The following is a 56,779-nucleotide window of genomic DNA, read 5'->3' as shown; positions in this document are numbered from 1 at the left end:
GAAGGGGTAGCCGAGGATGCGGTTGGCGTCCTTCACGGCCGCCTTGGCTTTGATCGTGCCGAAGGTGTTCACCTGCGCCGTGTACGCGGCGCCGTACTTCTCGGTGACGTAGCGGACCATCTGGTCGCGCTGGCGGTCGTCGAAGTCGATGTCGACGTCCGGGGGGTTGATGCGCTCGGGGTTGAGGAAGCGCTCGAACAGCAGGTCGTGCTCCAGCGGGTCCAGCTGGGTGATCCCGGTCAGGTAGGCGACCATCGAGCCGGCCGCCGACCCTCGGCCGGGGCCGACCGGGATGCCGTTGTCCCGGCCGTACTGGCAGATGTCGGCGACCACGAGGAAGTAGGCGTCGAACCCCATCGGGGTGATCACGCCCATCTCCAGCTCGATCCGGTCCAGCACCTCCTGGCCGGGGTTTTCGCCGTAGCGGTGCTTGAGGCCGGCGGCGATCTTCTGGCGCAGGTACGACGCCTGGGTCTCGCCCTCGGGCACGTCGAACTGCGGCATCCGGTCGACGTAGGTGAAGACCTCCTCGTACGACTCCACGCGCTCGGCGATCGCCAGCGTGTTGTCGCAGGCCTCCGGCAGCTCGCGGAAGAGCTCGCGCATCTCCGCGGCGGTCTTCACGTAGTAGCCGGTGCCCTGGAACTTGAACCGGTTCGGGTCGTCCTTGTTCTTGCCCACGCCGACGCAGAGCAGGCTGTCGTGGGCGTCCGCCTGGTCGGCGGTCACGTAGTGCGAGTCGTTCGTGGCGAGCAGCGGGATGTTCAGCTGCTTGGCGAGGCGCAGCAGGTCCTGACGGACGTCCTGCTCGATGGCGAGGCCGTGGTCCATCAGCTCCAGGAAGTAGTTCTCCTTGCCGAAGATGTCCTGGTAGGCCCCGGCGGCCTTGACCGCCTCCTCGTACTGGCCCAGCCGCAGCCGGGTCTGCACCTCGCCGGAGGGGCAGCCGGTGGTGGCGATGATGCCGCCGGCGTTGGCGGCGATCAGCTCGCGGTCCATGCGGGGCTTCATGTAGTAGCCCTCCATCGACGCGAGCGAGGAGAGCTTGAAGAGGTTCCGCAGGCCGGTCGCGTTCTGCGCCCACATGGTCATGTGGGTGTAGCGGCCACCACCGGAGACGTCCTTGCCGCCCTCGCCGTCGGCCCCGGTCGGACGCTGGCCGCCGGGGGACCAGAACACCTGCTTCTTCAGGAAGCGCGAGCCCGGGGCGACGTACGCCTCGATGCCGATGATCGGCTTCACGCCGGTCTTGGCTGCGGCGTGGAAGAACTCGTAGGCGCCGAACATGTTGCCGTGGTCGCTCATCGCGATGGCGGGCATGCCCTGCCGCTCGGCCTCGGCGAACAGCTTGCCGTTCTTGGCGGCCCCGTCCAGCATCGAGTACTCGGTGTGGACGTGCAGGTGGGCGAAGCTGTCGGACACGGGGAGACACTCCTGGCGGCGGGGGAGGGAAGCCACCCACGGTAGCGGTTCGGCGCGCGCGACTCGCCACGGGGGCGGGGAAGTCCGGCGGTTCGAGGTGATCCGCGTGCGGCGCCGGGGGATCCCTGATAGGCGACCGCCCGCTCGGTCGAACGCCCCGCCGAGGGGTGCGCCGCGAGGACCGCCGAGGGACGGGCCGAGAGGACCGCCGAGGGGCGCGCCGAGAGGACCGCCGGGGGTCCGCCGCCCTGGCGAGCACGCCGCCGGGGGGCCCGCCGACCCTTCGGCGTCAGGGTTTCGTCAGGAGGGCTGGCCGGGCTTGCTCCGGGAGGCCGGGCCGACTTTGATGGACGGCATGAACCGCTCGACACGCCACCACGACCGCCCGCCGCATCCGCGGCCGCGGGTCGTCGCTGTCGCGGTCCTCACCGCGGTCCGGTAGCACGGGAGTTCTGCCCGCCGAGCTCGGACCCGGACGAACTGACGCCGTTCCGGCGGGAGTTCGGTCCTCCTTCCGGCCACCAGCCCCGGCGCGACGCCGCGCGGCCGTCCACGGACGCCGCAGGGCCGGTGAGCCCCTCAACGCAGCACCACGTCCGCACGGCACCGGCACCCGCCGGGCGCGCCCTCGTGCCCGGCCGGCACCCCGGCCGTGCCCTGTCACCCCTGGATGGGTCATGTCCGACGCTGTTCTGTCCGCCCGCACCGCCCTCGTCACCGGCGCCTCCGCCGGCATCGGCTGGGAGACCGCCCGCCTGCTCGCCGGGCACGGCGCCACCGTCCTCGTGCACGCCCGGACGGCCGCCGAGGCCGGGGACGCCGTCGAACGACTGGTCGCGGCCGGCGCACGGCGCGAGCGACTCGTCGAGCTCGCCGCCGACTTCACCCGCCTCGCCGAGGTCGCCCGGCTGGCCGGCACGGTCGTGGCGCACCACCCGGCGCTGGACCTGCTGGTGAACAACGCCGCCGTCCTGGCGCCCGAGCGCTGCACCCTCACCGACGACGGCAACGAGGTCTCGCTGCAGGTCAACTTCCTCGCCGCGCACCTGCTCGCGAAGCTCCTGCGCGCCCCGCTGGCGGCGGCCGGCGACGCCCGGATCGTCAACGTCTCGTCCTCCCTGCACCGCACCGCCTCGATGAACTGGTCCGACCCGCACCGGGTGAAGAAGTACTCGCGGCTCGCCGCCTACGCGCAGTCGCAGCTCGCGCTCACCATGGACACCCGCGACATGGCCCCCGACGGGTCCGGCATCACCGCCGTCAGCCTCAACCCCGGCCAGTGCGACACCGCGCTGCTCCCGCTGTACGGACGGGTCGGAGCGCCGGCGGCCGAGGGGGCGGCGGCCGTCGTCCGGCTCTGCCTGCCGGAGACGGCGCTGGTCAACGGCGAGTACTACGACGGTGGCGACCTCGCCCCGACCGCCGCGATCGCGCAGGAGGAGCGCTCGCAGCGCCGCCTCGCCAAGCTCGCCGACCAGCTCGTCGGCCGCGCGGCCTGAGCCGGAGCCGGAGCCGACCCCACCACCTGGCCCGGGCCCGACCCGACCACCTGACCCGACCAGCCGACCCGTACCGAGGAGAACGCACCCGATGTCCAAGCGAGCCCGCAAGAAGAGGTCCCGTCGCAAGAAGAGGGCGAACCACGGCCGCAAGCCCGGGCAGTAGCCGACGGGCCCGCCCGGTGGCGCGGGCGGGCACGGGGCCGCGGTGAAGGCGCCGGCGTCGCCGGGCGGGCCGGGGGCGCCGGCTCCCGCGGGGCCCTGCCGGGCGGTCGACCCGGGCGCCGGACGGATGCCCGTCGGCGCCCCTATACTCCGGGTGCGCGCTCGGTCGAGGGGGAGACATGCAGATAGTCGTCATGGTGGTGCCGCTCCTCCTCCTGCTGGTGCTGCTGGTGGTGCGGGTGGTGACGCTTCCCGTGCTGCTGTGGGTGCAACGGGCGACGCGGCAGCGGGCGGCGGCGGCCGTGGGGGCGGGCGCGGCGGTCAGCCGAGTGCCGTTCATCGCGGCGCCGGCGGTGGGGCTGGCCTTCGCGGCCGGGGTGGAGGCCCTGCTGTTCCTCGGCGACTCCCACACCCACCGGATCCTGCGGGAGCCGATCGACACCGACAACGCCCGCTACCTCCGCATGGACTCCCACCTGGCCCTGCAGACGGCGAGGCTCTGGTACCTCGTCCCCGTGATCTCGGCCCTGCTGCTCTGGCTGCTGTTCTGGTTCCTGACCCAGCGCAACCTGATGACCGTCCGGATGCCGGCGCAGGTCCGCTCGGCTCCCGCCACCTGGCGCCGGATCCACGGCATGCTCGCCCTGCGCGCGCTGCTCGGCGCGTTCGCGCTGCCGTACTGGCTGGTCTTCGCCGTCCTGCTCTTCCAGATCGGTGCGACCGTCACCAGCAGGCGGCACGAGCCGGTCGTCCCCGCGTCGGGTGCCGGCGGACCGGCCGCCCCGCCGCCCGCGGCGGCCCCGGCCACCCCGCCGCCGGCGCACGCTCCGGTGCCTCACGCTCCGGTGCCCCACGCTCCGGCCCAGCCCGCGTCGGCACCGTACGTTCCGACGCAGCACGTCCCGGCCGGCCCGCCGGTGCAGCGGCCCGCGCAGCCGCCCCACCAGCCGTTCGTGCCGCCCGTCGGGCAGCCGCTCAGCCCGCACGAGCCGCGCACCATCGGCGGCTACCAACTGCTCGGCCGGATCGGCTCGGGCGGCATGGGCACCGTCTACCTGGCCCAGCGGCAGGGCTCGGCGACGCAGGTCGCGCTGAAGACGATCAACCTCGAACTCCTCGGCGACACCGAGCTGTTGCGGCGCTTCCAGCGCGAGTCCGAGGTGCTCGCGATGGTGCCGGGCGCCTACACCGCCCGGGTGCTCGACGCGGGCGTCGACGCCGGACGGCCCTACCTCGCCATGGAGCTGCTGGACGGCCGGCCGCTCGACGCCCACCTGCGCGAGCAGGGGCCGATCCGCTCGGCGGAGGCGCTGCGCTCCCTGGCCCTGGCGCTCGCGGTGGCGTTGTCCGGCGTGCACCGGCTCGGGCTGGTGCACCGGGACCTCAAGCCGGCCAACGTCATGCTGACCACGGCCGGCCCGCGCCTGCTCGACTTCGGCATCGCGGCGATCGTGGACGGCACCCGGCTCACCATGACCGGCGGCGGTCCCGGCACCCTCACGTACATGGCGCCGGAGCAGTTCGGTGACGAGCGGGTCGGCACGGCGGCGGACGTCTGGGCCTGGGCGTGCTGCGTGGTGTGCGCGGCGCACGGCGCCAGCCCGTTCGCGGCGACCAGCACCGGCGCGGTGATCCGCCGGATCGTGGAGACCGGCCCCGAACCGGCCGCGATGGCGGCCGTGTTCGCCCTGGACCCGGCGCTCGCCGCCGTCGTCACCCGCGCGCTGGCCCTCGACCCGGCGCGGCGCCCCGCCGACGGCACCGCCCTGCTGGCCGCCCTGGCGCAAGCCCAGCCGGGCGCCCCGGACCCGGCCGCGCTCCACGACCGGATCACCCGGGGCTGGCAGACCCTGGCGCTCTGACGCGTGTCTCAGGAGGCGGCGGATCCCGCGCCGGCGGCGCTCACCGGTGCGGGGAGTCGGCGAGCGGAAGGGACCGGACGGTGTCGTCGCGGTCGTGCCGCCGGTCGGCGGGCGGGGCGTAAACCCGGATGCGGCCGGACGGCGTAGCGAACACCCCCCGGTGGTGTGAGCGGCGGGGCGAGTCCGTCCGACAGGGGGCTTCGTCGCCCCGGGTGACGGGAGACTCCTGGAGGTTTCGACCCGCAACGACCTTTTCCAGGGGGACGTGTTGTCAGCTTGCCCGGCCGCAGTGGTCATCGGGACGGGGTCCCACCTGCCGTCCCGCGTGGTGCGCAACACCGACGAGCCCTTGGCCCTGCTGGAGACCGACGACGAGTGGATCCGGTCGAGGACGGGGATCGAGGCGCGCCGCTGGGTCGGGCCGGGGGAGAGCACCGGGGACCTCGCGGTGCGGGCCGGTCAGCGGGCGCTGCGCAGCGCGGGTGTCGCGACGGTGGACCTGGTGGTGGTGTCCACGACCACCCCCGACCACCACTCCCCGGCGACGGCGCCGTGGGTCGCGGCGCAGCTGGGCCTCGGTACGGTGCCGGCCTTCGACCTCGCGGCGGCCTGCTCGGGCTTCGTGTACGCGGTCGCGGCCGGCGACGCGTGGATCAGGGCGGGCGCGGCGGAGACCGTGCTGCTGATCGGTGCGGAGACCCTGTCGACGATCACGGACACGGCGGACCGGGGGACGGCGGTCGTCTTCGCCGACGGCGCCGGGGCCGTCGTGCTGCGCCGCGGGACCGTCGACGAGGCCGGCGCGGTGCTGGCCACCCGGTTGGGGAGCGACGGGACGCAGAAGGACCTGGCGGTCATCGCCGCGGGCGGGGCCCGGTGGCCGGACGCCCGGCTGGCGGCGGGGCACGGGGCGCGGTGTCTGCGGATGCAGGGCCCGCAGATGTTCGCGCACGCGGTGCGGCGCATGACGGAGGTGTCCCGGTCCTCGCTGGCGGCGGTCGGCTGGGAGGCGGAGGACGTCGAGGCGTTCATCGGGCACCAGGCGAACCAGCGCATCCTCGACAAGGTGGCCGACCTCGTCGGGGTCCGCCCGTCCGCTCGGCTGGGGAACATCCGCGAGGTCGGGAACACCTCCTCCGCCTCGATCCCGCTGGTCATGGACGACGTGGTGCGGCAGAAGTCCGTCGGCGCGGGGGCCCGCTCGCTGCTGACCGCCTTCGGGGGCGGCGCGGTGTGGGGCGCGGTGGCGATGACCTGGCCGGACATCCCGCCGGTGGCCTGACCGGCTGGTGGCCTGACCGGCTGGCTTCCTGACCGGCTGGTCTCCTGACCCGGCGGATCCGGACCCGGACCCCGACCGGAACGCACGTGCCCCGGAGAGCACGGGCACCCAGAACGCACGCGACCGGGAAGGCGTGCACCCGGAACAACGGAAGGCAGAGACCCATGGACGTGTTCGACCGGCGACCGCTGGACTTCATCACCGGCTACCTGGCGCAGGCCTTCGACGTGCCGCCGCAGGAGCTGACCCCGGAGGTGTGCTTCTCCGACCTCGCGCTGGACTCCATCGCCCAGGTGGAGCTGTTCGTCACCCTCTCCGACCACTACGGCGTCCAGCTGGACGACGCGTACGCGACCGGCAGCCTGACGCTGCGGCAGACCGCGGAGCTGGTCGAGGCCGCGCTGGCCGACGCGGGCGCCGCCCCGCAGCGGGTGGCCGCGCGCGGCTGATCGGTTCGGGCCGGGCCGTCGTGCCCGTCATCGGTTGGAGGAGAGGCATGAGCGAAGTGACCGTCCGCAGGCTCACCCACGAGGGGGCGTCGTTCTCGTACCAGGTGGTCCGGGCCGCCGCCACCCCGTCGATCGCCCCGGTCCTCGCGATCGGGGGAGTGCTGCAGGGCATGAACGGCTGGTCCGTCCTCCAGCGGCACGTCCTTCCCTTCGGGGACCTGGTGTCCGTGGACCTGCCGGGCGCGGGCGAGTCGACGCCGCTGCGCCCGGACCAGGGGATGGAGACGATGTGCGAGGTGGTGGAGGCCCTGCTCGACGACCTCGGGGCCGACCGCGTCAACCTGCTCGGCTACTCCTTCGGCGCCGCCGTCGCCCACCGCTGCGCCCAGCGCCGCCCCGAGCGCGTCGCCCGGCTCGTGCTCGGCGGCACGCCGGTGCGGATCAGCGACCAGCTGACCGCCCTGTGGGGGCGCGGCGCGGAACGGATGGCGGCCGGCGACGCCGAGGATCTGGTGGACGTCCTCATGGAGATGTTCCTGTGCCCGCAGGGCCGGGCACCCGTCCGCAACCGGGACGTCGTCCACCGGCTGGTGCGGCGGCTGACGTTGCGGGCCGTGAGCGGCACCGCCCACGGGTTCACCACGATGGAGCGGTCGGTGCTGGAGAACCTGGACCCGGTGGGCCGGCTGGACGGAGTCCCCACCCTCGTCTTCTGCGGGGAGCACGACACCATCAGTTCCGCGGCCGAGCAACGGGAGTTCGCCGCCACCATCGGGGACTGCCGGTTCGTCGTCATCCCCGAGGCCGATCACTGGGTCTTCCTGGAACGGCCCGGGGAGGCGGCGGACCTGGTGATGCGCCACTTCACGGGTCTGCCCACCACCGCTCTGCCCACCACCGCTCTGCCCACCACCGCTCTGCCCACCACCGCTCTGCCCACCACCGCTCGGCCCACCACCGCTCGGCCCACGACCGCTCTGCTCAGCACCGCTCTGCCCACCACCGCTCAGCCCCGTCTGCCCGCGGACCCGGCGCCACCGCCGTCCGTCCCGTGCGCGCCCGCAGCCGTGACCGCGACGGCCGACTGAACGGCTCCCGATCACCGCGGCCCCCGGCCGCCCAGGAAGGCTCTCCAGGAGGGGACTTGACGCACACCGTGCTGTGTGGACTCGGCAGCTGGCTCCCGCCGACGGTGGTGGACAACAGCCAGGTCATGACACCGCAGACGGCCGCCTTCGTGCACCGCCGCATCGGCATCGCCCAGCGGCGCCGGGTCACCCCGGGCACCGCCACCGTCCACCTCGCGGCGGAGGCGGGCCGCCGTGCCCTCGACTCGGCCGGGGCGGGCGCGGTCGACGCGCTCATCCTCGCGACCACCACGCCCGACCGGCTCTGCCCCGCCGGTGCCCCCGAGGTGGCGTCCCTGCTCGGCCTCACCGGCATCCCCGCGTTCGACCTCAACGCCGGTTGCTCCGGCTTCCTGTACGCCTGTGAACTCGCCCGGGGGCTGATCAGCTCCGCGAGCGCGCGCAGCGTGCTGGTCATCGGCGCGGAGAGCGCCTCGGCGATGGTCGACCCGGACGACCCCACCACCGCGCCGCTGTTCGGCGACGGCGCCGGGGCCGCCGTGCTGCGGGCCGCCGGACCGGGCGAGCCGCCGACCTTCGGCCCGACGGTGTGGGGCAGCGACGGCACCATGGCGGACATCATCGCCATCCCGGCCGGCGGCGCGCGCCAGCGTCTGCCCCTCGACAAGCGCGGCGAGCTCTTCCTGCGGATGAGCGGCAGCGACGTGCTGAAGCAGGCCGTGCGCCGCATGAGCGACGCCGTACGGGAGGCGGTCGCGGCCGCCGGCTGGACCCTGGACGAGGTCGACGTCCTCGTCGCCCACCAGGCGAACGCGACAATCATGCGGGCGGTCGCCGCCGACCTGGACTTCCCGGTGGAGCGGATGCCCACCAACATCGAGACCGTCGGCAACACCGCCGCGGCGTCGGTGCCCCTGCTCCTGGCCCAGGCGGCCGCGCAGGGCACCCCGGCCCCCGGCCAGCGTGCCGCCCTGGTGTCCTTCGGCAGCGGCCTGTCCTGGGCCGCGACCACCGTGACCTGGCCGGAGCGCCTCGTCCTCCGCCCCTGACACCACCTCATCCTCCGCCCCTGACACGCCACTCGGGAGGGCCCGGTCCCATGCCGGACATGCTCACCACCGTCATCCACGTCCTCACCCACAAGGCCGCGTTGCCCGCCGGTCCGGTCACCCCCGGGGCGACCCTCGCCGAAGCGGGCGTCGACTCCATGGCCGTGGCCATCCTCGCCATGATCCTGGAGGAGGACCACGGCCTGGTCATCCGGGAATCCGACCTGTCCGCCACCTCGACGATCGCCGAGCTGGCCGCGTTCATCGAGGACCACCGGCGGGCCACCGCATGACAGCCCCGCCCCGCACGGTCACCACCGCGGCGGACCACCTCGTCCCCTGGCGGGGCGCCACCTACCCCTGCCGGTTCGTCACCCCCGGCACCGGCCCGTCCGCGGCTCCGCTGCTGGTGCTCGGCGGCGGCCTGCAGGACCGCCGTTCCTGGGCGCGCCTGGAGCGCCACCTCGCCGACCGGCACCCGCTGCTCATCCCCGACCTGCCGCCCGCCCGCACGCCCGGGCGGGAGCACGCCGAGCTCGGCTGGGACGACCTGACCGATGCCGCGCTCCGGGCCGCGGACCACCTCGGGATCGAACGGTTCGCCGCCCTCGGCGTCTCCTCCGGCTACCCGGTCGCCTACCGACTCGCCCAGCGCCACCCGGCCCGGGTCAGCCACCTGATGATCTTCGGCGCCGCCCCGCGCGCCGGAGCCCGCCTGACGGCCCTGATCCGCGAGGGACTGCGACGGGAGGCCGCGCTCCGCGGCCAGGAGGCCGGGGACGCGGCCCCCGCCGAACAGGCGGAGCGTCCCGGGACGCCCCTCGACTCCCACCGGGAAGCCGCCGAGCGACTGGTCGGCCTGCTGACCAACCCCCGGGCCGGGAGGCAGGTCCTGGAGATCCGCGCCGCCGCGCGGGTCCTGCTGAACCAGCTGACGTCCTCCCCGCACGACCCGCTCGTCCGCTACGTCCGCGAGCGCGGACACCTGCTGCTCGACGCCGGCCTGCTGCCGCCCGGCGGAATCCGGCACACGCCCGCGCTCGTCGGGGTCGGCGCACACGACACCATCACCGGCGTCGACGACAACCGGGCCGTCGCCGCCACCATCACCGACGTGACCTTCGCGGTCATGGACGGCGCCGACCACCTGCTCCACATGGAACGCGACGGCGACTTCGCCGACCTGATCAGCCGCTTCCTGGACGGGCGGCCGCTGACCACGCCGGGCACCACCGTCCTTTGCCCCTGAGCCCCCGACACCCCGGCTCCCGCCCGACACCCCTGCCACCCGGAAGCACCGAGCCACGTGAACCCACCACCGGACGGCGCGCCGCGCGTCCTCCTCGCCACCTGGGGCACCACCGGCGACATCGCCCCCTACACCGGCCTGGCCCTCGGGCTCAGGGACGCCGGCCTCCACGTCACCGTCGCCACCTCCCGCCGCCACGCGCCGCGCTTCGCCGAGCACGGCCTGCCCGTGCGCAGCATGCCGCTCGACCACCAGGAAGCGCTGATGGCCCGGCCCAAGCCGTGGCGCGAACGGCTGCGCAACGGCCAGGACATCGCCGGCACGGCGGCGCGCACCCTGCTGGAAGCAGCCGACGAGGGGGCGGACGTCCTGCTGGCGCACCCGCTGCTGCACCCGCTCTGCGCGGTCATCGGCGACGGGCTCGGCCTGCCCTGCGTCGGGGTGTACACCGTCTCGCACGCCATGGTCCTCCCACGGCTGATGTCCGCCCTGCCCTGGAGGCAGCACCTCGCCGCCGACACCGCCGCGAAGGCGCTGCTCCACCCGATGTACGCACCCGCCCTCGCCCAGCTGGCCGGCAGCCTCGGGACGCCGGTCCGGCAGGCGACGCGCGTGCTGCGCACCCTGCGCGAGCGGCCCGTCCTCTACGGGATCAGCGACGCCCTCCTGCCGCCCGGCTTCCCCCTGCCCACCGGGCACGTGACCACCGGGTACTGGCCGGCGGCCCGCCCGCCCGGCTGGCGGCCCGACGCCGGGCTCCGGGACTTCCTCGACGGCGGACCGGCCCCCGTCTACTTCGGCTTCGGCAGCATGAACCGGATCGACGGTGAGCACCTCAGCCGCGCCGTCGTCAGCGCCGCCCGGAGGCTGCGGGTGCGCGCCGTCGTCCAGTCCGGCTGGGCCGGCCTCCGGGCGGAGGAGGCGGAGGACGTCCTCACCATCGGCGAATGCCCGCACGACTGGCTCTTCCCCCGGGTACGGGCCGCCGTGCACCACGCAGGCCCCGGAACCACCCACGCCTCCCTCGGCGCGGCCACCCTCACGCTGCCCGTCCCCGTCCGGGTGGACCAGCCCTACTGGGCGTCCCGGCTGACCGCCCTCGGTGCGGCGCCCGCCGCCCTCCCGCTGCGCCGCCTCACCGCCGACCGCCTCACCCGCCTCCTGCGGCGGTCCCTCCACCACTCCGACCACCGCCTCGCGACCGACCGGCTCGCCACCGGGATCCGCGGGCAGGACGGGGTCCAGGGCGTGGTGACGCGCCTTCGGGCGCTGGGGCGTCAGGACGGGGTGTCGGGAGGGATCTCGTAGGGGGCGGACCCGGGCCGGATCCGGACGCGGTGGCCGAGCGCTGACCGGCCTCGCCCGGGTGAATCCCGCCGCGGACCGGACCTGCTAACTTAGGCAAGCCTAACCAGGCGATCGATCCGACCGCATGACCGGGGGGACCCCATGACCGATCAGCCGACCCGCAGGACGCCGCGCGCCCGAGAGACGCGGGTGCTGCGCACCGAACGGATCACGCCGCACATGGTGCGCCTGGTCCTCGGCGGCGAAGGGCTGGACGACTTCGACGCCACCGCCTTCACCGACCACTACGTCAAGGTGCTCTTCGCGCCGGCGAACGTGGCCTACCCGGAGCCGTTCGACCTGGCGCGGATCCGCGAGGAGTACCCGCGCGAGCAGTGGCCGGTCACCCGCACCTACACCGTGCGGGCCTGGGACCCGGTGCCGCGCGAACTGACCCTCGACTTCGTCGTGCACGGCGACGAGGGCCTGGCCGGGCCCTGGGCCGCCCGGGTGCAGCCGGGGGAGACGGTGCGCATCCTGGGCCCCGGCGGCGGCTACGCCCCGGAGGCGGACGCCGACTGGCACCTGCTCGCCGGCGACGAGAGCGCCCTGCCCGCGATCGCGGCGTCCCTGGAGCGGATGCCGGCCGGGGCCGTGGTGCACGCCTTCATCGAGGTCGCCGACGCCGCCGAGGAACAGAAGATCGTCTCGCCCGCGGCCGTCGAGCTCACCTGGCTGCACCGCGGCGACCGCCCGGTCGGCGAGGCCCTCGTCGAAGCGGTCCGCGCGCTGGAGTTCCCCGCCGGGACGGTGTCGGCCTTCGTCCACGGGGAGGCGGGCTTCGTGAAGGAGCTGCGGCGCCGACTGCGCCTGGAACACGGCGTTCCGCGCGAGCGGCTGTCCGCCTCGGGCTACTGGCGGTTCGGCCAGGACGACGAAGCCTGGCGGGCGGCCAAGCGGGAGTGGAACGCCCAGGTGGAAGCCGAGCAGGAAACGGCCGGCTGATCCCGGATCAGGCCCGCGGGCTCGGAGCCCGGCGGTCGGCTGCCGGGGTCCGAGCCCCTGCTCGGCGCACCGTCCCGGAGCCGTGCGGGAGGCCTGCCCGGGTCGCCGGCCGGGTGAGCCGCTAGGGGCGGACGGGCGGGTCAGACGGGCGGTAGTAGATCGCTCTCGCTGACGGTGTACGCCAGCGGGGGGTAGCCGAAGTCCGTCTCCTGGTTCTCGCGGCGCCGCAGCCGGTAGAACTCCTGCCGCTGCTCCTCGTCGGCGGCCAGCAGGCGGGAGCCGTCGGGGAGGTACGGACGTCCGTCGCGGAAGCGCACGACGGTCTTCGAGGTCCGGAAGGTCACGCCCAGCCATGCGTTGTCCGCCGCCGGGGCGGGCGCGTCCAGCACGATCCGGTGCCGGAGCCGCCGGTTGGAGTCGACCGAGAACGCCACGACGCCGTGGTCGTGGAGGGGGACCTCGAAGGTCTCCCCGTCGTCCCCCTTCGACTCGAAGACCAGCTTCCTCGGCGGGCCCGCATCGGGATCCCGGTAGCAGGAGAAGACGGCGATGAAGGACCCGTCGGCCAGGTCGAGGGCCTGGTCGGAGTGGCCGCCCATGGTGCGGTAGGCGTTCGTGTAGGTCTCGACGAGGGCGTTGTTGAAGCCGACCGGAAGCGCAGCGCCGTCCCGGACGCGCTGCGCCAGCCGCTCGTGCACGGCCCGGAACCGCTGCGCCGGGGTGCCGTACCGGGTGGTCGTCCGTACGAGGGGCGTGCCACCCGCCTCGTCGACCCTGGTGAGCACCGCGCCCCGCCGGCCCTTCCCCACGTCCTCCCAGCGGGTCGCCGCGGTGAGCTCCGCGAAGAGGTCGCCCTCGCGCGGCAGGGCGTAGCGGAGGACCTGGTCCGACATGCTAGACGCGGGGGGCACGGTAGTCTCCCGTGTTCATGCTGAAGAGGAGTTCCTCGCCGTAGTCGATGAAGGCCGAGGTCCGGTTCTCCTCGGCGTACAGCCTGCGCAGCTCGTCCATGCCCTCCGGTGTGGGCGGCTCCAGCCGCGCCAGGCCGCCGCCCGTCTTGAGGAAGGTGCGGCCGTCCTTGTGGACGGCTTCGGCGCTCGAACAGCGCACCACGTACCCCAGGCGGGTCGGCAGCACGGCGGCGTCCAGCGCACTGGGCCGGATCTCGTGCGTGTACAGGCGGTTGGTCGACAGCGGCATGAAGAAGACCGAACCGGGATAGAGCGTCACGGTGAACTGCGCGGGCAGGGCGGCCCCGTCGAACTCTGCGCTCGGATCCTTGAGACGGAAGTGGAGCCTGGTCAGCCCGCTGGTCCTCCGCACCCCGTAGTCGAAGGAGTCCTCGGCCAGCGGCTGCAGCTTGTCGAGCCCGTCGTAGAAGGTGCAGAAGGCCATGATGCCGTTGGCGGGCATGTCCTTGGTCTTGTCGGCATGCGACGCGATCCTGGCCTTGGACTGCTTGCGCTCCGCGGTGGCAGAGGTGTTGTGGTAGATCTGCGCGAGGACGTGGTTCAGCGGCGCGTGGTTCCGGAAGACGGCGGCGGCCTCGCGGTTCAGGGCGTCGACGATGTCGGTGTCGGTCGGGCGGAAGCCCTCGGTCGGCCCGGAGAGGTTCGTGGAGCACCGGAGCAGACGGAAGTGCAGTTCGTCCCCGTCCTGGGTGACGGGCGTCAGGTAGATTCCGCTGCGATGGGCCTTTCCGGGCTTGTCGGACTCCGTCAGTGACTGGAATTCGTGCTCCACGCTGATCCGTCCGAAATGGTCGCCGTCGAGTCCGAAGAACCGGCGGTAGAGCACGCCGACACCGTGCACCCGGACCGGAACCCGGCCGGGGCCGACCACGGGCCAACGGCCGTCGGCGCCGTCGGCTCCCCCGGCGTATCCGGTTCCCCCGGCTCCGGCGTCCTCGGCGCCCAGGTGACCGGGTGGCGGCTCGCCGATGACGAACACCCGCTCGGCCGAGTGTAGTTGGCGCTCGCTGGCCTCGGATGCGCCGCCGTACAGGTAGACGGTCTTCCCCGTGAGGTCCCGCTCACCGGCGGCGAGCTCCTCCGGCGTGATCACGGAGCCGAGGAATTCCCTGGCGAGGTCGTGGTCGTGCAGCCGCGAAGGCGCGACCAGGACGTGGCCCGCGTCCTCGATGCGGGCTTCTGCCGGCGCTGTGGTGTGCATCAAACCGTACCCGTCGTTCGCAGATCCTGGCGGATTGCTCGAAGTCCTGGACAAGGCAATGGTCCGTCCCCTTCCGTCCGCCTGACGTACGCGAACGGAAAGCGCCGGACCATCGAGGCTCGATGCTCTCACGGGGCCCGACGCCGGGCAACGGCCTTTCGCCCCGCGGGCGCCCCGGGCCGACGGACGGCGGACAGCTCGTGACAGTCCGCGTCACGGCGGCTGGAAACGGTCCCGAGACATATTTTCGGATCGCTTCCGGGCTTCTCAACTCCCCAGGCCGACTGCCAGATTGACTGCCCCCCGGACGGCGGGCACCTCCCGCCGGCTCCGGACCTCCGCCCTGCGTCGAACGGGGAGACATGACGGTACCCACCGCGAACACCACGACGACCACCACCACGACCCACCGCTTCGCCCGGGCGGCGGGCGCCCTCCCGGTGCTCGGGCACGTCCCGGCGCTCTTCCGCCATCCGCTGCCGTTCCTGCGCTCGCTGCCCGAGCAGGGCGAGCTGGTGGAACTCCGGCTGGGGCCCCAGCGGGCGGTGATGGTCTGCACCCCCGAGCTGTTCCACCACGTGCTGACCGACACCCGGCACTTCGACAAGGGCGGGCCGCTCTTCGACAAGCTGCGCTGGTTCCTGGGCGACGGGCTCGGCTCCACGCCCCGCGACGTGCACCGCAGGCAGCGGCGGCAGCTCCAACCCGCGTTCCGGCCGGACGCCTTCGACTGCTACCTGCCGGTGATGCTGGAGGAGATCCACGCCACCGCGGGAGGCTGGCGGGACGGCGGCGTGATCGAGGTCGAGGAGCACGCCTACCGGCTGATCGCCAGGATCATCACCAGGACGATGTTCTCCGCGGACGGCCCCTCGGCCGCGGTGGCCCGGATCGCCGCCGTCTACCCGGACTTCCACCAGGGCATCGGCCGGCAGATGCGCTCCCCGTTCCGCTGGCTCGACCGGGTGCCGACCCGGGCCAACCGCCGGTTCCGGCACGCCTGCCGCACCGTGAGCGCGGAGGTCGACGGCGCGATCGAGGAGCGCCGGGACGGCGGCGGACCCACCGGGGACGGCGGCGCCCAGGACCTGCTCGCGCTGATGATCGGGGAGGGGCTGACCGACCGGGAGATGCGCGACCAGGTCGTCACCATGCTCACCGGCGGCATCGGCACCTCGGCCTCGGCACTCGGCTGGGCGCTGCACTTCCTCTCCCGGGACGAGGAGTTGGCCGACGCCGTCGCCCGGGAGGCGCGCGCCGTCCTCCCCGCCCGGCGGCTCCCGGGCGCCACCCCCGCCGACGTCACCCTGGCCGACGTCAGGCGGCTGGACCTCGCCCGCCGCGTGGTGGCGGAGACGCTCCGCTTCTACCCGTCCGCCTGGTTCTACAGCCGCACCGTGACCGCGCCCGTGTCGCTGGCCGGGGTGCGGCTGCGCCCCGGCACGGCCGTCCTCCTCTCGCCCTACCTCCTCCACCACCGCCCCGACCACTACCCCGACCCCGAACGCTTCGACGTCGACCGCTGGTCGCCCGCCCGTCAGGCCGAGCACCCGCGTCAGGCCTACGTCCCCTTCGGCACCGGCTCCCGCCAGTGCATCGGGGACGTCTACTCCCTGACCGAACTGACCCTGGCCGTCGCGATCGTGACCTCCCGGTGGCGGCTGGAACCGCCGCCCGGGCCGCTGCCCGCGCACCTGGTCGAGCCCCGCCCGTGGACGGTGATCCACCCGGCCCCGCTGCGCCTGCGGCTGCACGGCCGCCCGTGAACCGCACCGGCGCCGGCGCCGGCACCGGACCGGACCGGCGCCGGACCGGCACGGAACACACGGAACCGCACGGAACCGCACGGAACCGGACCGTCCCGAAGGAGGCTGAGACCCGTATGACGACCCCCCGCACCGTCCCCCTCGACCTGCGCCTGCTGCCCGACCCCGACCACGCCCTGTACCGGCTCCCCGCCCGGATGTCCCCGCACCGCGAGGAGTTGGAGCGGCTCATCCTGGAGTGGGCCGACCGCTACGGCCTGGTGGACGGGCCGCGCGCCCGACGGCGGCTCGCCGACACCCACCTGGGCGAGCTCATCGCCCGCTGCTACCCGCACCTGCGGGCGGAGCGACTCGCTCCGCTCGCCGGCTGGTTCACCTGGGCCTTCGTCATCGACGACCTGTACGACGGCTGCGCCGCGGCGGAGGCCGCCGACCACACCCGTACCACCCTCCGGATGCTCGCCGCCCTCTCGCTCCGGCCCAGCGAACCGGCGCCGGCCGGGGACGCACGGCCGGCCGGGGACGCGCCGGTGACCCCGGACGCGTCGGCGGGCGGGGACGCGCCGCCGGCCGGGGACGCGCCGCCGCTCGCGGACGAGCTCGCCGAGGTCTGGCGGCGCCTGGCCGGCCGGCAGAGCACCCGGTGGCAGCTGCGCTTCATCACCCACATGGGGCAGTTCCTGGACGCCTTCCGCTACGAGGCGGTCAACCGCGAGCACCGGCACGTCCCCGCGCTGAGCGGCTACACCCAGCTGCGCCGGGCCTCCGGCGGCATCACGCCCTCGCTGGACCTGCTGGAGTACGCGGCCGGCCTGGAGGTGCCCGCCCTGCTCCACGAGTCCGAGCAGCTGCGCACGATGGTCACCAAGGCCTCCGACGTGGTCGTCTGGGTCAACGACGTGCTCTCCTTGCGGAAGGAACTCGTCGTCGGGGAGGTGACCAACGGCGTGCTCGCGGTGAGCCGGGAGTTCGGCTGCGGGCTCCAGGACGCCGTCGACCACGTGTACCGCAAGGTCGCCCGCGACGTCGACGCCTTCCTGCGCGCCGAGGAGTCGCTCCTCGCCCTCTGCGGCAGCTGGTACGGCCTGGGGGAGGCCGACCGGGCCGCCGTCGGCACCTTCGCGGACGGCATGAAGGCCTGGATGCGCGGCAACCTGGACTGGGGGGTCAACTCCCGTCGCTACGTGGAGGTCGACACCCTCCGCCTCAGCCGCAACCCGGATCTGCTCGACGGCCGCGCCCGGGCCTGACCCCGGGAGGGTCGGGGCCGTCGGGTGGACGGCATCGCGGAATCGGGGGCGGGGGCGCATCGGCTGGGCTCGACGGTCGTTGGTCTGTCATTGCGTGAGACCACTCACGCCGCGCGCCGGTCGAGGATCATGCCTCGGTCGGCGCGGGTCCTTTGTCCGAGGAGCCGACCGGTGACTGACCTCCACCGCCGCGTCCCGCAGCAGCGGGAAGCCGTACGCGCCGACCTGAGCATGGACGCGCTCGCCTTCCTGAGGCGGCACGGCCTGCACCCCGCCCCCGAGGCGTACCTCGCGCACGGGTACGTGGACCTCTGCCTCAGGGCCTGGCCGACCGCCCGCAGCGCCCCCTTGAGCCTGGCCACGCGCTGGGCCCTGTGGACCTGGACCACCGACGACCGGCTGGACGGGGACCTCCGCACCGCCCCGCCGGAGGCGATCGAGCGGTTCACCCGGTCCTTGCTGCGCGTCGCCGCCGAGAGCGCCGGGCCCGCACCCGAGGACCATCCCGCCGTCCACGCGCTGGCGGAGCTGGTGCGGCAGACCCGTGCGACGATGCCCGACTTCTGGTGGCAGCGCTACCGCGAGCACCTGGACGCGTGGATCGTCGCGGCGCGCGACAAGCTGGTGCACTACGTCCAGCCGGGCCGGACGCCCACGCTGCGCGAGTACCTGACGATCCGACCGGCCGACGGGGGCATGCTGCTGGCCGCCATGTGGTGCGAACTCGCCGAGCAGTGCGTCACGCCGGACTGGAGCGACCCCCTGGTGCGCGATCTCCTGGACGCCTTCTCGACCTGCGGGATCCTCGCCAACGACCTCGCGGGCGCGGGCGCCGGCGACACCGATGGCGACGGCGACGGCGGGGACGGGGGCGACGGCGAGACCTTCAACGCGGTGGCCGCCCGGATGGCCGACGGCCGGCTCTCTGCGGCGCAGGCCCGGCGGGACGTCAGCGGACGGCTGGAGGCGGAGGAACGGCGCTTCCGCTGGCTGTACTCGGCGGTCAGCAGCGGCTTCCCCGCCGGCTCCGGCTCGGGCCCGGTTCCGGGCTGGGGTGCCGCCGCGGGCACCACGGGAGGCGTGGTCCTGGACACCGGTCGCTTCGCGTTACTGCTCGACGGGTTCCGGGTGGCCCTCACCTCCTGGACGGGCACCAGTTCCCGGTACGCGTCCGCGTCCGCGTCCGCAGCCCCCGCCGGCGCCCCGGTCCGGGCGCGCGGACTGCGCGGTGTCCTCGGCTCGCTCCGGCTGCGCAGGAGGCGCGGCACGGGCACGCGCGGCGGCGGCGTCCGGGCCGGCACCCGGTGAGCGGCGGGCCCTGGGCCGGCACCCGGTGAGCGGCGGGCCCCGAGGCGGTTCCCCGGGCGGGCGGTCCTGAGCCGTTCCGCGGGGCGGCCCCTACCGGCCGGGGGCGGTCGTGGGCCGGGTGTCCAGGACCCGGAAGGAGAGGCCGGCCGCGATCAGACGGTCGATCAGCGGCCGGCCCATCGCAACCGCCGTGGTCAGCTGCCCGGCCACCGGCGGCAGGTCGTCGTAGGCCAGGCAGAGCGCCGACTCCGCCAGCATCTTGGCGGTCTCCTGGTAGCCCGGGTCGCCTCCGGAGACCTCGGTGAGGACGGTCGGCCCGCCCTGGGCCCGGGCCACGAAGCGGACGGCGAACCAGGCGCGGGCCCGCTGCTCGGCGCTCGGGCCGTCGCCGGGCTTGCGCAGCCGGCCCAGGGCGCGTCGCAGCACGGGGAGTTGGGCGGCGACGGCGACCGCCGCCACGGTGGCGATGCCGCCGAGGGCGATCGGCAGCCGTCGGACGGCCGCGTAGTGGGTGTAGCCGAAGTCCGGGCCGTACGCGTCCAGGGCGGCGGCCGAGCGGGACACCACCTGCGGGTCGATCGTGGGCATCGGCACCGCCCAGGCCCGGGCCGTCCGCGAGCGGTGCGGGCGGCCGGTGGGGGTGCGGACCAGCCGTCCCTTGGGGCGGGGTTCGGCCGCCCGCCGGGCCCGGGCGGCCCGGGCCATCGCGCGCGGTCGGGAGAAGGCGGTCATCGCGGAGGCGAAGGTGCCGCCGGAGATGGTGCCGCCGGCGCGGACGAAGCCCTCGACCGAGACCCGGCCGGCGGGGCCGCCCCGGCGCAGCAACTCCTCGACGGTGAACAGCACGCCGAGGTCGTGCGGCACCGAGTCGAAGCCGCAGGCGTGCACCAGTCGCGCGCCGGTGGCGACGGCGCGCTCGTGGTGGCGGAGGTACATCCGGTCGACGAACTCCGGCTCGCCGGTGAGGTCCACGTAGTCGGTGCCGCTGTCCGCGCAGGCCGCCACCAGCGGCTCGCCGTGCCGCAGGTAGGGGCCGACGGTGGACACCACCACCCGGGCGGAGGCGGCCACGGCGCGCAGCGCCTCGCGGTCGGCGGCGTCCGCGACCAGCAGCGGGAGGTCGGCGCAGCGCGGGTCGGTCTCCGCCAGCCTCGCCCGGACGGCGGCGAGCCTGCCCTCGTCGCGTCCGGCGAGCGCCCAGCGGCAGCCCTCGGGCGCGGTGCGGGCGAGGTACTCGGCGGTGAGCCCGCCGGTGAACCCGGTGGCACCGAACAGGACCAGGTCGTACGGGCGGGCCTCGGCCATCAGCAGTCCCTACTCGCGGGTGATCGACTGCGTCACGCTAGGAGAGTGGCGTGGCACTGTCAACGGTTCCGGGCCGAGGGTGGTTCAGCGGACCGGCAGGGCGAGCTCGGCGGGGTCGTCCGGGGTCGAGGCGAAGGTCACCGTGCTGCCGAGCGGGGTGGTGCCGCCGTAGAGGGCGTCGCGGGTGCCGAGGACCAGGGCGAGGCGGTGGCCGGGCGGGACGTCGTACGCGGTGGCGAAGAGGGTGACGTCGAGCGGGAAGGGCCGGCCGGGGGTGCGTCCGCTCCAGCTCTGCGGGCCGTGGGAGAGCAGCCGGCCGACGCCGAGGGCGTCCACGTCGTAGAGGTAGGCCACCGCCGTGCCGTCCGGACTGGTGGAGCTGACGGCGGTGTGCAGGCGGGCCGCGCCCCGGACGGAGAGGCCCTGCGGGTACGGCTGGGACTGCCAGACGGCGGCGGCCGGGCGGGCGAGCAGCGGGATGACGGCCGTGGGCGGCTGGTGCAGCACCTGGTCGGCCGTGCCGGAGAGCAGGGCGACTCCGGCGTGCGCGCCGGAGGGCAGGTCACCGAGGACGGTGCGGCGCCACGGGCCGGCGGCCGGGTCGCCGAGGGTGTCGGCGCCGACGGCCAGGTGGTCGGTGCGGGTGGTCACCGACTGCCAGTCGGGGTGGCTCTCGTGGCGGCCGGTGGGGCGGACCTCCAGGTCGACCGCCAGGCGCCGGCCGGTCCCTGCTCCCGCGTCGGTCCCTGTTCCCGCGTCGGTCCCTGCTCCGGCGTCGCTCCCGGCTCCGGTGTCGGCCCCGGTGCCCCTGAGGTACCGGTCGAGCCAGGACCGGGCGCTGCTCCAGGCCGCGTTGGAGAGGCCGAGCAGGCCGGTGAACTCCTGGCCGGCGTGGTCGCCGGGGCGCAGTTCGAGGCGCTTGGGCACCGTCAGCCGCTGGTAGAAGTCGGTGATCTGGCCGGGGTTGAAGAAGCTGTCGCCCCAGGCGTTGGCGAGCAGGACGGCGGTGCCGTTGGCGTTGATCCGGTCCAGGTAGCGCGCCGGGGAGCGGGTGTCCGCCCAGCGGATGACGTCGGGCAGGTCGCGGTCGGCGAAGAGGTCGTCGAGCACCCGGGCGAACTCGGGGCTCTTGCGGCCGGTCGGGGCCTGGATGCCGGCGAGCACGGCGGCCGCCTGGAGGTGCCGGGTCTGCCCGCTGTACAGCGAGTCGGTGAGGTCGGCCCAGCCGCTGAGCGAGGCGACGGCCTTGATCCGCGGGTCGAAGGCGGCGCCGAGCAGGGTGAGGCCGCCGCCCAGCGAGAGGCCGACCATGCCGATCCGCTGCGGGTCGGCGGGGGTCCGGGTGAGCGCCCAGTCGATCACCGCGGAGATGTCGGCCACGTCCTTGGGCCCGGCCACGTCGACCTCGCCGCCGGACGCCCAGAAGCCGCGCACGGTGTAGGTGACGACGACGTACCCGGCGTCGGCGAGGGCGTGGCCCTGGGCGACGTACTCCAGGTCGTTCTGGCCCCAGCTGGCCGGCTGCACCACCAGCGGGTAGCGCCCCTGCGGGTCGGCGCCCGGGGTGCCGGGGGGCGGGGTGAAGACGTCGGCCTTGAGGACGACGCTGTCCTGCGCCGGGATGTCGGCCAGCCGGAACGAGCCGGGGCCCGGCGCCGTTCGGGCCGCTCCGGCGGGCTGAGGGACGGCCACGGCGGGTCGGGCGGCCGCGCCGGTGCCGAGGGCGACCACCGCGGCGAGCACCACGCTCGCCGTGCGCCGTGCGCTGTTCCGCCTGGACCGTTCCATCGCTGCTCCCCACCCTCCGCCCCGCGCTGACCTCGGATCATGCGGCGCTGTGATCGTTCGTCCGGGGGAGCGTAGCGATCTGACGACCTTTCAGGGGAGGGGGTGATCAGCCAAATTACTGGCCGGTAATGTTCCGGTCGCGCGGCCGCCGGACCCGTGCTGCCGCGGGCGCTGGCCGGCGGGAACCGGAACGTGCGGGTGGGCGTTGCTGGCTGAGGACACCCGGCTGTCGCGGCCGGCAGGCACGCGGCGGGGTGGCCGGTCCGACCAGGGAAAGGAATGGCACATGCACGTCACCCTCGCCGAGGAGCTGATGCTGCTCTCGCTGGACGACGAGTCCGGTGTGGCGAAGGACAGTTCGAGCGCCGGGTGGGCGGTGGCGGGCGGCCTGCTCGCCGACCTCGCGCTGGCCGGGCGGGTCGCGCTCGACGAAGGCCGGATCACCGTCACCGACCGCACGCCCACCGGCGACCCGCTGCTCGACGGGCGCCTGGAGCGGCTCGGCGAGTGGGCCGATCGCAAGGCCCCCGGCAAGGCGAAGGCGGCGGAGTGGCTGACCAGGGACCATGCCACGGCCGTCCGGTCCACCGTGCAGCGGCTGTGCGAGCGCGGCCTGGTCGTCGAGGAGAGCCGCCGGGTCCTCGGCCTCTTCCCGGTCCGGCGCTACCCGGAGGCGGACGGCTCCGTCGAGCGTGAACTGCGCGCGCGGCTCACGGCCGTGATCCGGCACCACGAGGCGCCCGACGTCCGCACCGCGACGCTGATAGCCCTCCTGCACGGTGCCCGGCTGCACGCGCTGGCCTTCCCCGACCTCCCGCGGGCGCGGGTCGAGCTGCGCTTCGCCGAGATCGCGGCGGGCGACTGGGCGGGCGATTCCGTCGGTCAGGCGATCCGGAACATGCGCGTCGCCCTCGCGGCCATCGCGGCGGTGACCGCCGCCACGGCCGCCACGGCGGCGGTCAGCTGACGGTCCGCGGCCGACGGAGGGCCGCGGACGCACGAGACGGCCCGGGCCCGCAGCGGCGCGGGCCCGGGCCGTCCGCCGCGACGGGCTCGCGCCGGGCCGCGGCGGGATCAGCAGGGGAAGGTGCCGCTGTAGAGGGCGTGGCCGTAGGAGGAGCTCCCGGAGCCGAAGCCGTAGATGCCGTCGTCGCTCCAGAGCGCCTCGCGGAAGCCGTTGACGCAGGTCGAGGCGGGCGCGAGGGCGAAGCCCTCCAGGTTGTCGACCGGCATGACGGCCGGGTTGCCGTAGGTCACGTCCGGGACGATGGCGCCGGCGGCGTCGACCTTCAGGAAGGTGTGGGTCTCGCCGCAGGTGTTGTCGCAGGTCGCGACGATGCGCTGGGTGCCGGCGTCGAAGGTCACGTCCATCACGGAGGCCTTGCCGGTCGCGACGGTGCCGAAGGTGGTGAACGTGCCGTCGGAGTTCAGGCCGTAGACGTGCAGGGTGCCGTCCCACTCCAGGCCGGCGACGTACAGGCCGGCCCCGTGCAGCGGGTAGTTCGCCGGGTTGTAGGCGGCGCCGGTGAGCGGGTCGACCCAGCCGTTGGCGGTCAGCCAGCTGTCCGGCACGTAGCCGACGCCCTCGAAGCCGAGGTTGGCGTCGTCCTTGCTGCCGGTGTTCAGCTGCGGGAACTGCGAGGTCATGTCCCACTGGTGGAGCGGCGTGAGGACCGAGCCGGTCGCGGCCGGGTCGAACTCCATGATGGTGTCCTTGGGGACGGTGTTGTCGGCGTTGTCGCGCTCGGAGGTCACGTAGACGTGGCCGTTGCCGCCGACCGTCAGGCCCTCGGAGTCCGGCTGGCCGGTGCCGCCGGCGAAGCGGATCTGCTTGCCGGTCGCGCTCCAGGACGGGTCCGGGATCCACAAGCCGTTGCTCTTCACCAGTTTGAACAGCCAGTTCTTGTTCTTGGCGGCCCACAGCACCGAGGGGTTCGCCGGGTCGAAGGCGAGGCCGCTCAGGTCCCGGCCCTCGGGGCCGGAGGAGGTGGTGAAGGCGCAGACGTTGTCGGCGATCGTGACGTCCGGTCCGCCCGGCCAGGCCAGGGTGCCCGCCGGGGTGGAGCCGGTGCCGCTGGGCGCCTCGGGGGTGCAGCCGCTGGTGAGCGCGCCGCCGCCGCCCAGCAGGTGGCCGGTCTGACCGCCGCCCCCGCCGCCGCTGCCGGAGCAGGAGTTGGCGCCGCCGAGCGTCGCGGTGGTGGCCGTCCGGAACCAGCCGGTGCCGTTGGCGCAGCGCTCGTCCGAGGGCTTGGCGCCGCCCGCGGCCCAGGTCACCGAGTCGACGGTGGTCCCGTTGGCGTCGAGGAGGAAGAGCGAGTCGTTGTCGCCCAAGCCGAGGGCGGAGCCGAAGGTGACGTAGCCGCCGGCGGGGATGGTGGTCGCGCTCGGCGAGGAGGCGGAGAGGGAGACGGGGGAGTGGGTGGTGTCGTTGTCGACGTACTTCCACGACCCGATGCTGACGGCGCTCGTCCCGCCGTTGTAGAGCTCCACGGTGTCCGCGCCGTCGGAGGTGACCTCGTTGATCCGCACCCGGCTCGCCGCCGGCGTCGGCGACGGGCAGCCCGGGGCGTTCGCGGCGCCGAAGGTGGTGGCGGCGGTGGTGGTCACCCAGGCGCCGGTGCCGTCACCGCCGCAGCGCGCCATCGCCGGCTTGGCCGCACCGGTGGCCCACTCGACCCGGTCGACCACCGTGCCGTCGGAGGTGTAGATCACCAGCTTGTCCGAGTCACCCAGCCCCTTGGGCGAGTTGAAGGTGACGAAGCCACCGGCGGCGATCGTGGGGGAGGACGGGCTGAACGACTGCGGGGAGAAGCCGTCGTCCGACATCTTCCAACCGCTCAGGCTCACCGCGGTCGAGCCGGCGTTGTACAGCTCCACGGTGTCGCTGTTCGACGAGGTGACCTCGTTGATCCGAACGTTCTGGTAGCCGGCCGGGGACGCGGCGGCGGCGGGCTGTGCCGCGACGACGCCGGTGAAGGCCAGTCCTGAAAGCGTCAAAGCCGCGGCGCACAGGGCGGCGACGCCGGAGCGCGAGTGTGAGGTAGGCACGAGGCCGAACTCTGGTGAGGCGACGTGGAAACGGCGTGTACGCGGGCTGAATGCCGGCTGCTGGCCCGCCGAACGCCAGGCGCGCGTCCGCATGCCGGAACGCCCGGGCGGCCCCGGGGCCGGACAGCGGACGAGGCCCCTGGTCGAAGGCCCGTGCGAACGGCCCCCTAGCATGCGATGCGCGTGCGGTGCGCATCCCTTCGCACCCCGTGCGTCCATCCCCGCACCCAGGAGGAACGTCCATGCAAGCCCGGAAGATCGGCGCGGCCGCGGCAACGGCGGTAGCGCTCCTGGCGGCCCGTGACCTGACCCAGAAGAAGCACGCGCTGCTGCGGAACTTCCCGGTGCTCGGGCACGCCCGGTACCTGCTGGAGACGATCGGACCGGAGCTGCGGCAGTACATCGTGACCTCCAACGAGGAGGAGCGCCCGTTCAGCCGGGACCAGCGCAGCTGGATCTACGCGTCGGCGAAGCAGGAGAACAACTACTTCGGCTTCGGCACCGAGCTCGACGTCGAGCACGTGCAGGGCCACGCCTACCTCAAGCAGCGCACCTTCGCCGCCGACGTGCCCGACGTGCACGACCCGCAGGCCCCGCTGCCCTCGGCCAAGGTGCTCGGCGGGCCGCGGGGGCGCGCCAAGGCGTTCCGGCCGGCGAGCCTGGTCAACATCTCCGCGATGAGCTTCGGCTCGCTCTCCGGCGCGGCGATCACGGCGCTCAACAAGGGCGCGGCGCTGGCCGGCACCCTGCACAACACCGGCGAGGGCGGGCTCTCCCCGTACCACCGCAACGGCGGCGACCTCGTCCTGCAGCTCGGCACGTCCTACTTCGGCTGCCGCAACGAGGACGGCAGCTTCGACCTCGACAAGCTCAAGGACGTGGTGGCGGGCGCCCCGGTCAGGGCGATAGAGATCAAGCTCTCCCAGGGCGCCAAGCCCGGGCTGGGCGGGATGCTGCCGGGCGCCAAGGTGACCGCGGAGATCGCCGGGATCCGCGGCATCCCGGTCGGCCGGGACTGCGCCTCCCCGTCGCGGCACACCGCGTTCGGTGACGTCGACTCGATGCTCGACTTCGTCGAACTGCTGGCCGCCGAGACCGGCGTGCCGGTCGGGATCAAGAGCGCGGTCGGCGAGCTCGGCTTCTGGCAGGAGCTGGCCGCCCTCATGGCGCGCGGCGACCGCGGCGTCGACTTCGTGACGATCGACGGCGGTGAGGGCGGCACCGGCGCGGCGCCGCGGATCTTCGCCGACTCGGTCTCGCTGCCGTTCCGGATGGGCTTCTCCCGGGTCTACGGCACCTTCGCCGAGCTGGGGCTGACCGACGAGCTGACCTTCATCGGCTCCGGCAAGCTCGGCCTGCCCGAGAACGCCGCCGTCGCCTTCGCCCTGGGCGTCGACATGATCAACGTGGCCCGCGAGGCGATGCTGTCGATCGGCTGCATCCAGGCGCAGAAGTGCCACACCGACAAGTGCCCCACCGGCATCGCCACCCAGAACCCGTGGCTGGCCCGCGGAGTGGACCCCGCCTCCAAGGCCGAGCGGGCCGCCATGTACCTGCGGACCCTGCGCAAGGAACTCCTCAAGGTCTCGGCCGCCGTCGGCGTCGCCCACCCGGCGCTCATCACGGCCGACGACATCGAGATCATGAACGGCGACTACGAGGCGCGCACGCTGGCCGGGGTCTACGGCTACAAGGCCGGCTGGGGCGAACTCGGCCCGCAGCTCGCCGCCGACCTCACGGCCTTCCTCGCCGCGGAGCGGGCGGTCGGGTAACGGCACCGGCGCCCCCGCGGGCCGGGAGGCGGCCGGTACGCGGGGGTCTCGGCCGGGCGGTCGGCCGCCCGTCGGCGGGCGGCGGGCCGGGGCTGGTCGGCGGGGCTGGCTGCCGGGTGGGGCTGGTCGGCGGGGCCTGACGCAACTCCTTCGCGTTAAGCTGGGGGCCATGAGTGCCCGAGCGACCACACGACCAGGCGGGCGTAGTGCCCGCGTCCAGCAGTCCGTGCACCAGGCGGTCCGTGACCTGGAGGCCGAGGTGGGGCGGGACGCGCTCACCGTGCCGCTGATCGCGGCCCGGGCGGGCGTGACGCCGTCCACCGTCTACCGCCGGTGGGGGGACCTGCGGGAGCTGCTGTCCGACGTGGCGGTGGAGCGGCTGCGGCCCGACGCGCCGCCGGCCGACCACGGGAGCCTGCGGGCGGACCTGGAGGCGTGGACGGTGCAGTTCGCCGAGGAGATGGATTCGACGGCGGGCCGCACCTACATCCGTGACGCCCTGCTGGGCGATCCCGAGCAGGGCAACGCGACGCGGTGTTCCGACTACGCGGCCGAGCAGCTGAAGGCCATCGGCGTGCGGGCGGCGGGGCGCGGGGAGGCCGTGCCGGACGTGGAGACGCTGCTGGACGTGGTGGTCGCGCCGCTGATGTACCGGATCCTGTTCCGGCCGTCGGAGCTGTCCGAGGCGTACGCCGGACGGCTGGTGGCGGCGGTGCTCGGCCGGGTGGGGCCGTCCTCCGGCGTCTAAAAGCTAAATATTTGCGTTTATGGTGGCGCGAGCCTAGAGTGCTTAACGCAAAGCATTCGCTTTAACGGCTTCGAGGTGTTCCATGACCTGCGTCACGGCCTTGCCGTCCGAGTCCCACCCCCACCGGCGCCCCCGGGCGCGCCGCCGCCGACCGCCCGTGCTGGGCCGCCGTGGTGCCTTCCGGCTGCACGCCTCCGTGCTGGTCGGCCTGTTGGCGGCCTCCAGCGCACCGACCCCGCTCTACGCGCTCTACCAGGCGTCCTGGCACTTCTCGGCGATGACGCTGACCGTCGTGTTCAGCGCCTACGCGCTCGCCCTGCTGGCGGCGCTGCTCACCGCGGGCACGCTCTCGGACCAGCTGGGCCGGCGCCCGGTCCTCGCCGCGGCGCTGCTGGTGGAGGGCCTCGCGATGGTCGTCTTCGCCGCCGCCCGGGGAGTGCCGGCGCTGATCGCCGCCCGGATCCTGCAGGGCCTGGCCACCGGCGTGGCCACCAGCGCCGCCGGAGCCGCCCTGCTGGACTTCGAGGACCCCGAGCGGCCCGGCCGGGCCACCGCCGCCAACGGCATCGCCCCGGTGGCCGGCATGGCGGTCGGCGTGCTGGCCGCCACCGCCCTCGTCCAGTACGCCCCCGCCCCCACCCGTACCGTCCACCTGCTGCTGCTCCTGCTCTTCGCCGCGCAGGCCGCCGCCGTGCTGCGGACCCCCGAGACCGTCCGCACCCGCCCGCTCGACCGGCGCACGCTGCGCCCCTCGGTCGCCGTCGCCCGCGCCTCCCGGCCCGCCATGGCGCTCGTCGCGCCCGGCGTCGTCGCGGCCTGGGCGCTGGGCGGCTTCGCCTCCTCGCTCGGCCCCTCGCTCGCCCGGCTCATCGCTCCGCACGCCGCCCCCGCCACCGGCGGGCTGGTCTTCCTCACCCTCACGGCCGCGGCCGGCCTCGCCGGTCACGCCGCCCGGGCACGGCCCGCCCGCACCGTGAGCCTCGTCGGCACCGCGCTGCTGATCCCGGGCGCCCTGCTGACCCTCAGCAGCCCCCCACTGCACAGCCTGACGGCGCTGTTCGTCGGCACCGCCCTCGCGGGCGCGGGCTTCGGCGCCGTCTCCCAGGGCGCACTGCGCCTGCTGCTGCCCCCGGCCGCCCCGGACGAACGCGCCGGGACGCTGGCCGCCTACTACGTGCTCAGCTACCTGGCGATGAGCGTCCCGGCCGTCCTCGCCGGACTGCTGACCAATCTGTACGGCCTGCGGACCGCCGTCTCGCTCTACGCCCTGACGGTCGTCCTGCTGGCCCTGTTCGGCCTCCTCCGCGCCGGACGGCGACCGCGCACCGCCTGAGCCCCGATCCGGCCCCGGCCCCGCTTCGCCCCGACCCGATCCGCCCACCCCGCAAGGACCGTGAGATGACCAGCAGCACGCCCCGTCCGAACCTCCCCTCCGCCCCCTCCGCCCCCTCCGCCGGCACTGGCACCGGATGGAGCCTCGGCGGCATCGCCGTCCACCGGATCGACGAGATCGAACTGCCGCCGCAGACCGGCCCCTGGCTGCTGCCGGACGCCACCAAGGAGGTGCTGGACGAGGCCTCCTGGCTGCGGCCCGACTTCGCCGACGCCGAGGTCCCCCGGCTGGCGAGCCACAGCTTCGCGGTGGAGACCGGCGGGCTGCGGATCGTCGTCGACACCGGCATCGGCAACGGCAAGCAGCGCGCCAACCCGGCCTGGAACGGGCTCGACACCGACTTCCTGGAGCGGCTGACGGCGGCGGGCTTCCCGCCCGAGTCCGTGGACCTGGTGATCACCACGCACCTGCACACCGACCACGTCGGCTGGAACACCCGCCGACTCGGCGGGGACTGGGTGCCCACCTTCCCCCGCGCCCGCTACCTCACCAGCCGCGCCGAGAGCGACCACTGGGACTCCGTCGCGCTGGACGCGGCCCGTCGGCAGATGTTCCGGGACTCCGTCACCCCCGTGCGCGACGCCGGACAGTACGACCTCCTGGACGTGCCCGAGCAGGGGCGCGAGGTCGCGCCGGGCGTCTTCCTGGTCCCCGCGCCGGGCCACACGCCCGGCCAGGTCGCCGTGGAACTGCGCGGCGGGGACCGCAGGGCGCTGATCACCGGGGACAGCATCCACCACCCCGTCCAGCTGTCCCACCCCCACGTGCACAGCTGCGTCGACATCGACCCCGCCCGGGCCGTCCGCACCCGCGCCCGGATCCTCGACACCCTGGCGGACACCGACACGCTGCTCCTCGGCACCCACTTCCCGCGCCCCACGGCCGGCACCGTCCGCCGGGAGGGCCACCGCTACCGGCTGCTGGCCGAGCCCGCCGGTGACCTCCCCGGCGGCGCGGCCTGACGGCCCCGGGCTCCCGGCACGTACGACGTCGGCCTCGTTCTCGCGGTGCGCAAGAACGGCCGCGCCGAGGCGGCGCGGTTCACGACGCTCGCCGCGGCACCTGCGCGGCTCGGGGTGCGCGCCCGAGATCGGCTGGCTCTTGCTGAAGCTCGCCTTCGCCGGACTCGGCCTCGCCCGGGTGGGGAGCATGACGTCCGTCGAGAACACCGACGCCGTCCGGGCGATCACCCGCTTCGGCTTCACCCCCGCCGGCGAGACCGAGCGGTACTTCCCCGAAGCCGGCACCGCCATGCGCCTGGTGGCCATGGAGGCCCTCGCCGCCACCTGGCGCGCCATGCCCGTCCCGCCCGCCCCGGACCGCGCGGTGAGCCGCACGGCTCGGCGCGCTGGGTGACGCACGTGGTCGCCGCACCGCCGCCCACGTGCGTCGACCGGGTCGCGCGGCGGGCATCGTCCTCGGCCGGGCCGGCCTCGCGACGTCCTGCGTCGACCCGGCGCCGCGGCCCTCGACCGGCCGTCGCCCGGGAGCGGGTCAGCCGGCGGTGGCGGGGCGGGTGGTGGTGCGGTGCAGGTGGGCCTCGACCAGGGCGTGGGTGGCCTCGGGCTGTTCGAGCTGCGGGAGGTGGCCGGCGCGGGGGACGACGTGGAGCCGGGCGTCGGGGATGGCGGCCGCGTAGGCCGCGCCGTAGGCGGGGGTGACGACGCGGTCGCTCGCACCCCAGACCAGCAGGGTGGGCACCCGGATGCGGCCGAGCCGGGGCGGCAGCTCGGGGTCGTGCATGTAGGGATCGCCGGCGAGGGCGCGCATGGTGGCCATGTTGCCCTGGCGGCGGGCGAGTTCGGCGGGCGGGAGGGCGGCCGGGTCGACGTGGAAGCGGTCCGGGTCGTGCCAGGAGTGCTCGGCGAGGCCGCGGGCGTCGAGGGCGAAGACGTCGGTGATCGGCTCGTCCTCGACGCGGATGCCGACGGCGTCGATCAGGACCAGGCCGGTGACGGCTCCCGCGGTGTCGCGGGCGGCCATCTCGGCGGCGATCCAGCCGCCGAGGGAGGAGCCGACGACCAGGACGTCCCGCAGCCGGCGGTCGCGCAGGAGGTCCAGGTAGACGAGCGCGAGGTCGGCGATGCGGGCGAGGCCGGCGGGGCGTTCGACGCCGTCCCAGCCGGGGTGGACGGGGGTGAGGGTGTGGGCGCCGGGGGAGAGTCGCTCGGCGAGGCCGGCGACGGTCGCGGGGCCTCCGCCGCCGTGGAGGAGGAGGACGGGGCGGCCGGTTCCGGCCTCGGACAGCGGGAGGGAAGGGGAGGGGTTCATGCCCCCAGAGTAACTAAGGATCTTTAATTAAGCTAGCTTGGTCGTGGCCTAGAATCGGGCCATGCATGGTGAGCTGCAAGAACTCGGCAGGGCCGTCAAGCAGGCGCAGTACCGGCAGCACCGGGCGCTGGACAGCGCGCTCGCGGCCGTCGGCACGACGCTGGCGCAGTGGGACGCCCTGCGGGCGATCGGCCGCTCACCGGGGGCCACCGCCCGGGCGCTCGCCGCCGCGACCTTCCAGAGCGAGCAGGCCTTCGGCGCCCTCGTCGGCCGCCTGGCCGCCCAGGGCCTGGTGGAGCGCCGGCCGGGCCACGGCCGCCGCATCGAGCACCACCTCACCGCCGCCGGCGAGCGGACCCTGGCGGCCGGTCACGCGGTCGCCGACGAGGTGCTCGCCGACTGCTTCGCCCCCCTGCCCGCCCCGGACCGGGCCACCCTGCTCGGCCTGCTGCGACGCCTCACCGCGGAACCGGAGGACGGGGTTTAGACGGGGGCTTGGGCCGCGAACCCGGCGCGGATCGCGGTCACGGTCAGCCGGAGCGCGTCGAGCCCGCACTCGATCGCGGTGTTCTCGACCGGATCGAAGTCCGCGAGGCCCGCCGCCGTCCCGGCGATGTCCGAGGGGTAGAAGCTCCACCCCTCGACCGCGCTCCAGCCGGCCTCCACCACGACCCGGCCGGCGCCCACGCTCGACACCCGCAGCCAGCCGGTGCACTCGTCGGAGAAGTCGAACGGCAGGAACGCCGGGCCTTCGGCGGGCAGCCGGTCGAGCTGCTCCAGCCACTGGCCGACGAGCCGGACGAGGCCCGACGCGATGCCGGCGCCCATCGTGGGCGAGTCGTCGAGACCGAGGTAGTACGAATCGCACGCGTGCCGCCAGGTGCCGAGCCTCAGCACGAGGTCGTCGTGGGCGCCGAGGTCGGTGGTGCGGGTGAAGTGGAGCGGGACGTGCGTGGTCATGCACCGAACCCTAGCCCCACCCGCGCGCCGCCCCACCTGCGGTTCTCCGGGCCGATGGGTCCGTGGCACGGCCGGTGCCGGCCTCCCCGCCCACGGGGGAGGCCGGCACCGGGGGCCGGGGCGCTTACGGCAGGGGGATGCGGACGACCTGGGGGTCGTGGTCGCTGAGCTGGGCGCTGAACTCGCTGTTGATGTGCACGATGTCGTAGCTGTACGAGGTGGCCGCGAGGGCGCCGGAGATCAGGATGTGGTCCAGCACCTGGGAGTTGCCTTCGTAGACGTAGGTGTAGCGCTCGGGCAGCGGCAGGGTGCGCGGGAGGTCGGTGAGGGAGCCGCCGGCGGTGAGGATGTCGGCGGTCTGGGAGAACTCGAAGTCGTTGAGGTCCCCGAGCACGATGACGGAGGCGTTCGGGTCCACGGCGAGGAGCTGGTCGGTGAAGGCCTTCACCGCCGTGGCCTGGGCGTGGCGCTGGGTCTCGGAGGGGTGGGCCGGCTGCTGGTAGCGGCCGAAGAGGGGCTGGTCGCCGCCCTTGGAGTTGAAGTGGTTGGCGATCACGAAGACGGGCCTGCCGTTCCAGCGGAACTCGCCGGCCAGCGGCTTGCGGCTGGAGTTCCACGCCGTGTCGGCCGGGTCGATCCGCCCGGGGGAGTAGGCGAGCTGCGGGGTGCCGCCCGCGTTCACCACGGAGTCGGCGGTGGTGGATCCGGCGCCGGGCCGGTCGGTGAAGGACAGGCCGCGGTCGGTGCGGAACAGGAACACCTGGCGGATGTTGCCGCCGGGCTGGCCGCCGTCCTGGCCGTCCACGGGGTCGATCTCCCGGTAGGAGTAGGAGGGGCCGCCGGCGGCGGTGATGGCCGCGGTGAGCTTGGCCAGGGTCTGGGTGGCGCTCACCGTGCCGTCGTCGGTGGCACCGCTGTCGTCCTGGATCTCCTCCAGGGCGACTAGGTCGGGCGCGCGCAGATTGGTGACGATGCCCGCCGCGAGGCCGTCGTACTTGCTCTGCGGGTCGGACGGGGCGAGGTTCTCCACGTTGAAGGTGGCCACGGCGAGTTGGCCGGCCGTCGGCGCGGCGGTGACCTCGGGGGCGGTGCCGCCGGGGGTGACCGCCGGGGTCGCGGTGACCTGGAGGGTGAAGTTGCCGAAGGCGTAGTCGAGCACCCCGACGGTGGCGCCGGTCAGGGTGTCGCCGACATCGGCGGTCGGGGTGGGCGCGAGCGCCTTGCCGAGCACGACGCGCTCCGGGTTGCCGTCGTCGGCCCGCAGCAGGATGCCGCCCCGGTTGGTGCGGGTGGTGCTGCCCTGCGGGACGACGGGGAGTTCGCCGTACTTGTTGGTCGGGCCGACCACGGCCGCGTTGTCGATCTCGACCCGCATGCCCTCCAGGGATTCCCAGAAGTCCAGGCCGTCGGTGGCGGGCCGGTAGTTCCCCGCGGTCTCGACGTCGCCGGAGGTGACGCTGGAGATGACCGCGGACGGGGGTATCCGGCCGCCCGGGCCGACCAGGGTGGCGGCGGGCAGCGGCGCGTTGTGGGCGACCACCGTGACGGTGGGCGCGGTCAGCTCGGTGATCGACAGGTTGGCGGTGCCGCCGGTGCCGCCCGGGCGGTACTGGCTGACGGTGGCGCTCACCGTGACGGAGTCGCCGACCGCGACCGAGGGCGCGCCGGCGGTGTAGACGTAGACGCCCTCGCTGGTGCCGGGGTCGTTGTCGGGCTGCGGGTCCTGGTACCAGAAGCCGTTGGGGCCGACGGCCGTCACCACGCCCGGCACGCCGCTGACCGCGCTGCCGGCCAGCGGGGAGGTGCGGGCGGCGCCCTGGATGTCGTGGATGCGGGTGCCGCCGGTGCCGCCGCCCCCGCCGGTGGAGGAGGAGTTGCGCGGGGTGGGCGCGACGACGGCGAAGTCCGCCGCGTTGTCGTCGGTGTCGGTGGCGCCGCCGCCGGCGCGCAGGGCGGCGGCGGTGTTCGACAGGTTGCCGGTCGGCGAGCCCTCGGCGGAGCTCGCGCTGCTGCCGTAGCCGACCAGGTCCTTCACCCCGGGCAGACCGGCGCAGCCCGAACTGCAGCTCAGCGCCGTGCCGTTGGTGACCAGGGCGACCTTGCCGGAGGTCGCGGACAGCGCGATCGTGCCGGTGGCGTCCGGCGTCGGCAGCGCGGAGCCCGTGCCGGCCCCGGCGGCCTCCTGGACCAGGAAGTAGTGGCCGGGTGCGATCGTCCCGGAGAGGGCGGTCCGCGACCAGGTCGAGCCGCCGGCCGAGGTGTACTGGACCGTCCAGCCGGTGACGGACACCGGGGCGGTGCCGCGGTTGTACAGCTCGACGAAGTCATTGGTGTACGGGGCGCCGGAGTTGCCGCCGCCGCCGTACACCTGGCTGATCACGATGTCGGGCGACGCCGCCTGGGCCACGCCGCCGGGCAGCGCCACCAGCGCCGCCACGACGGCCGCGGCGGAGGCCGCCGCCAGACTCCGGCGCCGAACGCGCGGCGCTCTCACGGCGGTTCGACTGATCCGGGGGTTCGGGGTGCTCCGCATGGGGCTTCCTCCTGACCACCGTCCGGCTCGTCTGCCGGCGGTGTGACCGTGGACGGGAACGTCGCGCGCTGAGGTTTGTAGCAGTGCCATCAGATGCCTACAGCCCGCTCCGGGCGACGGCCAGACGTACGGCGGAAGAACGTTTCTACGCGCGACAACTGGGAGGTCGTCCTCCGGATGCCTGGATGCCTGTATGCCTGGATGCCCGGATGCCCGGACGGGGCGTCAGTGGGGCGGATCCGGGCGACTGGGGATTGGTCCAGACCTCAGTGGTCCAGACCTATTGACGAGGTCGGCCGGCGCTCCTACGATCCGGTCCGGCACGGCCCCCCGAATCCCCCACCTCACCCGGAGCCGGGCGTCACACCCCCACGCGATGGTCATGTCCATGGCGCCCGGCGGAAAAGGGAGCACCGCATGATCCATCGGAGTCCCCACACTCCACGCCCGCACGCCCCACGCCCGAGCGTCCTGAGCCGCACCCTCGCGGGGGTGAGCGCCGCCGCCGTGATCGGAGCCGGCCTCGCCGTCGCCGGCGGCGTCACGGCCGGGGCCGCCACCACCGAGCTGGTGGCCAACTCCGGCTTCGAGAACGGACTCTCCGACTGGAGCTGCACCGGCGGCTCCGGCGCGGTCGTCGGCAGCCCGGTCCACTCCGGCGCCTCCGCGCTCAAGGCCACGCCGTCCGGCCAGGACGACGCCCAGTGCACCCAGACCGTCAGCGTGCAGCCCAACTCCCAGTACACGCTGAGCGCCTACGTCCAGGGCAGCTACGTCTACCTGGGCGCCACCGGCGACGGCCTGTCCGGCGCCCAGTCCACCTGGACGCCCGGCGCCGCGTCGTACAGCCGGCTCAGCGTCGGCTTCAGCACCGGGCCGAGCACCACCTCGGTCACCGTCTACCTGCACGGCTGGTACGGGCAGCCCGCGTACTACGCGGACGACGTGTCGCTGGTCGGCCCCGGGGGCAGCACCACCCCGCCCACCACGCCCCCGACCACGCCCCCGACCACGCCCCCGACCACGCCCCCGACCACCCCGCCCACGACGCCGCCGACCACTCCGCCGGGCGGCGACACCTGCCCCACCAAGCCCAAGCCGTCCGGCAAGGTGCTGCAGGGCTACTGGGAGAACTGGGACGGCGCCGCGAACGGCGTGCACCCGGGCATGGGCTGGGTGCCGATCACCGACAGCCGGATCGCCGCGCACGGCTACAACGTGATCAACGCCGCCTTCCCGGTGATCCTCTCCGACGGCACCGTCCAGTGGCAGGACGGCATGGACGCCGGCGTCAAGGTCTCGACCCCGGCCGAGATGTGCCAGGCCAAGGCCGCCGGCGCGACCATCCTGATGTCGATCGGCGGCGCCGCCGCGGGGATCGACCTGAGCTCCAGCACCGTCGCCGACCGCTTCGTGGCGACCGTCGTCCCGATCCTCAAGAAGTACAACTTCGACGGGATCGACATCGACATCGAGACCGGCCTGTCCGGGAGCGGCAGCATCGGCACGCTGTCCGCCTCCCAGGCCAATCTGATCCGCATCATCGACGGCGTGCTGGCCCAGATGCCCGCGGGCTTCGGCCTGACGATGGCCCCCGAGACGGCGTACGTCACCGGCGGCAGCGTCACGTACGGGTCGATCTGGGGCGCCTACCTGCCGATCATCAAGAAGTACGCCGACAACGGCCGGCTCTGGTGGCTGAACATGCAGTACTACAACGGGAGCATGTACGGCTGCTCCGGCGACTCCTACCAGGCCGGCACCGTCCAGGGCTTCACCGCCCAGACCACCTGCCTGAACAACGGCCTGACCATCCAGGGCACCACGGTCAAGGTGCCCTACGACAAGCAGGTGCCCGGCCTGCCGGCCCAGCCCGGCGCGGGCGGCGGCTACATGGACCCGGGGCTGGTCGGCCAGGCCTGGAACGCCTTCGGCGGTTCGCTGAAGGGGCTCATGACGTGGTCGGTCAACTGGGACGGCTCGAAGGGCTGGACCTTCGGCGACAACGTCAAGCGGCTCCAGGGGCGTTGACGTCCCGAGGTGGTCCGGCGGACACCCGTCGGCCCCCTGGTGGACCCGCGTGACCCCCCCGGTGACCCCCGCGCCCCGGCTCCGAGCCCGGGGCGCGGGTTGTCGCCCCGCCGCCGAGCGGGGAGGATGCGCGGGTGACCGGCCCGGGGCCGGTCCGGGAGAGGGGAGCGGCGGATGGCCGTGAGTCTGAGCAAGGTCGAGCAGAGCGCGCCCGCGCTGGTGAGCCTGTACAAGACGGCCGGGGAGGCGGTGGGGAAGCGGGGGCTGGGCGGTCAGCCCGTCGCCGTCTACCTGGTGGTCGACTACTCGGGCTCGATGAGGCCCTACTACAAGGACGGCAGCGTCCAGGCGCTCGCCGACCGAGTGCTGGGGCTGTCGGCCCACCTGGACGACGACGGCACCGTGCCGGTCGTGTTCTTCTCCACCGAGGTCGACGTGCAGACCGAGATCGCCCTGCACGACCACCAGGGGCGGATCGAGCGGATCGTCGCCGGCCTCGGCCACATGGGCAAGACCAGCTACCACCTGGCGATGGACGCCGTCGTCCGCCACTACCGCGAGAGCGGCACCACCGACCCGGCGCTGGTCCTCTTCCAGACCGACGGCGGACCGATCAACAAGGGCGCGGCGGAGCAGCGGCTGTGCGAGGCGGCGAAGCTGCCGATCTTCTGGCAGTTCATCGGCTTCGGAGACCCGGACAGCAGGCAGTTCGACTTCCTGCGGAAGCTCGACCGGCTCGCCGTCCCGCAGAAGCGGCCCGTCGACAACTCGGGCTTCTTCCACCTGGGCCAGGACCCCCGGCGGATCTCCGACGCCAAGCTCTACGACCTGATGCTCACCGGCTTCCCGGCCTGGCTGGCTGCCGCCCACGCGCAGGGCATCCTGCCCGAGCCGCCGGTCGGCCCCGGCGCGCTCCGGCGCCCCGAGAGCGCCCGGGGGTTCTGGGCGCGTCTCGTCGACCGGCTCGGCGGTCTGTTCCGTTCCGGTGGAGGCGGTGGAGGCGGTGGAGGCGGCGGAGGCGCGTGAGCTCGGCGCCTCCACCGGCCGGTCGGCCCACTCCGGTCAGCCCACGCCCTCGTTCAGCCGTTCCAGCAGGGCACGGAGGTCCTCGACGGTGGCGGCGGCCTGTTCGGCGTCCCGGAGCCGGACGGCCTCCAGGCGGATCGCGGCGGTGTGCCGGGCGGTGTAGAGCAGGCGCCGCCAACGGGACCCGGGGTCGGTGGCGAGCGGGCCCCAGGTGTCCCAGAAGGCGTCGCGTTCGGTGCCCGGGCGGCGGCAGGCCATGAAGACCGTCCAGTCCGCCTCCGGATCGCCCCAGCCGGCCCGGTCGCAGTCCAGCACACCGGTGATCACCGGTTCGGGAGCGTCGGCGGCCACCATCAGGTTGACGTTCCACAGGTCGCCGTGGAGCAGTCGGGGCTCGGTGACGCGGTCGAGCACGGCGCGGTGGCGGTCGGCGAGGCGGATCAGCTGCTCGACGTCACCGGCCTCCACCCCGGCATCCGCCAGGTCGGCGGCGAGGTCGGTGAGGCCCGCGACGACCGACTCGCCCCAGGTGCGGTGTCCCGGGCCCGCCACCGGACCGAACCAGGGGCCGCGGACCTCGTTGATCTCCCGCGCGATGGAGCCGAGGTGGGCGTAGAAGCCGCGCCAGGCGGGGCGCGGGTGCCGGGGCAGGCCCTGCGGGGCGGGCAGGCCGCCGAGGAGCGTCTGGAACAGGTAGTCGCGGCCCACCAGCTGGTGGGTGAAGTCGACCGCCAGGACCCTCGGCACCAGGTGCGCGACCGGCGCCAGGTACGGCAGCGCCGCGTACTCGTTGCGCATCAGCTGCCGCTCGCTGCGGAACTGCCGGGCGGGCTCGGGCGCCACTCGCAGCACGACCTGCTCGCCGCCGCCGAGCTCCAGCCGGTAGGTGGAGTTGTACATCCCGTCGCCGAGCTCCACCGCGGCCGTCACCTCGGTGCGCGGGCCGAAGGCGCGCCGGCACATCTCCTCGATCAGCTCCGGCGGCACCGCCTGCTGGAAGGCCTGCGGGTGACGGTCGACGGACTCGTACTTCATGAGATCGTTTCGCTTTCTCGGTCGGCTTCTCGGTCGGCTTTCCGGTCGTGTCCGCGACCGGCTTCGCGGTGGTCCGGCGGTGTGCCCTGCCGCGGGAGGGGGTGCTCCGGGGCGGAGTTGAGCGTGAGGGCCAGGTCCGCGACGCGGCGAAGGGCCCGGCGGCACTCCTGCTCGGTGGCGGCCTCGACCAGCGCCGTGCCGATCCGGATGCCGGAGTTGGCGTCCATGTCGGGCATCACCTCCCCGGGCGCGATCTTGATCTCGACGTCGACCACGCCGGGGATCCCCTCGACGTCCGCCCGGCTCAGCCGGTTCACCGCGCCGGCGACGGTCGGGATGTCGGTGAAGCCGACCACGCGGCCCCCAGCGCCACCCGGGCGGGTGCGGCCGGGCGGCCGGTCGCCCGTCACCGCCCGCACGGCGGCGGCCCAGATGTCCACGCCGAGGACGCGCTCGGCCAGCGCGCCGATCATGTGCCCGCCCGGGCGCGCGGCGAGTTCCCCGGCGGTGAACCCGCCCGGCCCGCCGAAGAGTTCGAAGTGGAACACCCCGTCGCGGTGCCCGAGCGCCGCCAGCGCCCGGCCGGTCAGCTCGGTCGCCTCGCGGTAGAGTTCCGGGTGGTCGCGGGGCGGGAGGGAGACGGTGGCGGCCGGCCGGCCGCGCTTGGTCTCGATCAGCGGGGTGAGGTAGCGGGAGACCAGCAGCGCCTCCGGCTCGCCGGCCCGGACCACGCCGTCGACGTGCCACTCCGCGCCGGGCACCCGGTGCTCCACCAGCAGCCGCCGCCGCGCGGGCGAGTTGCTCACCGACTCCGCCGTCAGAACGTCCAGTTCGGCGGGCGTGTCGGCGGCCGCGACACCGATGGTGGCCGCGCCCGCGGTGGGCTTCACCACGTACGGGGCGGCCACGCCCGCCGCGGCGGCGGCCTGCGCCACGGATCCGTCGCCCGCGTCGGGGACCACCAGCCAGTCCGCCGTGGTCAGGCCGGCCGCCCGCCAGGCCGCCTTCTGCAGGGCCTTGTCCCGGCAGCGCAGCGCCACCTCCGGGTCGATCGCCCGGGCGCCGAGCAGTCGGCCGAGCAGGGCGGCCGGCACCATCCCGTGCTCCTGGACGGAGACCACCGCGTCCACCGCACCGCCCGACGGCCCGTCGGGCGCGAGCGCGCCGACGTGGTGCAGGGCCGACCACAGCGACTCCACCACCAGGTAGGAGTCGACGGCGCACCAGCGGGCGAGTCGCGCCCGGTGGGCCTCGACCCGGCGGTGCTCGCCGCCCTCGTAGAGCAGGGTGATCGTGTGGCCGTCGGCGAGCAGGGCCTCGATCGCCTCCGACCGGGCCCCGATCAACACCACGTGCATGGCATCCTCCTGGTCGCTGCGCGCTTCATGTCCCGGCCGCCGTCGTCGTCGGTCCAGCCGTCCCGGTCGCCGTCATCGGTTCAGCCGTCTCGCCCGGACCGGCCGTCTGGCCCGGACCGGCCGTCTGGCCCGGACCGGCCTCCTCGCCCGGACCGGCCTCCTCGCCCGGACCGGCCGTCTGGCCCGGACCGGCCGTCTCAGCGGGCTCGGCCCGGTAGCGGGTGAACGCCGGCACCGCGGCCGCGACCAGGGCGGTGGCGGCCACCGCGGCCAGGCCGCCGCCCAGGACGGCTGCGCTCGTCCCCAGCAGGGCGCCGAGCGTTCCGCCGCGCAGCCGACCGAGCTGGGTGCCGCCGACGCCGACCACGAACTCGACCGCGCTGATCCGGCCCCGCAGCCGGTCCGGGGTGCTGAGCTGGACGACGGTGGAGTGGAAGACGACCGCCAGGGTGTCGGCGGCCCCGGCCACGGCGAGGCACAGCAGCGCGGCGGCGAGTCCGTCGGCGAGGGCGAAGGCCGTGACCGCCGCGCCGTACGCCGCGCAGCAGACCAGCGCCGCCCGGCCGGGACGGCCGACCCGCCCGGCGGGGCCGGAGCAGGCGGAGGCGAGGACCCCGCCGACCGCGCCGGCGGCGACCAGCAGCCCGAGCTCCTGCGGCCGCCCGCCGAAGCGCTCCGCGCAGACCGCCGGCAGCAGGGCCGCGGGCGAGGCGACCAGGGCGATGCACAGGTCCGCGAGGAACGCCCCGGCGAGCTCGCCCCGGCTGCGTACCAGGGCCACCGCCTCGCCGACGCCGGCGAGCTTCCGGGCGGACGCGCCGCCCCCGGGTGGCATGGCGGGGAGCCGGGCGACGCCGTACAGGGCCGCGCCGAAGCTGAGCGCGTCGAGCAGGTAGCAGGCCTTGAGGCCCCAGGCGGCGGTGACCAGCCCGGCGCAGGCCGGCCCGGCGACGGCGCCGAGCTGCATGGTCAGGCCGTTCAGTGCGGCCGCTGCGGCGAGCCGGTCGCGTGGCAGCAGCCGGGGCGTGAAGGCCCGCCGGGCCGGGGCGTTGACGCTGCCGACCAGCGACTGCAGCGCCACCAGCAGGTAGAGCACGCCGGGGGAGCGCAGTCCGGCGAAGGCCTGGACGGCGAACAGCACGGAGACGCCGGCCTGCAGGCTGCTGGTCACCAGGACCAGGCGGCGGCGGTCGAGGGTGTCGCCGAGGCTGCCGCCGACGGCCGCGAACAGCACGACCGGCCCGGCCACCGCCAGGCCGAGCAGGCCGACCGCGGCGGAGCTCCCGGTCAGCCGGTAGACCTGCAGCGCCACCGCGAACACCGTCATCTGCCCGCCGATCTGGGACAGTCCCTGGCCCAGCCACAGCCGGCGGAACGCGGGCGAGTCGCGCAGCGGGGTGACGTCCAGCAGCAGCCGGGAGGGCCGCAGCAGCCGCGAGGCCGTCCGGAGCCGGGAGACCGTCCCCGGACGGGTGGTCAGGTCGGGCACACCGCTCCGTCCAGGCGCCGCAGGAGGTCCTCCTCCTCGTCGGCGCCGTCGTGGACGACGCAGTAGTCGAACCCGCCGCGGACGCCCGGTACGGGCGGGATGGAGACCAGCACGCCGCGCCGCTCGACCGGGTCGTAGCCGAGTCCGGCGGCCGCGGCGGCGGTGAGGAACTCGTCCAGCTCCAGGGCGGGCCAGTGCGCGGGGGTGCGGTGCTGGGTGACGCTGCGGCGGGGGTGGCGGGCGGTGTCGACGACCCGGCCGCCGATCGGGCCGTACAGGTGGAGCGAGCCGGTGACGCGGGCGTTGATCTCGGTGAAGACCAGCCGGCCCGACGCGTCGACGACGGCGTCCGCGCTGAGGTGACCCCGGTAGCCGAGGGATCGGTACGCCTCGGCGAGCCGGGCGGCGCCGGCCGTCAGGCGGTCCTCCACCTCGGTGGACAGGCCCATGGCCGGGGTCGACTCGCGGACCAGCCGCCGTTCCCGGTAGCCGAGTTCGCCGGTCGCGGTGAACCGGACGCCGTCGTCCTCGGCCAGGTACTCGGCGTACACGGTGCGCGAGGCGGGCTGGAACTCCTCGACCACCACCGGGTAGCGGCCGTCCCGGGAGGCCCACGCCCACTGCTCGGCGACGTAGGCGGCGACGGCCTCGGGGCCCGGCTCCAGGAGGTGGAGGAACTTGGCGCCGACGTGGTCCGTGCGGTGGCCGTGGTCGAGCACCACCAGCTGGTTGCCGGCCCCGGCGCCGTTGTGCGCCTGTTTGACCAGGACGGCTCCGGTGCCGGCCAGCAGCCGGGGGATCTCGCGTTCGGCCTCGTAGCCGCTGCGACAGACCGCGCCGGGCGCGATCGGCACTCCGGCGGCGGCCGCGATGGCGCGGAACTCGGCCTTGCTGTTGGCGAGTTCACCGCCGCCCTGGTCGATGAACGCGGCGCCGGGGACGAGCCCGCGCAGCCCCAGGGCCGCGGCGAAGCGCGGCACCACCGGGCTCGGCCAGCACGACAGCAGGCCCGTGGCCGGCGCGGGCGCGGCCGAGACGGCCTTCGCCGCCGCGGCCAGGAAGTCCTGGTCGAGCAGGGCGTAGGGGTCGATCACCTTGCCCTGGTAGCGGCCGGGCGGCGGGACGAGGAAGGTCAGGGACTGCGGGTCCACCCCGGTGAGCGAGGCCACGTGTCGGAGGAAGTCGGCACCGGGCGGGCCGGGCAGCACCAGGACGTCGCCGTCCTCGGCGCACCACAGCAGCCGCTGGGAGTAGGACCGGAAGTCGACCCAGGACAGCATCGGGTCGACCTCGTTGGCGATCAGCAGGCGCACGTCTCTCCCCGTTCGCTCGGTTCAGGCCGTGAGGTCGTCGAGGCCGCCGGTGCGGACGGTGTCCAGGGTGAAGCAGTGGAACCCGCCGCCGAACAGCCGCCGGTGCCGGTGGCGGACCGGGACGACCGTGAAGCCCTCGTGTTCGAGGACCTTGACCAGTTCCACGCAGGCCTCGTTCACCAGCACCTGGTCGGGCCCGACCGACAGCACGTTGAGGTCGATGTAGGGCGTGGTGAGGACGAGGTCCCCGTCGTCGTAGGCCGGGAAGTGGTCCTCGCTCGGCTGGGGCGGCACGATCAGCTTCCAGCGGCGGAACGGCTCCGGCAGCAGGTCGCGGACGCCCTCGTGCCGGGCCAGGAAGACGCCGGGCCGCAGCGCCAGCAGCATGCTGTCGATGTGGTTGTCGCTCATCCGGTGCACCCGGTGGATCCGGTGCGTCCCGCGCAGGTGCCGTTCCAGCCAGTCGCAGGCCGCGGCGTGGTTGGCGTTCGCGATGTTGACGATGAGGTCGCGGCCGAGCCGCAGGCACTGCGCGCCGTCGAGCATCATCTCGAACCCGACGTCGTACGGGGAGGGTTGCGGGTCCTCGATCGGCTCGGTCGGCCCGCCGAGGGTGGTCTCGGTGTCGCGGGCGTAGGACAGGTCGAAGGAGGCGTCGGTGAGGATCGGCCGGGGCATGGTGGTCCAGCGCGCCCCGCGCCGGAAGTAGTCGGTGAAGACGGGGGCGAGCAGGCGGGTCTCCAGGTACCGGGAGCGGATGGCGGGCGGGGTCTCGATGATCTCGTCGCCGAGGATCAGGGTGTTGTCGCGGAGGTTGAGCGGCGGCACCGGGGCGGCGCTCCAGCCGAAGCCGGCGATCGGCTTGGCGTCGGGCGGCAGCGGTACCGGCCGGTGCACGGTGACGCCGAGTCCGGCGAGGGTCTCCGCCAGGCCCTCCACGTCCTCGTGGAGCTCCTCGACGTACTGCTGCTTGATCCGCCACGACCGGTCGCCGACGGTGGCGCGCTCGGCCTGCTGCAAGCGCGGGTAGGCCCAGTCGGAGCGGAACAGGTTCTCGTGGAAGAACAGGTCGAAGGAGAGCTCGCGGTCGTGCGAGGTGTAGTTGGCGGCGGATCCGACGATGATCTCCTTCAGCGGTGACCACTCGTCATGACTGTTCAGCTGCATGGACCACTCTTTCGCGAGGGACTGATCACTGACGTCGAGGGAGGCCGTTGGTTGATCGCTGCCGTCGGTCGGCCGTTGCCGTCGGTCGGCCGCTGCTGTCGGTCGGCCGCTGCTGTCGGTCGGCCGCTGCTGTCGGTCGGCCGCTGCGGTCGGCGGGGCGCGGCGGCGGCCGGGCGGGGTGGGGCCGGCGGTCGTGTCGGACGGCCGTCGGCCCCACGTCGACTCAGCTGCTGCTCCGGACGGTTCAGTGGTCGTAGCTCATGGCACACCCCTCCTTCCGGGCCGGATCACGGACCTTCCCGAACTGCTCAACGGTCGAAGGCGACCGGGAGCACGTCCAGGCTGCGTACGGTCGCCGTCGGCCGACGCGTCGGCGTGCCCGCCGGCCGCAGCCGCCCGGGCGCGGCGAGCAGACAGACGATCAGCTCCCGTATCGCCACCTGGCCGAACAGGGCCCCGACGCAGGCGTGCGTCCCCCAGCCGAACCCCAGGTGCCGATTGGGGGTGCGGTCGAGCACGAGCCGGTCGGGGTCGGGGAATTCGCGCGGGTCGCGATTGGCGGCCGCCATCAGGGTCAGCACGATCTGCCCGGGCTCCACGGTGGTGTCGTGGATCCGCACGGCCCGGGTGGCCACCCGGCTGGTGCCCTGCGCGGGGCCGTCGTAGCGGATCAGCTCGTTGACGCCGGAGGTCAGCAGCCGCTCGTCGCGCAGCCGTTCCAGCGCCTCGGGGTGCTGCAGCAGCGTCAGCATCACGTTGCCGGCGGTGGCGTAGACCGTGCCGTAGCTGGCGTTGAACATCATGCCGGTGCTGTTGGAGACGTAGTGCGCGGGCATCTCGGCCTTGACCGCCCGCTGCTTGATGTCCCGCAGCACGCCGGGCCGGTCGTCCGCCGCGGCGAACCACTCCTCGGCCAGCGCGTTGAGCCGGGCACGGGCCTCGTCCCCGCGCGCGATGTTCTCGGGTTTGAGGCCGGCGTCCATGCGTTCGGCGATGGCCTCGGATATCCGGACGTAATCTTCGGGATCCGGTTCCGGTACGCCCAGCAGGTCGGCCGTGATGGAAAGCGCGAGCGGCGCGGCGACTTCCCGCATCCAGTCGAAGGAATCCCGTTCGGCGAGTTCCCGGAGGATTTCCCCGACGCGCTGCCGGGCGCGCGATCCGACTTGGTCGAGGTCCTGCGCGTGGAAGGCGTTCATGATGAGCGAGCGCAGCGGTGCCTGGGCCGGCGGGTCGAGGGTCTGCAGGCTCTGCCGGAACTCCGGGATCTCCTCGCCCGTCCTGCGCCGGTCACGGGCGAACACCTCGTGGTTGCGCAGGACGTTCCGGCAGTCCTCGTAGCGCGTCAGCACCCAGGACTTCATTCCGTCGTGCCAGAAGACGGGGTGGTTCTCGCGGAGACGGGCGTAATGCGGATAGGGATCCCGGAGCATGGCCGGATCCAGCGGATCGTAATTCGGCGTCACAGCACAATTCCCCAACGGTTGCCTGTTTGCAAGGAGTTGGTGATGACTTGGTCGGCTTATGGGATGCGACAGGAAATGGGCGCTGTCGCCGGACCAGTTTTTGCGCTGTGGGCGAATTTATCAATGCGGCATGGCCCTGGCAAGAGCCCTCGGGAAACTCCTTTGATCAGACCGGATGACAGTCCTTGTGCCCGCCTGTGCCCGCCGGTGTCCGCCGGTGTCCGCATGGCCTCGGGGCTCGGCGCGGGCGGTGGTCGTGGGCCGCCCGGTTGTTCGGCGTTTTGTTCAATGACCGAGAGCCGAACCAGAACAACCCCGGTGCGCTACACCAGTAGCGCACGCCACACCCGTGCCATGCGCGAGGGCCGCAACAGCGCCGAACGGCAGGAGAGTTCACCGGATGACGACGCTCTGCATCGCGAACAACCGCACCGAGGAGATGGTCGGCGACCTCACCGGGATGACGCCGCTGGAGCTGAGGTTCGCCGGCTGCGGGGCGCAGCGGATGCTCTGGTGGGCCGAGGACGGCGACGTCCTGGTGCTGCCCTGGGGCCCCGACCCGGAGTACCTGGCGTACGTCACCGGGCTCACCGGCGTACGGGCCGACAGCCTGACCTTCGTGGTGCCGCCGCCGGGCGACCAGGGCGACCAGGTGCTCACCACCGACCGCCTGCTCGACCCGGCCTTCCGAGCGGAGCTGCGCCGCGTCCTGGAGGGGCGCACCGTCGACGAGGTGCTGGCGATATCGCCGAACGGTGCGGTGGCCGACCTGGCCGCCGGGCTCGGCCTGGCGCACGCCATGCCCGGCCACGCCTTCGCCGCGCAGGGCGGCAACGCGCTCGTCAACAGCAAGGCCGGGTTCCGGGCGCTGGCCGCCGGCGCCGGGGTGCCGATCCCGCCCGGGCGGGTGGCCGGCTCGCCCGCGGAGGTGGAGGCCGCGGTCGAGGACCTGCTGGGGCGGGGCCGGAGCGTGATGGTGAAGGTCGAGTACCAGGCGGGCGGCTTCGGCAACGAGATCCTGGCCCGGGACGAGCGGGTGGACGCGGCCGGGGCCGAGCGCGTCGTCACCCTGCCGGACCGGGCGGCGGTGGCCGGCTACGTGGCCGAGCGGTGGGACTGGCTGACCGGCGGGCGCGGCCAACGGGTCGTGGTGGAGCAGTACTTCGCCGGCTCGGCACCGCTGTACGCGCAGTTCCTGATCGACGACGCGGCCGTGGTGCTCTCCGGCTGCGGCGAGATGGTGATGGACCCGGTGGTGATCGGCGAGATCACCCCGCCGGTCACCCCGGACGCCGAGGTGCGGGCCGAACTCGTCGCACAGGGAGCCCGGTTGTGCGAGTCGCTGCGGGTGATCGGCTACCGGGGCACGGTCAGCGCGGACGCCGTGCTGACCCCGAAGGGCGAGATCCGGTTCCACGAGACCAACGGCCGCCTCACCGGCTCCAGCCACCTCCACGACGCCTACTTCGGCCGTCTGCTGCGCGAGGAGCACCGCGACGCGCGGTACATCCTGGAACTCGCCGGCCTCAAGGTGCCCTCCTTCGCGCGGGGCGTGGCCGCGCTCCACGAGGCCGGGCTGGCCTTCGACCCGCGGACCGGCACCGGCGTGCTGTACAGCTGCGACTTCGCGCCCGCCGACGGGTCGGTGATGTACTGCGTGGTCGCCGAGACCCCGGAGGCCGCCCGTGCCCTGCAGGCCCGGCTGCTCGCGCTCTTCGCCGGATGAACCGGACGCGGCTGAACCGGAGGCGGCCGTGAACGGGATGCGGGCGGCGGTGATCCACCGCTACGGCGGGCCGGAGGAGTTCCGCACCGAGACGGTGCCCGAGCCCGCGGCCGGCCCGGGCCGGGTGCTGATCGACGTCACCCTGGCCGGGCTCAACTACGCGGACCTGCACTGCCGGACCGGCGAGTACGCGCGCTACCCGCTGCCCGCGGTGCTCGGCGCCGACGTGGTCGGGCGGCGGCGCGGGGACGGGCGGCGGGTCGCCGCGCTGCTGCGCGCCGGCGGCGGGTACGCCCGGGTGGCGTGCGCCGAGGCGGCGCACACCGTGGAGGTGCCGGACGGCGTCGACGACGACCAGGCGGTCGCGCTGCTGGAGCAGGGGGCGACGGCCTACGGGGCGCTGACCCTGGCCGGGCGGCTGCGGCCGGGCGAGACCGTGGTGGTGACCTCCGCCGCCGGCGGGGTCGGCCACCTGGCGGTGCAGCTCGCCCGGGAGCTGGGCGCGGGCCGGGTGATCGCCCTGGCCTCCACCCCGGCGAAGCGGGACTTCGCCCGCTCGCTGGGGGCCGCCGCGGCGCTCGACCCGCGGGACCCCGACCTGGCCGGGCGGCTCGCGCGCTCGGGCGGGGTGGACCTGTTCGTCGACCTGGTCGGCGGGCGGGTGCTGCGCGCGGGGCTGGCCGCACTGGCGCCGTTCGGGCGGCTGCTGTCGGTCGGCGCCCGGGGCGGACCGGAGGAGAGCTTCTCGGTGGACGAGCTGGCGGACCGCTCGGCGGGCCTGCTGGGCTTCTGGCTGCAGCACGTCCTGGCGGACCGGGTGCTGTTCGCCGGGATCGCCGAGCGGCTGTTCGCCCTCGCGGCCGGGCGGCGGCTGGTGGCGCGGATCGACCGGACCGTACCGCTGTCCGGGGTGGCCGGCGCGCACCGGGCACTGGCGGCGCGGGAGACCATGGGCAAGGTGCTGGTGGACGTCGGCCGCGAGGAGTGAGCGCGCGAACCCCCGGGCCCGACAGTCCGCTGCCGGGCCCGGGGGGCCGCGTCGCGACGCCGGCCTCGGCCGCCGCCGGAGGTGTCAGGACCGGGCTCAGTACCCGGCGACGTCGTCCAGGCCGTGGCCGCGCAGCGGGACGAGGAAGCTGCGCTCGAACACCACCACGACCTCGCCGGTGGACTTCGTCCCGGTGGTGCGGCAGCTCACGATGCCCTGCCCCTCGCGGCTCTTGGACAGCCGCTTGGCGAGCGTCTCGGTCTCGGCGTAGAGGGTGTCGCCGGTGAACACCGGGTGGGTCATCCGGATGTTCTCCCAGCCCAGGTTGGCGATGGTGCGCCCGCTCGTCGAGCGGGCGGTCATCCCGCCGACGATGCTGAGCGTCACCAGGCTGGAGACGATCGGCCGCCCCCAGGGGGTGTGCTCGCTGTAGGCGGCGTCGATGTGCAGCGGGGCGTCGTTCATGCTCAGCATGCTCATCAGCACGTTGTCGAGCTCGGTGACGGTCCGCCCGGGGCGGTGCTCGACCACCTCGCCGACCTCGAACTCCTCGTAGTAGCGCCCGACCACCTCGCGGTAGCGGCGCTCGCCGATCCGCCGGTAGCCGTTCGGCTCGGTTCCGTCCATCGCTACGCTCCCCCCATCACAGAGTCCGGCCACATCCCGGCCAGATCACAGAGTCCGGCCACATCACACAGTCCGGCCGCGTTCCAGATCTCGGCCACGTCACAGAGCACGTCCTAGAGGTCGGCGGTGAGTTCCCTCACGTGGCCGGCGAACTCCCGGATCAGCCGCTCGTCCATGTCGGCGCGCATCATCAGCCGCAGCCCGGCCTCGCCCTTGGGCACGATCGGGAAGAACACCGCCGAGCTGTAGAAGCCGCGCTCGAAGAGCTGGGCGGACAGCTTGACCGCCCGCTCGGCGTCGCCGACGTCGACCCGGCGCACCGGCAGGCCGTTGCCGGCGAAGGTGGTCGGCAGCAGTTCGTCGAAGAGGTCGATGTTGTGGTTCAACTTCGCCTGCAGTTCGGCCAGTTCGGGCGAGCGGTGGATGGCGGCGGCGCCCAGCGAGGCGCCCACCAGCGGCAGTGCGACGTTCTGCGACCAGCCGACCGGGCCGGCGTGCCGGTGCAGGAACTCGAACTGCTCGCGGTTGCCGAGCATCGCGACGCCGCCGCCGGTGCCGAAGCCCTTGCCGAGGCTGGAGACGATGACCGTCAGCGGGTTCATCTCCAGCCGGGAGCGGACGAATCCCTCGCCGCGCTCGCCCATGATGGACAGCGAGTGGGAGTCGTCGATGTAGAGGAACAGCCCGTAGCGGTCCTGGAGTTCGAGCAGTCCGTCGAGGGCCGCCGCGCCGCCCATCGAGTACGCGCCGTCGGCCACGTAGGCGACCCGCGGGTACTTCCGGCAGACGTCCTCCAGGTAGTTCAGGTCGTTGTGCGGGCAGGTCAGCACCAGCGACTCGTCCGCGCAGATCGGCTTCACGTACGCCATGCAGAAGTGGCAGAAGCGGTCGAAGACCATCACCCGGGGCCCGCCGCCGCCCTGGCAGGTGCCGTCCAGGTGGCCGGAGGCGATCAGCGGCAGGATGCCGGCGGTGAGCGAGGTGCAGGACGCCCCGGGCAGCACGTGCGCGCCGAACAGCTCGCCCAGCTCCTCCTCCAGGCGCACCAGGAGGTTGTGCCGGATCCGGGTGGTGGAGGTGACCAGCCAGGTGCTGCGGGACTCGGCCAGCGCGTCCACCGCGCCGGCCGCGACCGAGGGGTGGTTGTTCAGGCCCAGGTACGCGCAGGAGACCATGTTGGCGAACTCGTGGCCGGTCTCGCGGACGATCAGCCGGTTGTTGGACTCCGAGTCCACCGTGATGCCGATCAGGCCGTTGGCGGCGGCCGCCTGCCAGACCGGGTCGGCGGTGGCGAGCATGGCCTCCGCGTTGCGGTACCGGCGCGGGCCCAGGATCGATTCTTCGGTCATCGTCACATCTCCGTCGCGTGGTTCGGGGGGTCGGCGGGCGCGGGGCCCTGCGGGCGGGGTCGGTCCTCCGGCCCGGGCGGGGTGTCCGGCCGGGGTGGGGTGTCCGGCCGGGGTGGGGCGTCCCGTTGGCGCGGGACGTCCGGCCCGGGCCGGACGCCCGGGACGTCGGGGCGGGGCGGGTCGAACTGCTCGATCAGGCGCTGCGAGGCCTCGAAGAACGGCATGCCGACCATCACCCCGTCCACCACGGTGACCGAGCGGCCGTTCTCCAGGCCCGCCGCGACCACCCGGCGGGCCCGCGCCAGCAGCTCCTCGTCCGGGCTGAAGGTCTCGTTGATCAGGGCGAGTTGGCGCGGGTGGACGGCGATCTTGCCGCTGAACCCGAAGTCCCGGGCGAGCCCGGCCTCGCGGCGCAGCCCGGCGAGGTCGGCGACCTCGAAGAACGGCGCGTCCATCGCCTCCACCCCCGCGGCCCGGGCGCTGTTGACCACCCGGCCGCGGGCGTGGGCCAGGGCCTCCCAGGAGAGCCGGGCGCCCACCGCGAAGGCGTAGTCGGCCGAGCCGAAGACCAGCCCGCGCAGCCGGTGCCCGGCGGCCGCGATGGCGGGTGCGTGCTCGATGCCGAGCGGGGTCTCCACGACGGCCAGGAACTCCGTCTCTGGGCAGTCCGGGCCGAGCGCGCCGGCCGCGATCTCGACGTCCCGGGGGGACTCCGCCATCGGGATCAGCACCAGGTCCGGCTTGACGCGGTAGCGGGTGATGGCGATCAGGTCGCGCAGACCGTCCGGACCGGACAGCGTGTTGATGCGCACCGCGCTGCGCGCGAGCTTGGTGGACGGGAGCGTGAAGAACTCCTCGGCGAGCCGGCGGGCCTCCTCCTTCCGGGCGGGTGGGACCGAATCCTCCAGGTCGACCATGGCGATGTCGGCCCCGGACTGATGGCTCTTGCCGTACCGCTCCACCGCCATCGCGGGGGTGGACAGCAGGGAACGGCAGTACCGCGTGAACTTCATGGACGACTCCGAAGTCAGCGAAGGCTGCGGGCCCCGGTTCTATCCCACCGGCTTTGTTCGGCGCCGTACGGCTGGACATTGAACATCAACTCGGAACAACCGACCCGTACGCACCATTGTTTGGCGCCAACTGTGCTGTGCATGATGAATCACCGGGGGATGGCCACGAGACACGCGCGACCCTCGGGACGCGTGGGCACGCCAGGGTGTCAGGACACCGCTTCAACGAAGAAGGGGGGCCGTTGTGCCGCGTCGGGAGAGTCCGCTGGACCCCGGGGACGGACCGCTGCTGCGGTTCGCGGGCGACTTACGGGCCTTGCGGGAGCGCGCCGGAAGTCCGCCGTACCGTCAACTCGCGCTCCGGGCCCATTGTTCGGCGGCCAGCCTGTCGGTGGCCGCGGGCGGCCGCCGGCTGCCCAGCCTCTCCGTCACCCTCGCCTACGTCCAGGCCTGCGGCGGGGACGTGCGGGAATGGCGGCACCGCTGGCAGCTGCTCGCCGCCGACCTGGCCGCCGAGGCCGCCGCCCGGCGGCGCGCGCAGGACGCCGGGCGGGCGCCCTACCCGGGTGCGGCGGCCTTCGAGGCGGTCGACGCGGAGCGGTTCTTCGGCCGCGAGGCGCTGCTGGACCGGCTGGTCGCGCTGCTGGGAGAACGGCGGCTGGTGATCCTCTCCGGGCCGTCCGGGGCGGGCAAGTCCTCGCTGGTCAGAGCGGGTCTGCTGGCGCGGCTCGGCGGGGTCCCCGCGGTGGGTGCGGCGGCCGGCAGGCCCGGCGTCGGCAGCGTCACCGGCACGGCGGTGGGGCGCGGCGCGGGCGGGAGCGGGCGGGCCCCGGCGGGAGCGGGCGTGCCGGTGGCGCTGCTGACGCCCGGTGAAAGACCGATGGAGGCGTACGCGCTGGCGCTCGCCCGGCTCGGGCAGCGAGCCGGGGAGGCGACGCGCGGCGCGTCCGGGCCGACGGCCGGGGATCCGGTGCTGGTGGTGGACCAGGGCGAGCAACTGCGCACCCGCTGCCGGGACGCCGCGGAGCGGGCGCGCTTCCTGGACGCGCTGGTGGCGACCGCCGCGGGCGCTCCGGGCGGGGCTGCCCTGGCCGGGTTGCCGGTGGCGGCGCCGCCGCGGTGCCGGGTGGTGCTGGTGGTCCGCTCGGACCAGAGCGGGCCGCTGCTGGCCGAGCACCCGGGGCTGGCCGACGCCGGTCGGCACGGGGTGCTGTCGGTGGGGCGCCCGGCACCGGACGAGCTGCGGCGGGCGATCACCGAACCGGCGCTGCGGGCGGGCTGCACCGTCGAGGGCGCCCTGCTGGCCGAGCTCATCTCGACCGTCGCGCAGCAGCCGGGCGCGCTCCCGCTGCTGTCCGCGGCGCTGCTGGAGACCTGGCGACGGCGCAGCGGCAATGCGCTGACCCTGGCCGGGTTCCAGGCCACCGGGGGGTTCGAGGGTGCGCTGGCCCGGACGGCGGAGACGCTGTACAACGGGCTGGAGGCGGCCGACCGGGCCCGGGCGAGGACGGTGTTCCTGCGGCTCGGCGGGGAGTTGCTCGGCGGGGAGCCGTTCGGCGCGGGCGGGGGCGCCGCCGCCGACGTGCTGGCGCTGGGCGACGGGCTGACGGTCGACGGCGTTCCGGTCGCGGGCGTCGAGCTGGTGCCGGGGGTCGAGGAGGGCACCCGCAAGCCGGTGCGGCGGGCCGAGTTCGACGGCCCCGGGGTGGCGGAGGTGATGGAACGGCTGGTCCGGGCACGGCTCGTAGTGGTGGACCGGGACACCGTCGAGCTGTCCCACCACGCGCTTCCGCAGGCCTGGCCCAGGCTGCGCGGCTGGCTGGCCGAGGGCCGCGGGACGCTGGGGGAGCAGCGCCGGCTCACCGCGGCCGCGCGGGGCTGGGCCGCGGCCGACCGGGATCCGGAACTGCTGTACCGGGGCGTCCGGTTGGAGCAGCTCATGCGGCGGGTGGCGGCCGGCGAACTGGCCGCGGCCGGGGTCGAGCGGGCGTTCCTGGCGGCCTCGGCCCGGGCGGCGGCGGCCGACCGGCGGCGGGCGCAGCGGCAGAACCTGGCGGTGGCCGGGGTCGCCGCGGCGGGCGGGGCGCTGCTGGCCCTGGCCGGCGGCAGCCGGATCCGCCGGGCTTGGCGGTGGTGAGCGCCGGTCTCCCCACCCGGGCTTCGTGGCAAGGGAATTGATCAGCGCCGGACCAGGGGAATTGAACAACGGGACGATCGACCGCCGGTTCGCGACGGCGGCGCATCCGGTGCCGATCACGGTCCTTGCGCCGCCGTCGGGCGGGCGGGTAGCTTGACGATCGATCCCGGCCCGTCGAAAGGCGACTTCGGCTGCCCGGCCGGTGATGTCCCGTACGCCGTGGCCGCCCGGGGGCGGTGCGGCGAATGCTCCGTACCGGTCTCCTGTGCCGCTTCCGCCGGTCCGGGGCGCCCCGAACCCCGCTCCGCGGTGCGCGGTCGTTCGGCGCTCACCCCGTCCCCGCCGCCATCGCCGTCAGTTCGACGTCGTCGCGTTCGCCGCGGCGTATCCGCTTTTCCCTAAACCCGTGTCAAGGGGGAGTCATGTCCGATCCGGCCCGTCCGGTCCACAGCTGGGACGAGTTCACCACTCTGCGGGAGGTCGTGGTCGGCACCGCCGTCGGTGCCCGGCTGCCCGAGCAGACCGAGCCGTCCTCGTGGCTGTCCTGCTTCCCGAAGACCCGTGCCGCGGACCTCGGCTCGATCGAGGTCGGCCCGTACTCGCGGCAGGTCGTGGAGGAGACCGAGGAGGACCTGGACGCGCTGGTGGCCACCCTGCGCGGCCTCGGCGTCACCGTCCACCAGCCCGAGCCGGTCGACCACGCGGCAGCCTTCTCCTCCCCGCTGTGGACGGCGGACGGCGGCTTCCACTCCTACTGCCCGCGCGACCTCACCCTGGTCGTCGGCGAGACGGTGATCGAGGTGGCCAGCCCGATGCGGCAGCGCTACTTCGAGGTCTTCGGGCTGCGCGGGCTCTTCCAGGACTACCTGCGCCGCGGCGCCCGCTGGCTGGCCGCCCCCCGGCCGCAACTGGCGGACGAGCTCTTCGAGTTCGACGAGGACGGGCTGCCGCTGCTGGGCGAGGCCGAGCCGGTCTTCGACGCCGCGAACGTGCTGCGGCTCGGCCGGGACGTGTTCTACCAGGTCTCCCGCAGCGGCAACGAACTCGGCCTGCGGTGGCTGGAGTCCACCCTCGGCCTGCTCGGGGACGGCGGCCTGCGGCTGCACCCGCTGCGCGACATCTACGGCTACACCCACATCGACAGCACCATCGCCCTGCTGCGGCCTGGGCTGGTGCTGCTCAACCCGGAGCGGATCAGCCTGGAGACCGTTCCGGAGCCGCTGCGCGGCTGGGACGTCCTGTGGTGCCCGCCGGCCGAGCCCGCCGCCGACACCCCCGAGCACGCGCTCAGCGAGAGCTGGATCAGCATGAACCTGCTGATGGTCTCCCCGGACACGGCGATCGTCGAATCCGGCCAGGACAGCCTGATCAAGCTGCTGGAGCACGCCGGGATCACCGTCCTCCCGCACCGCCTGCGGCACTCCCGGGTCCTCGGCGGCGGCTTCCACTGCGTCACCCTGGACATCCGCCGCGACGGCGGCCTGGAGGACTACCTGTCCTGACCGGCCCCGGTGAACTCCGGGCCGGCGGCCGACCGCCGCCGGCCCGGACCGGGCACGAGACCGCCGCCGTGGGCCTCGGGCGTGTCCGGCAGGCCGCGGAGGGCCCGGACGACCCCGGCCGAGGCGCTCACGCACAGGAGCCCCAGGGCGAGCCAGGGCAGTGCGCGGAACGGACCGCCGAGCACGGCGGTCGCGGCGAACGACCCGGCCACGAAGACCCCCGCTCCGGCGGCCGCCGCGACCGAAAGACCCTCCCGGGAGCGGCGTTTGAGGATCAGCGCGGTGGTCCAGCACGGCACGAGCGCGCCCTCCAGGACGATCGCGGCGAGGTACAGGCCGTCGTCCACCGTGCTCTTGAACAGCACCCAGCCGGCGGCGTAGAGGAGGACGACGCCCGCGACGATCCGTACGTGCGCCGCCGCCGACCTCCGCGCGGGGGCGTCGCGGCGCCCGTACCGCAGCACCTCGCGCAGCAGCAGGACGTCCCCCAGGAGGAAGACGGCGCAGATCCAGCGCAGCACGAGGACGAACCAGTGCCCGGCGGCGACGGGGCCGACCCACAGCCCCAGCACCATCGAGCCGTCGTTCAGCGTGAACAGGCAGGCGGTGCCCAGGGCGCACGGGGCCCGCAGCGCCCGCCGCCCGGCCCGCCAACTCGCCTGGTACCACAGCCCGATGCCGATTCCGGCGACACCGACGAGCAGCAGGAACAGCACCGGATGGGCGTCGATGCGCCGCAGCATGAGGGCGTCGTCGTACACGCTCGGCTCCCAACGTGGGCGGGGCGACGGGGCGCCGCGAGGAGAACGCGCCGCACCTGTCGAGAACGAGCGACGACCACCGCGGTCACGGGCCCCCGGTCCGGGGAGCCGCGGCCTCAGGCCAGGAAGGCGCGGAGCAGGGCGGCCGTCGCGGCGAGGTGCTCCTCGGTGGCGCGCCGGGCGGCGTCGCCGTCGCCGGTGAGGATAGCCCGGGTCATCGCCCGGTGCTGCTCGGCGGCGTGCTCGATGTTGCGGTCGAGCATGGGGATGGCGTTGAGCAGGTCGTTGAGCCGCATCCGGGCCTCCGCGATGGCCGCGGCCAGGGTGGGGGAGCCGGTGAGTTCGCCGATGGCGAGGTGGAAGCGGGAGTCCAGCTGCCGGTACTGCTCCGAGGGGGCGTCCTCCAGCTCGGCGAGCCGGCTCTCCAGGTGGGCGCGCTGGTCGGCGGTGAGCTCGCGGCGGGCGGCGGCCTCGGCGGCCCCGACCTCCAGCACCTGTCGGTACGTCAGGGCGTCCTCCAGCGCGCCGCCGAGGTCGCGGGCGGCCCGGCGCAGGTCGGCGACGTCGGGGGCGGGCATCCGGTAGGTGACGAAGGTGCCGCCGTAGCGGCCGCGGCGGGGTTCGACGCAGCCTGCCTGCTGGAGGGTGCGCAGCGCCTCGCGCAGGGTCTCGCGGCTGATGCCGAGCCGGGAGGCGAGTTCGCGTTCGGCGGGGAGGCGGTCGCCGTGGCCGAAGACGCCGAGCTTGATCGCCTGGAGCAGCCGCTCGACGGTCTCCTCGAAGGCGTTGCCGGTCCGGACCGGGCGGAAGATCGCGCCGGCCCGCCAGTCGAGCCGCGCGCGTTCTCGTGCTTCGTCCAGGTCCACGCCGGAATCGTACCTACGAGCGGGAGCGGCGACTCGTTGCGTCGCGTTCCCCCACTGCTCTTGACGCGGCCCCGGCCCAGCCGGAACGATGCTGCTCACCCACCCAATGGCCTGATTCCAGACCATTGAAGAGCCGTCCGACCGTCGAACCCGCCGGGGAGAGCGCGCCACGCCGTCGTGGCCGTGTCCGCTCCGGCACACCCTCAACCCCCAGGGGTGCCCATGACCGACGCACGCTCGCCCGACCAGCCTTC

General features: G+C 74.3%; 47 protein-coding genes and 1 pseudogene (2 of these 48 only partly in view). 28 read left to right on the top strand and 20 right to left on the bottom strand.

The genetic code is table 11. The features are described from left to right. Window positions 1-1,422: the 5' end (the start) of a DNA polymerase III subunit alpha gene (dnaE, locus tag ACZ6Y7_RS11880; RefSeq protein ID WP_465757742.1), read on the bottom strand. Its footprint begins 2,133 nt before the window's first position; only the first 1,422 of its 3,555 coding nucleotides appear in the window; it begins with the start codon at window positions 1,420-1,422; its stop codon lies off the left edge, out of view. 677 nt (window positions 1,423-2,099) lie between these two features. On the opposite strand from dnaE, the gene ACZ6Y7_RS11875 reads away from it, so the two are divergent. The 11 genes from ACZ6Y7_RS11875 to ACZ6Y7_RS11825 all read left to right on the top strand — a co-directional run bounded on the left by ACZ6Y7_RS11875 (window position 2,100) and on the right by ACZ6Y7_RS11825 (window position 12,357). Beyond that, window positions 2,100-2,921 carry an SDR family NAD(P)-dependent oxidoreductase gene (locus ACZ6Y7_RS11875; protein WP_465757741.1) on the top strand — a complete coding sequence of 274 codons (822 nt, stop codon included), beginning with the start codon at window positions 2,100-2,102 and terminating at the stop codon, window positions 2,919-2,921. Window positions 2,922-3,012: 91 nt separating this feature from the next. Continuing rightward, window positions 3,013-3,087 (top strand): 50S ribosomal protein bL37, encoded by a 75-nt coding sequence (locus tag ACZ6Y7_RS11870; protein ID WP_465758021.1) that lies wholly within the window; start codon window positions 3,013-3,015, stop codon window positions 3,085-3,087. Window positions 3,088-3,265: 178 nt separating this feature from the next. Next, complete coding sequence (locus tag ACZ6Y7_RS11865) at window positions 3,266-4,948, top strand: serine/threonine-protein kinase (protein ID WP_465757740.1); 1,683 nt, start codon at window positions 3,266-3,268, stop codon at window positions 4,946-4,948. A 265-nt stretch (window positions 4,949-5,213) separates the two neighbouring features. Beyond that, the gene (locus tag ACZ6Y7_RS11860; RefSeq protein ID WP_465757739.1) at window positions 5,214-6,230 is read left to right on the top strand and encodes a beta-ketoacyl-ACP synthase III; all 1,017 of its coding nucleotides are present in this window, start codon (window positions 5,214-5,216) and stop codon (window positions 6,228-6,230) included. A gap of 164 nt (window positions 6,231-6,394) precedes the next feature. Beyond that, on the top strand, window positions 6,395-6,679 hold the full coding sequence (locus tag ACZ6Y7_RS11855) for an acyl carrier protein (protein ID WP_465757738.1): 285 nt from the start codon (window positions 6,395-6,397) through the stop codon (window positions 6,677-6,679). 47 nt (window positions 6,680-6,726) lie between these two features. Further along, window positions 6,727-7,767, top strand: coding sequence for an alpha/beta fold hydrolase (locus ACZ6Y7_RS11850; protein WP_465757737.1), 1,041 nt, complete (start codon window positions 6,727-6,729; stop codon window positions 7,765-7,767). Window positions 7,768-7,823: 56 nt separating this feature from the next. Then, window positions 7,824-8,816: a beta-ketoacyl-ACP synthase 3 gene (locus ACZ6Y7_RS11845; protein WP_465757736.1), complete on the top strand. Its 993-nt coding sequence runs from the start codon at window positions 7,824-7,826 to the stop codon at window positions 8,814-8,816. A 59-nt stretch (window positions 8,817-8,875) separates the two neighbouring features. Next, complete coding sequence (locus tag ACZ6Y7_RS11840; RefSeq protein WP_465757735.1) at window positions 8,876-9,109, top strand: acyl carrier protein; 234 nt, start codon at window positions 8,876-8,878, stop codon at window positions 9,107-9,109. After that, window positions 9,106-10,065 carry an alpha/beta fold hydrolase gene (locus tag ACZ6Y7_RS11835; protein WP_465757734.1) on the top strand — a complete coding sequence of 320 codons (960 nt, stop codon included), beginning with the start codon at window positions 9,106-9,108 and terminating at the stop codon, window positions 10,063-10,065. The genes ACZ6Y7_RS11840 and ACZ6Y7_RS11835 overlap by 4 nt, the downstream gene beginning before the upstream one ends. Before the next feature lie 57 nt (window positions 10,066-10,122). Continuing rightward, window positions 10,123-11,373 carry a glycosyltransferase gene (locus ACZ6Y7_RS11830; protein WP_465757733.1) on the top strand — a complete coding sequence of 417 codons (1,251 nt, stop codon included), beginning with the start codon at window positions 10,123-10,125 and terminating at the stop codon, window positions 11,371-11,373. 141 nt (window positions 11,374-11,514) lie between these two features. Beyond that, window positions 11,515-12,357, top strand: a complete 843-nt coding sequence (locus ACZ6Y7_RS11825; RefSeq protein ID WP_465757732.1) for a siderophore-interacting protein — start codon at window positions 11,515-11,517, stop codon at window positions 12,355-12,357. 140 nt (window positions 12,358-12,497) lie between these two features. On the opposite strand, the gene ACZ6Y7_RS11820 is transcribed toward ACZ6Y7_RS11825, so the two are convergent. Continuing rightward, complete coding sequence (locus ACZ6Y7_RS11820) at window positions 12,498-13,268, bottom strand: hypothetical protein (RefSeq protein WP_465757731.1); 771 nt, start codon at window positions 13,266-13,268, stop codon at window positions 12,498-12,500. Further along, entirely contained in the window at window positions 13,252-14,529 is a 1,278-nt protein-coding gene (locus ACZ6Y7_RS11815) for a hypothetical protein (RefSeq protein ID WP_465757730.1), read from the bottom strand. Before ACZ6Y7_RS11815 ends, ACZ6Y7_RS11820 begins: the two co-directional genes overlap by 17 nt. 362 nt (window positions 14,530-14,891) lie before the next feature. Between ACZ6Y7_RS11815 and ACZ6Y7_RS11810 the strand changes: the two genes are divergently transcribed. From ACZ6Y7_RS11810 to ACZ6Y7_RS11800, 3 genes are all read left to right on the top strand, one after another. Then, window positions 14,892-16,295: a cytochrome P450 gene (locus ACZ6Y7_RS11810; RefSeq protein ID WP_465757729.1), complete on the top strand. Its 1,404-nt coding sequence runs from the start codon at window positions 14,892-14,894 to the stop codon at window positions 16,293-16,295. A 116-nt stretch (window positions 16,296-16,411) separates the two neighbouring features. Further along, window positions 16,412-17,545: a terpene synthase family protein gene (locus ACZ6Y7_RS11805; RefSeq protein ID WP_465757728.1), complete on the top strand. Its 1,134-nt coding sequence runs from the start codon at window positions 16,412-16,414 to the stop codon at window positions 17,543-17,545. 171 nt (window positions 17,546-17,716) lie between these two features. Next, the gene (locus ACZ6Y7_RS11800; protein WP_465757727.1) at window positions 17,717-18,853 is read left to right on the top strand and encodes a terpene synthase family protein; all 1,137 of its coding nucleotides are present in this window, start codon (window positions 17,717-17,719) and stop codon (window positions 18,851-18,853) included. A 90-nt stretch (window positions 18,854-18,943) separates the two neighbouring features. Here the strand turns inward: ACZ6Y7_RS11800 and ACZ6Y7_RS11795 are convergent, their stop codons facing one another. Further along, window positions 18,944-20,158: a saccharopine dehydrogenase family protein gene (locus tag ACZ6Y7_RS11795; RefSeq protein WP_465757726.1), complete on the bottom strand. Its 1,215-nt coding sequence runs from the start codon at window positions 20,156-20,158 to the stop codon at window positions 18,944-18,946. An 84-nt stretch (window positions 20,159-20,242) separates the two neighbouring features. After that, window positions 20,243-21,946: a CocE/NonD family hydrolase gene (locus tag ACZ6Y7_RS11790; RefSeq protein ID WP_465757725.1), complete on the bottom strand. Its 1,704-nt coding sequence runs from the start codon at window positions 21,944-21,946 to the stop codon at window positions 20,243-20,245. A 286-nt stretch (window positions 21,947-22,232) separates the two neighbouring features. On the opposite strand from ACZ6Y7_RS11790, the gene ACZ6Y7_RS11785 reads away from it, so the two are divergent. Then, window positions 22,233-22,913: a GOLPH3/VPS74 family protein gene (locus ACZ6Y7_RS11785; RefSeq protein ID WP_465757724.1), complete on the top strand. Its 681-nt coding sequence runs from the start codon at window positions 22,233-22,235 to the stop codon at window positions 22,911-22,913. A 107-nt stretch (window positions 22,914-23,020) separates the two neighbouring features. Here the strand turns inward: ACZ6Y7_RS11785 and ACZ6Y7_RS11780 are convergent, their stop codons facing one another. Then, the gene (locus ACZ6Y7_RS11780) at window positions 23,021-24,994 is read right to left on the bottom strand and encodes a lamin tail domain-containing protein (RefSeq protein WP_465757723.1); all 1,974 of its coding nucleotides are present in this window, start codon (window positions 24,992-24,994) and stop codon (window positions 23,021-23,023) included. Window positions 24,995-25,236: 242 nt separating this feature from the next. On the opposite strand from ACZ6Y7_RS11780, the gene ACZ6Y7_RS11775 reads away from it, so the two are divergent. From ACZ6Y7_RS11775 to ACZ6Y7_RS11755, 5 genes are all read left to right on the top strand, one after another. Next, on the top strand, window positions 25,237-26,766 hold the full coding sequence (locus tag ACZ6Y7_RS11775) for an FMN-binding glutamate synthase family protein (RefSeq protein WP_465757722.1): 1,530 nt from the start codon (window positions 25,237-25,239) through the stop codon (window positions 26,764-26,766). Between the two features lie 169 nt (window positions 26,767-26,935). Beyond that, window positions 26,936-27,514 (top strand): TetR/AcrR family transcriptional regulator, encoded by a 579-nt coding sequence (locus ACZ6Y7_RS11770; RefSeq protein ID WP_465757721.1) that lies wholly within the window; start codon window positions 26,936-26,938, stop codon window positions 27,512-27,514. An 82-nt stretch (window positions 27,515-27,596) separates the two neighbouring features. Continuing rightward, complete coding sequence (locus tag ACZ6Y7_RS11765; RefSeq protein ID WP_465757720.1) at window positions 27,597-28,847, top strand: MFS transporter; 1,251 nt, start codon at window positions 27,597-27,599, stop codon at window positions 28,845-28,847. Between the two features lie 65 nt (window positions 28,848-28,912). Beyond that, on the top strand, window positions 28,913-29,869 hold the full coding sequence (locus tag ACZ6Y7_RS11760) for an MBL fold metallo-hydrolase (RefSeq protein ID WP_465757719.1): 957 nt from the start codon (window positions 28,913-28,915) through the stop codon (window positions 29,867-29,869). Between the two features lie 139 nt (window positions 29,870-30,008). Beyond that, complete coding sequence (locus tag ACZ6Y7_RS11755; RefSeq protein ID WP_465757718.1) at window positions 30,009-30,263, top strand: GNAT family N-acetyltransferase; 255 nt, start codon at window positions 30,009-30,011, stop codon at window positions 30,261-30,263. A 138-nt stretch (window positions 30,264-30,401) separates the two neighbouring features. Here the strand turns inward: ACZ6Y7_RS11755 and ACZ6Y7_RS11750 are convergent, their stop codons facing one another. Continuing rightward, window positions 30,402-31,178, bottom strand: coding sequence for an alpha/beta fold hydrolase (locus ACZ6Y7_RS11750; protein WP_465757717.1), 777 nt, complete (start codon window positions 31,176-31,178; stop codon window positions 30,402-30,404). 61 nt (window positions 31,179-31,239) lie between these two features. Between ACZ6Y7_RS11750 and ACZ6Y7_RS11745 the strand changes: the two genes are divergently transcribed. After that, window positions 31,240-31,665 carry a MarR family winged helix-turn-helix transcriptional regulator gene (locus ACZ6Y7_RS11745; RefSeq protein ID WP_465757716.1) on the top strand — a complete coding sequence of 142 codons (426 nt, stop codon included), beginning with the start codon at window positions 31,240-31,242 and terminating at the stop codon, window positions 31,663-31,665. Here ACZ6Y7_RS11745 and ACZ6Y7_RS11740 read toward each other — a convergent pair. Together ACZ6Y7_RS11740 and ACZ6Y7_RS11735 are read right to left on the bottom strand one after the other, a co-directional pair. Beyond that, window positions 31,662-32,138: a hypothetical protein gene (locus ACZ6Y7_RS11740; protein WP_465757715.1), complete on the bottom strand. Its 477-nt coding sequence runs from the start codon at window positions 32,136-32,138 to the stop codon at window positions 31,662-31,664. The genes ACZ6Y7_RS11745 and ACZ6Y7_RS11740 overlap by 4 nt on opposite strands. 124 nt (window positions 32,139-32,262) lie before the next feature. After that, complete coding sequence (locus ACZ6Y7_RS11735; RefSeq protein WP_465757714.1) at window positions 32,263-34,671, bottom strand: lamin tail domain-containing protein; 2,409 nt, start codon at window positions 34,669-34,671, stop codon at window positions 32,263-32,265. A gap of 417 nt (window positions 34,672-35,088) precedes the next feature. On the opposite strand from ACZ6Y7_RS11735, the gene ACZ6Y7_RS11730 reads away from it, so the two are divergent. After that, a complete protein-coding gene (locus ACZ6Y7_RS11730) occupies window positions 35,089-36,702 on the top strand; it encodes a carbohydrate binding domain-containing protein (protein WP_465757713.1) in 1,614 nt (537 codons plus the stop codon). Window positions 36,703-36,876: 174 nt separating this feature from the next. Further along, window positions 36,877-37,587: pseudogene (locus ACZ6Y7_RS11725) on the top strand (VWA domain-containing protein); the annotation flags it as partial. A 177-nt stretch (window positions 37,588-37,764) separates the two neighbouring features. On the opposite strand, the gene ACZ6Y7_RS11720 reads toward ACZ6Y7_RS11725, so the two are convergent. The 6 genes from ACZ6Y7_RS11720 to ACZ6Y7_RS11695 form a co-directional block, all read right to left on the bottom strand. Further along, window positions 37,765-38,763, bottom strand: a complete 999-nt coding sequence (locus ACZ6Y7_RS11720; RefSeq protein WP_465757712.1) for a phosphotransferase family protein — start codon at window positions 38,761-38,763, stop codon at window positions 37,765-37,767. Continuing rightward, window positions 38,760-40,121, bottom strand: a complete 1,362-nt coding sequence (locus tag ACZ6Y7_RS11715; protein WP_465757711.1) for a hypothetical protein — start codon at window positions 40,119-40,121, stop codon at window positions 38,760-38,762. Before ACZ6Y7_RS11715 ends, ACZ6Y7_RS11720 begins: the two co-directional genes overlap by 4 nt. Before the next feature lie 25 nt (window positions 40,122-40,146). Further along, on the bottom strand, window positions 40,147-41,610 hold the full coding sequence (locus tag ACZ6Y7_RS11710) for an MFS transporter (protein WP_465757710.1): 1,464 nt from the start codon (window positions 41,608-41,610) through the stop codon (window positions 40,147-40,149). Beyond that, complete coding sequence (locus ACZ6Y7_RS11705; RefSeq protein WP_465757709.1) at window positions 41,598-42,923, bottom strand: preATP grasp domain-containing protein; 1,326 nt, start codon at window positions 42,921-42,923, stop codon at window positions 41,598-41,600. Before ACZ6Y7_RS11705 ends, ACZ6Y7_RS11710 begins: the two co-directional genes overlap by 13 nt. A 21-nt stretch (window positions 42,924-42,944) precedes the next feature. Next, entirely contained in the window at window positions 42,945-44,090 is a 1,146-nt protein-coding gene (locus ACZ6Y7_RS11700) for a glycine amidinotransferase (protein WP_465757708.1), read from the bottom strand. Between the two features lie 308 nt (window positions 44,091-44,398). Then, window positions 44,399-45,523 carry a cytochrome P450 gene (locus ACZ6Y7_RS11695; RefSeq protein WP_465757707.1) on the bottom strand — a complete coding sequence of 375 codons (1,125 nt, stop codon included), beginning with the start codon at window positions 45,521-45,523 and terminating at the stop codon, window positions 44,399-44,401. A 433-nt stretch (window positions 45,524-45,956) separates the two neighbouring features. Here ACZ6Y7_RS11695 and ACZ6Y7_RS11690 point away from each other — a divergent pair, with 433 nt between their 5' ends. Next, window positions 45,957-47,282 carry a preATP grasp domain-containing protein gene (locus ACZ6Y7_RS11690; protein WP_465757706.1) on the top strand — a complete coding sequence of 442 codons (1,326 nt, stop codon included), beginning with the start codon at window positions 45,957-45,959 and terminating at the stop codon, window positions 47,280-47,282. 37 nt (window positions 47,283-47,319) lie between these two features. Continuing rightward, window positions 47,320-48,270 (top strand): quinone oxidoreductase family protein, encoded by a 951-nt coding sequence (locus ACZ6Y7_RS11685; protein ID WP_465758020.1) that lies wholly within the window; start codon window positions 47,320-47,322, stop codon window positions 48,268-48,270. A 96-nt stretch (window positions 48,271-48,366) separates the two neighbouring features. Here ACZ6Y7_RS11685 and ACZ6Y7_RS11680 read toward each other — a convergent pair whose 3' ends face one another. From ACZ6Y7_RS11680 to ACZ6Y7_RS11670, 3 genes are all read right to left on the bottom strand, one after another. Then, entirely contained in the window at window positions 48,367-48,897 is a 531-nt protein-coding gene (locus ACZ6Y7_RS11680; RefSeq protein ID WP_465757705.1) for a MaoC family dehydratase, read from the bottom strand. Between the two features lie 113 nt (window positions 48,898-49,010). Next, the gene (locus ACZ6Y7_RS11675; protein WP_465757704.1) at window positions 49,011-50,246 is read right to left on the bottom strand and encodes an 8-amino-7-oxononanoate synthase family protein; all 1,236 of its coding nucleotides are present in this window, start codon (window positions 50,244-50,246) and stop codon (window positions 49,011-49,013) included. A gap of 2 nt (window positions 50,247-50,248) precedes the next feature. Next, complete coding sequence (locus ACZ6Y7_RS11670; protein WP_465757703.1) at window positions 50,249-51,259, bottom strand: HpcH/HpaI aldolase/citrate lyase family protein; 1,011 nt, start codon at window positions 51,257-51,259, stop codon at window positions 50,249-50,251. Window positions 51,260-51,575: 316 nt separating this feature from the next. Here ACZ6Y7_RS11670 and ACZ6Y7_RS11665 point away from each other — a divergent pair, with 316 nt between their 5' ends. Both ACZ6Y7_RS11665 and ACZ6Y7_RS11660 read left to right on the top strand, forming a co-directional pair. Further along, window positions 51,576-53,396 carry an nSTAND1 domain-containing NTPase gene (locus tag ACZ6Y7_RS11665; protein WP_465757702.1) on the top strand — a complete coding sequence of 607 codons (1,821 nt, stop codon included), beginning with the start codon at window positions 51,576-51,578 and terminating at the stop codon, window positions 53,394-53,396. A gap of 422 nt (window positions 53,397-53,818) precedes the next feature. Continuing rightward, entirely contained in the window at window positions 53,819-54,898 is a 1,080-nt protein-coding gene (locus ACZ6Y7_RS11660; RefSeq protein WP_465757701.1) for an inosamine-phosphate amidinotransferase 1, read from the top strand. Here ACZ6Y7_RS11660 and ACZ6Y7_RS11655 read toward each other — a convergent pair. Together ACZ6Y7_RS11655 and ACZ6Y7_RS11650 are read right to left on the bottom strand one after the other, a co-directional pair. Beyond that, complete coding sequence (locus tag ACZ6Y7_RS11655) at window positions 54,886-55,659, bottom strand: hypothetical protein (RefSeq protein ID WP_465757700.1); 774 nt, start codon at window positions 55,657-55,659, stop codon at window positions 54,886-54,888. The genes ACZ6Y7_RS11660 and ACZ6Y7_RS11655 overlap by 13 nt on opposite strands. A gap of 116 nt (window positions 55,660-55,775) precedes the next feature. Next, window positions 55,776-56,525, bottom strand: a complete 750-nt coding sequence (locus ACZ6Y7_RS11650) for a FadR/GntR family transcriptional regulator (protein WP_465757699.1) — start codon at window positions 56,523-56,525, stop codon at window positions 55,776-55,778. A 222-nt stretch (window positions 56,526-56,747) separates the two neighbouring features. On the opposite strand from ACZ6Y7_RS11650, the gene ACZ6Y7_RS11645 reads away from it, so the two are divergent. Next, window positions 56,748-56,779, top strand: partial view of an amino acid permease gene (locus tag ACZ6Y7_RS11645; RefSeq protein ID WP_465757698.1) — the start only. The gene runs 1,534 nt beyond the window's last position; only the first 32 of its 1,566 coding nucleotides appear in the window; its start codon is at window positions 56,748-56,750; its stop codon lies beyond the right edge, outside the window.

The organism is Kitasatospora sp. NPDC053308 (assembly GCF_055585785.1).
This window is presented reverse-complemented; position numbering and strand designations above follow the sequence as displayed.

Excerpts from the sequence above, each read along its gene's own strand:
- ACZ6Y7_RS11660 (WP_465757701.1), top strand. The coding sequence starts at position 53,819 with ATGTCCGATCCGGCCCGTCCGGTCCACAGCTGGGACGAGTTCACCACT.
- ACZ6Y7_RS11745 (WP_465757716.1), top strand. The coding sequence starts at position 31,240 with ATGCATGGTGAGCTGCAAGAACTCGGCAGGGCCGTCAAGCAGGCGCAG.
- ACZ6Y7_RS11875 (WP_465757741.1), top strand. The coding sequence starts at position 2,100 with ATGTCCGACGCTGTTCTGTCCGCCCGCACCGCCCTCGTCACCGGCGCC.
- ACZ6Y7_RS11730 (WP_465757713.1), top strand. The coding sequence starts at position 35,089 with ATGATCCATCGGAGTCCCCACACTCCACGCCCGCACGCCCCACGCCCG.
- ACZ6Y7_RS11695 (WP_465757707.1), bottom strand. The coding sequence starts at position 45,523 with ATGCTCCGGGATCCCTATCCGCATTACGCCCGTCTCCGCGAGAACCAC.
- ACZ6Y7_RS11720 (WP_465757712.1), bottom strand. The coding sequence starts at position 38,763 with ATGAAGTACGAGTCCGTCGACCGTCACCCGCAGGCCTTCCAGCAGGCG.
- ACZ6Y7_RS11740 (WP_465757715.1), bottom strand. The coding sequence starts at position 32,138 with ATGACCACGCACGTCCCGCTCCACTTCACCCGCACCACCGACCTCGGC.
- ACZ6Y7_RS11670 (WP_465757703.1), bottom strand. The coding sequence starts at position 51,259 with ATGAAGTTCACGCGGTACTGCCGTTCCCTGCTGTCCACCCCCGCGATG.
- ACZ6Y7_RS11760 (WP_465757719.1), top strand. The coding sequence starts at position 28,913 with ATGACCAGCAGCACGCCCCGTCCGAACCTCCCCTCCGCCCCCTCCGCC.
- ACZ6Y7_RS11685 (WP_465758020.1), top strand. The coding sequence starts at position 47,320 with ATGCGGGCGGCGGTGATCCACCGCTACGGCGGGCCGGAGGAGTTCCGC.
- ACZ6Y7_RS11825 (WP_465757732.1), top strand. The coding sequence starts at position 11,515 with ATGACCGATCAGCCGACCCGCAGGACGCCGCGCGCCCGAGAGACGCGG.
- ACZ6Y7_RS11715 (WP_465757711.1), bottom strand. The coding sequence starts at position 40,121 with ATGCACGTGGTGTTGATCGGGGCCCGGTCGGAGGCGATCGAGGCCCTG.
- ACZ6Y7_RS11865 (WP_465757740.1), top strand. The coding sequence starts at position 3,266 with ATGCAGATAGTCGTCATGGTGGTGCCGCTCCTCCTCCTGCTGGTGCTG.
- ACZ6Y7_RS11750 (WP_465757717.1), bottom strand. The coding sequence starts at position 31,178 with ATGAACCCCTCCCCTTCCCTCCCGCTGTCCGAGGCCGGAACCGGCCGC.
- ACZ6Y7_RS11680 (WP_465757705.1), bottom strand. The coding sequence starts at position 48,897 with ATGGACGGAACCGAGCCGAACGGCTACCGGCGGATCGGCGAGCGCCGC.
- ACZ6Y7_RS11765 (WP_465757720.1), top strand. The coding sequence starts at position 27,597 with ATGACCTGCGTCACGGCCTTGCCGTCCGAGTCCCACCCCCACCGGCGC.
- ACZ6Y7_RS11790 (WP_465757725.1), bottom strand. The coding sequence starts at position 21,946 with ATGGAACGGTCCAGGCGGAACAGCGCACGGCGCACGGCGAGCGTGGTG.
- ACZ6Y7_RS11785 (WP_465757724.1), top strand. The coding sequence starts at position 22,233 with ATGCACGTCACCCTCGCCGAGGAGCTGATGCTGCTCTCGCTGGACGAC.
- ACZ6Y7_RS11840 (WP_465757735.1), top strand. The coding sequence starts at position 8,876 with ATGCTCACCACCGTCATCCACGTCCTCACCCACAAGGCCGCGTTGCCC.
- ACZ6Y7_RS11835 (WP_465757734.1), top strand. The coding sequence starts at position 9,106 with ATGACAGCCCCGCCCCGCACGGTCACCACCGCGGCGGACCACCTCGTC.
- ACZ6Y7_RS11795 (WP_465757726.1), bottom strand. The coding sequence starts at position 20,158 with ATGGCCGAGGCCCGCCCGTACGACCTGGTCCTGTTCGGTGCCACCGGG.
- ACZ6Y7_RS11805 (WP_465757728.1), top strand. The coding sequence starts at position 16,412 with ATGACGACCCCCCGCACCGTCCCCCTCGACCTGCGCCTGCTGCCCGAC.
- ACZ6Y7_RS11700 (WP_465757708.1), bottom strand. The coding sequence starts at position 44,090 with ATGCAGCTGAACAGTCATGACGAGTGGTCACCGCTGAAGGAGATCATC.
- ACZ6Y7_RS11855 (WP_465757738.1), top strand. The coding sequence starts at position 6,395 with ATGGACGTGTTCGACCGGCGACCGCTGGACTTCATCACCGGCTACCTG.
- ACZ6Y7_RS11815 (WP_465757730.1), bottom strand. The coding sequence starts at position 14,529 with ATGCACACCACAGCGCCGGCAGAAGCCCGCATCGAGGACGCGGGCCAC.
- ACZ6Y7_RS11675 (WP_465757704.1), bottom strand. The coding sequence starts at position 50,246 with ATGACCGAAGAATCGATCCTGGGCCCGCGCCGGTACCGCAACGCGGAG.
- ACZ6Y7_RS11775 (WP_465757722.1), top strand. The coding sequence starts at position 25,237 with ATGCAAGCCCGGAAGATCGGCGCGGCCGCGGCAACGGCGGTAGCGCTC.
- ACZ6Y7_RS11810 (WP_465757729.1), top strand. The coding sequence starts at position 14,892 with ATGACGGTACCCACCGCGAACACCACGACGACCACCACCACGACCCAC.
- ACZ6Y7_RS11735 (WP_465757714.1), bottom strand. The coding sequence starts at position 34,671 with ATGCGGAGCACCCCGAACCCCCGGATCAGTCGAACCGCCGTGAGAGCG.
- ACZ6Y7_RS11690 (WP_465757706.1), top strand. The coding sequence starts at position 45,957 with ATGACGACGCTCTGCATCGCGAACAACCGCACCGAGGAGATGGTCGGC.
- ACZ6Y7_RS11850 (WP_465757737.1), top strand. The coding sequence starts at position 6,727 with ATGAGCGAAGTGACCGTCCGCAGGCTCACCCACGAGGGGGCGTCGTTC.
- ACZ6Y7_RS11770 (WP_465757721.1), top strand. The coding sequence starts at position 26,936 with ATGAGTGCCCGAGCGACCACACGACCAGGCGGGCGTAGTGCCCGCGTC.